Annotated in this window: 40 protein-coding genes (1 of these 40 cut by a window edge); 26 read left to right on the top strand and 14 right to left on the bottom strand. The window is 49.2% G+C overall.

Features of this window, described 5'->3' with window-relative positions; genetic code table 11:
- Positions 1–53: 53 nt before the first annotated feature.
- A complete protein-coding gene (gene mqnC, locus FPG75_RS18740) occupies positions 54–1,178 on the bottom strand; it encodes a cyclic dehypoxanthinyl futalosine synthase (RefSeq protein ID WP_143308782.1) in 1,125 nt (374 codons plus the stop codon).
- Positions 1,179–1,334: 156 nt separating this feature from the next.
- Between mqnC and FPG75_RS18735 the strand changes: the two genes are divergently transcribed.
- From FPG75_RS18735 to FPG75_RS18705, 7 genes are all read left to right on the top strand, one after another.
- Complete coding sequence (locus FPG75_RS18735) at positions 1,335–2,564, top strand: aspartyl protease family protein (protein ID WP_143308780.1); 1,230 nt, start codon at positions 1,335–1,337, stop codon at positions 2,562–2,564.
- 13 nt (positions 2,565–2,577) lie between these two features.
- Positions 2,578–3,501 (top strand): aspartyl protease family protein, encoded by a 924-nt coding sequence (locus FPG75_RS18730; RefSeq protein WP_143308778.1) that lies wholly within the window; start codon positions 2,578–2,580, stop codon positions 3,499–3,501.
- A gap of 119 nt (positions 3,502–3,620) precedes the next feature.
- Positions 3,621–4,859, top strand: a complete 1,239-nt coding sequence (locus FPG75_RS18725; protein WP_143308776.1) for a M16 family metallopeptidase — start codon at positions 3,621–3,623, stop codon at positions 4,857–4,859.
- A gap of 43 nt (positions 4,860–4,902) precedes the next feature.
- A complete protein-coding gene (locus FPG75_RS18720; RefSeq protein ID WP_143308774.1) occupies positions 4,903–6,183 on the top strand; it encodes a M16 family metallopeptidase in 1,281 nt (426 codons plus the stop codon).
- Between the two features lie 94 nt (positions 6,184–6,277).
- Positions 6,278–7,084 (top strand): class I SAM-dependent methyltransferase, encoded by an 807-nt coding sequence (locus FPG75_RS18715; RefSeq protein WP_143308809.1) that lies wholly within the window; start codon positions 6,278–6,280, stop codon positions 7,082–7,084.
- 1 nt (position 7,085) lies between these two features.
- The gene (locus FPG75_RS18710) at positions 7,086–7,481 is read left to right on the top strand and encodes a lysozyme inhibitor LprI family protein (RefSeq protein WP_143308772.1); all 396 of its coding nucleotides are present in this window, start codon (positions 7,086–7,088) and stop codon (positions 7,479–7,481) included.
- 71 nt (positions 7,482–7,552) lie between these two features.
- Positions 7,553–7,969, top strand: a complete 417-nt coding sequence (locus tag FPG75_RS18705; RefSeq protein ID WP_143308770.1) for a lysozyme inhibitor LprI family protein — start codon at positions 7,553–7,555, stop codon at positions 7,967–7,969.
- 53 nt (positions 7,970–8,022) lie between these two features.
- On the opposite strand, the gene FPG75_RS18700 is transcribed toward FPG75_RS18705, so the two are convergent.
- Both FPG75_RS18700 and FPG75_RS18695 read right to left on the bottom strand, forming a co-directional pair.
- Positions 8,023–9,162: a formimidoylglutamase gene (locus FPG75_RS18700; protein ID WP_143308768.1), complete on the bottom strand. Its 1,140-nt coding sequence runs from the start codon at positions 9,160–9,162 to the stop codon at positions 8,023–8,025.
- A 116-nt stretch (positions 9,163–9,278) separates the two neighbouring features.
- Entirely contained in the window at positions 9,279–9,527 is a 249-nt protein-coding gene (locus FPG75_RS18695) for a hypothetical protein (protein ID WP_143308766.1), read from the bottom strand.
- 352 nt (positions 9,528–9,879) lie between these two features.
- Here FPG75_RS18695 and FPG75_RS18690 point away from each other — a divergent pair, with 352 nt between their 5' ends.
- On the top strand, positions 9,880–10,983 hold the full coding sequence (locus FPG75_RS18690; protein ID WP_143308764.1) for a glycosyltransferase: 1,104 nt from the start codon (positions 9,880–9,882) through the stop codon (positions 10,981–10,983).
- Between the two features lie 65 nt (positions 10,984–11,048).
- Here FPG75_RS18690 and FPG75_RS18685 read toward each other — a convergent pair whose 3' ends face one another.
- Positions 11,049–11,378 carry an arsenate reductase family protein gene (locus FPG75_RS18685; protein ID WP_143308762.1) on the bottom strand — a complete coding sequence of 110 codons (330 nt, stop codon included), beginning with the start codon at positions 11,376–11,378 and terminating at the stop codon, positions 11,049–11,051.
- A gap of 92 nt (positions 11,379–11,470) precedes the next feature.
- On the opposite strand from FPG75_RS18685, the gene polA reads away from it, so the two are divergent.
- From polA to FPG75_RS18670, 3 genes are all read left to right on the top strand, one after another.
- Positions 11,471–14,308, top strand: a complete 2,838-nt coding sequence (gene polA / locus FPG75_RS18680) for a DNA polymerase I (RefSeq protein ID WP_143308760.1) — start codon at positions 11,471–11,473, stop codon at positions 14,306–14,308.
- A gap of 129 nt (positions 14,309–14,437) precedes the next feature.
- Positions 14,438–14,962 (top strand): GNAT family N-acetyltransferase, encoded by a 525-nt coding sequence (locus FPG75_RS18675; RefSeq protein WP_143308758.1) that lies wholly within the window; start codon positions 14,438–14,440, stop codon positions 14,960–14,962.
- Between the two features lie 120 nt (positions 14,963–15,082).
- Entirely contained in the window at positions 15,083–16,228 is a 1,146-nt protein-coding gene (locus tag FPG75_RS18670) for a C1 family peptidase (protein ID WP_143308755.1), read from the top strand.
- Positions 16,229–16,634: 406 nt separating this feature from the next.
- On the opposite strand, the gene FPG75_RS18665 is transcribed toward FPG75_RS18670, so the two are convergent.
- Complete coding sequence (locus FPG75_RS18665) at positions 16,635–17,252, bottom strand: L-threonylcarbamoyladenylate synthase (protein ID WP_143308753.1); 618 nt, start codon at positions 17,250–17,252, stop codon at positions 16,635–16,637.
- A gap of 80 nt (positions 17,253–17,332) precedes the next feature.
- On the opposite strand from FPG75_RS18665, the gene mtgA reads away from it, so the two are divergent.
- Positions 17,333–18,049, top strand: coding sequence for a monofunctional biosynthetic peptidoglycan transglycosylase (gene mtgA, locus FPG75_RS18660; RefSeq protein WP_143308751.1), 717 nt, complete (start codon positions 17,333–17,335; stop codon positions 18,047–18,049).
- Here mtgA and FPG75_RS18655 read toward each other — a convergent pair whose 3' ends face one another.
- The 4 genes from FPG75_RS18655 to FPG75_RS18640 all read right to left on the bottom strand — a co-directional run bounded on the left by FPG75_RS18655 (position 18,050) and on the right by FPG75_RS18640 (position 21,633).
- Positions 18,050–18,568, bottom strand: coding sequence for an AAA family ATPase (locus tag FPG75_RS18655; protein ID WP_143308749.1), 519 nt, complete (start codon positions 18,566–18,568; stop codon positions 18,050–18,052).
- Positions 18,565–19,191, bottom strand: coding sequence for a nicotinamide riboside transporter PnuC (gene pnuC / locus FPG75_RS18650; protein ID WP_143308747.1), 627 nt, complete (start codon positions 19,189–19,191; stop codon positions 18,565–18,567). The genes FPG75_RS18655 and pnuC overlap by 4 nt, the downstream gene beginning before the upstream one ends.
- Positions 19,192–19,266: 75 nt before the next feature.
- Positions 19,267–20,955: a PNGase F N-terminal domain-containing protein gene (locus FPG75_RS18645; protein ID WP_143308745.1), complete on the bottom strand. Its 1,689-nt coding sequence runs from the start codon at positions 20,953–20,955 to the stop codon at positions 19,267–19,269.
- 81 nt (positions 20,956–21,036) lie between these two features.
- A complete protein-coding gene (locus FPG75_RS18640) occupies positions 21,037–21,633 on the bottom strand; it encodes a NifU family protein (RefSeq protein WP_143308743.1) in 597 nt (198 codons plus the stop codon).
- A 155-nt stretch (positions 21,634–21,788) separates the two neighbouring features.
- Between FPG75_RS18640 and FPG75_RS18635 the strand changes: the two genes are divergently transcribed.
- From FPG75_RS18635 to FPG75_RS18620, 4 genes are all read left to right on the top strand, one after another.
- Entirely contained in the window at positions 21,789–22,304 is a 516-nt protein-coding gene (locus tag FPG75_RS18635) for a ferritin (RefSeq protein ID WP_143308741.1), read from the top strand.
- A gap of 50 nt (positions 22,305–22,354) precedes the next feature.
- Positions 22,355–22,804 (top strand): methylglyoxal synthase, encoded by a 450-nt coding sequence (locus FPG75_RS18630; protein WP_201747985.1) that lies wholly within the window; start codon positions 22,355–22,357, stop codon positions 22,802–22,804.
- A 57-nt stretch (positions 22,805–22,861) separates the two neighbouring features.
- Entirely contained in the window at positions 22,862–24,703 is a 1,842-nt protein-coding gene (locus FPG75_RS18625; RefSeq protein WP_143308737.1) for a mechanosensitive ion channel family protein, read from the top strand.
- 173 nt (positions 24,704–24,876) lie between these two features.
- Entirely contained in the window at positions 24,877–26,376 is a 1,500-nt protein-coding gene (locus FPG75_RS18620; RefSeq protein WP_236652836.1) for a glycoside hydrolase family 10 protein, read from the top strand.
- A gap of 6 nt (positions 26,377–26,382) precedes the next feature.
- On the opposite strand, the gene FPG75_RS18615 is transcribed toward FPG75_RS18620, so the two are convergent.
- Positions 26,383–27,519: a hypothetical protein gene (locus FPG75_RS18615; protein WP_143308733.1), complete on the bottom strand. Its 1,137-nt coding sequence runs from the start codon at positions 27,517–27,519 to the stop codon at positions 26,383–26,385.
- Positions 27,520–27,827: 308 nt separating this feature from the next.
- Here FPG75_RS18615 and gltB point away from each other — a divergent pair, with 308 nt between their 5' ends.
- From gltB to tamL, 5 genes are all read left to right on the top strand, one after another.
- The gene (gene gltB, locus FPG75_RS18610) at positions 27,828–32,351 is read left to right on the top strand and encodes a glutamate synthase large subunit (RefSeq protein WP_143308731.1); all 4,524 of its coding nucleotides are present in this window, start codon (positions 27,828–27,830) and stop codon (positions 32,349–32,351) included.
- A gap of 86 nt (positions 32,352–32,437) precedes the next feature.
- Positions 32,438–33,913, top strand: a complete 1,476-nt coding sequence (locus FPG75_RS18605; protein ID WP_143308729.1) for a glutamate synthase subunit beta — start codon at positions 32,438–32,440, stop codon at positions 33,911–33,913.
- A 179-nt stretch (positions 33,914–34,092) separates the two neighbouring features.
- Positions 34,093–34,716: a hypothetical protein gene (locus FPG75_RS18600; RefSeq protein ID WP_143308727.1), complete on the top strand. Its 624-nt coding sequence runs from the start codon at positions 34,093–34,095 to the stop codon at positions 34,714–34,716.
- A 161-nt stretch (positions 34,717–34,877) separates the two neighbouring features.
- Positions 34,878–39,926, top strand: coding sequence for a translocation/assembly module TamB domain-containing protein (locus FPG75_RS18595; RefSeq protein WP_143308725.1), 5,049 nt, complete (start codon positions 34,878–34,880; stop codon positions 39,924–39,926).
- A 15-nt stretch (positions 39,927–39,941) separates the two neighbouring features.
- The gene (gene tamL, locus FPG75_RS18590) at positions 39,942–42,398 is read left to right on the top strand and encodes a translocation and assembly module lipoprotein TamL (protein ID WP_143308723.1); all 2,457 of its coding nucleotides are present in this window, start codon (positions 39,942–39,944) and stop codon (positions 42,396–42,398) included.
- Here tamL and FPG75_RS18585 read toward each other — a convergent pair whose 3' ends face one another.
- On the bottom strand, positions 42,399–44,135 hold the full coding sequence (locus FPG75_RS18585; protein ID WP_143308721.1) for a thiamine pyrophosphate-dependent enzyme: 1,737 nt from the start codon (positions 44,133–44,135) through the stop codon (positions 42,399–42,401). It lies immediately after the preceding gene.
- A gap of 97 nt (positions 44,136–44,232) precedes the next feature.
- On the opposite strand from FPG75_RS18585, the gene FPG75_RS18580 reads away from it, so the two are divergent.
- Together FPG75_RS18580 and FPG75_RS18575 are read left to right on the top strand one after the other, a co-directional pair.
- Positions 44,233–44,730, top strand: a complete 498-nt coding sequence (locus FPG75_RS18580; protein ID WP_143308719.1) for a DUF2867 domain-containing protein — start codon at positions 44,233–44,235, stop codon at positions 44,728–44,730.
- Positions 44,731–44,762: 32 nt separating this feature from the next.
- On the top strand, positions 44,763–45,125 hold the full coding sequence (locus FPG75_RS18575) for a septal ring lytic transglycosylase RlpA family protein (RefSeq protein ID WP_143308717.1): 363 nt from the start codon (positions 44,763–44,765) through the stop codon (positions 45,123–45,125).
- Here FPG75_RS18575 and FPG75_RS18570 read toward each other — a convergent pair whose 3' ends face one another.
- Positions 45,126–45,680: a type 1 glutamine amidotransferase domain-containing protein gene (locus FPG75_RS18570; protein ID WP_143308715.1), complete on the bottom strand. Its 555-nt coding sequence runs from the start codon at positions 45,678–45,680 to the stop codon at positions 45,126–45,128. It lies immediately after the preceding gene.
- A gap of 222 nt (positions 45,681–45,902) precedes the next feature.
- Here FPG75_RS18570 and FPG75_RS18565 point away from each other — a divergent pair, with 222 nt between their 5' ends.
- Both FPG75_RS18565 and corA read left to right on the top strand, forming a co-directional pair.
- Positions 45,903–47,162, top strand: a complete 1,260-nt coding sequence (locus FPG75_RS18565) for a DUF3472 domain-containing protein (RefSeq protein WP_143308713.1) — start codon at positions 45,903–45,905, stop codon at positions 47,160–47,162.
- A gap of 369 nt (positions 47,163–47,531) precedes the next feature.
- Positions 47,532–48,638, top strand: coding sequence for a magnesium/cobalt transporter CorA (corA, locus tag FPG75_RS18560; protein WP_143308711.1), 1,107 nt, complete (start codon positions 47,532–47,534; stop codon positions 48,636–48,638).
- On the opposite strand, the gene FPG75_RS18555 is transcribed toward corA, so the two are convergent.
- Together FPG75_RS18555 and FPG75_RS18550 are read right to left on the bottom strand one after the other, a co-directional pair.
- Positions 48,639–49,142, bottom strand: a complete 504-nt coding sequence (locus FPG75_RS18555; RefSeq protein ID WP_143308709.1) for a DUF2480 family protein — start codon at positions 49,140–49,142, stop codon at positions 48,639–48,641. It lies immediately after the preceding gene.
- A 104-nt stretch (positions 49,143–49,246) separates the two neighbouring features.
- Positions 49,247–51,334, bottom strand: a complete 2,088-nt coding sequence (locus FPG75_RS18550; RefSeq protein WP_143308707.1) for a peptidylprolyl isomerase — start codon at positions 51,332–51,334, stop codon at positions 49,247–49,249.
- Positions 51,335–52,099: 765 nt separating this feature from the next.
- Between FPG75_RS18550 and nadA the strand changes: the two genes are divergently transcribed.
- Positions 52,100–52,428: the beginning of a quinolinate synthase NadA gene (gene nadA, locus FPG75_RS18545; protein ID WP_143308705.1), read on the top strand. Its footprint extends 679 nt past the window's final position; the window shows 329 of its 1,008 coding nt (coding positions 1–329); it begins with the start codon at positions 52,100–52,102; the stop codon falls past the right edge of the window.

Below are 52,428 nucleotides of genomic sequence, written 5' to 3'. Positions count from 1 at the left end.
AAGGAGATGGCCGGCCCCGCGAAACGCGGGGCCCTTCTCTTTTATCTTTAATATTAGTAGTTAATCACCTGTTCTTCAATAGCGGCGGGGATTTTCCGGAATTCGTACAGCTGTGTACGTAGTTGCGGTTCAAAGCCGGCCTCGCGGATCGCCTCTTGCATGGAGCGGTAGGTGAAACGGTGCGGTGCGCCTGCGGCGCTTACCACATTCTCTTCGATCATGATGGAGCCAAAATCATTGGCGCCGGCATGGAGGCAGAGCTGTGCTACCTGCTTACCTACAGTGAGCCAGGATGCCTGGATATTTTTGATATTCGGCAGCATGATGCGGCTCATCGCGATCATACGGATATATTCTTCGGCAGATGTCATGTTGTGAACGCCGCGGATGCGCGCCAGCAGCGTGTCTACGTCCTGGAAGGTCCAGGGGATGAAGGCTGTGAAACCGTAGTGTCCTTCCGGTTTTTCACTTTGTACCTGGCGGATTGCCACGAAATGCTCAAAGCGTTCCTGTACTGTTTCTACATGCCCGAACATCATGGTGGCGGAAGAAGCGATATTGAGCTGGTGTGCTGCGCGCATTACATCCAGCCATTCCTGTGCACCGCATTTTCCTTTGGAGATGAGGCGACGTACGCGGTCGTTGAGGATTTCAGCGCCGGCGCCGGGCAGGCTGTCCATACCCGCTTCCTTCAAGGCTTTCAGCACTTCGATATGGGTACTTTTTTCCAGCTTGGTGATATGCGCAACTTCGGGGGGGCCGAGCGTATGCAGGCGCAGTGCAGGATACAGCTGCTTCAGTTGCTTGAAGAGGTCCACATAAAAGCTGAGGCCCAGGTCAGGATGGTGGCCGCCTTGCAGCAGCAGCTGGTCGCCGCCGTACTTCAGCGTTTCCTCTATTTTGCGTTTATATTCATCGATACCCGTGATATAGGCTTCGGGATGGCCAGGGATGCGGTAAAAGTTACAGAATTTGCAATTGGCGATACACACGTTGGTGGTATTCACGTTGCGGTCTATCTGCCAGGTAACCTTGCCGTGAGGCACCTGTTGCTTGCGTAATTCATTGGCAATGTGCATCAGCTCTGCGAGAGGAGCGTGCTGGAATAAATAAACACCTTCTTCTGCTGTCAGAAATTCAAAATGCTGTGCCTTTTTGTATAGATCCTGTAGTTCCATTGTGCTTTCCTTCTTGACGGAACAAAGGTAGTGTAATTGGATATATCTGTTCACCGAATTTCCATAGATAAATTTTACCGTCTGTAATAAAAATATTTTATACGAAACAGTTTAAATGTTAAATTTATACAAATACGATGCACCAGCATCCCCCTTATGTCTAGACCAATTCTGTTACGCTTCCTGCTGCTGTTGCTTGTATTGGGATTTTACCGTCAGGCCAGCGCAGTGGATGCCACGTTTAGAAACGACAGCACAAAGCCATCGGTACTGATCACACGTTTTAAGTTCAAACAGTACTACGGCGGGGTAGTAGTTATTCAGGCCCAGTTGAATGACTACCCGGATACGCTACAGTTCATCCTCGACACCGGCAGCGCCGGCATCTCACTGGACACGGCCACCTGCGTCAGGTTGGGCATCAAACTCACGCCCACCGACCGGATCGTACGCGGCCTTGGCGGTTCCAAAACCGTTTCCTTCGCCATGAACCACCGTCTCCGACTGCCCGGCGGCCTTGTTGTCGACAGCCTCGATTTTCATGTCAACGACTATGAGCTGATCAGCCAGGTGTATGGATTACAGGTAGATGGCATCATCGGCTACAGCCTCCTCAGCAGGTATATCGTTACTGTTGATTACGATACGGAAGAAATTTTCATCTACAGCAAAGGAAAGCATAACTACCCGCGGGGCGGCATGTTGCTCAAACCCTCGCTCACCCTCATTCCGCTCATATCATCTCCCATCAAAAACGGTAGAAGAAATACCAGCAACCGCTTCTATTTTGATACCGGCGCGGGTATGTGCCTGCTGCTGTCCAACGAATTTGTGAAAGACAGCTCTCTCATCGAAGGCAGAAGAAAAAAGAGAAAGATCATCCAAACCGAAGCCCAGGGCCTCGGCGGCAAAATGCAGATGTCGCTCACTACCATACAGGAATTTAAAATAGGCAGCTATGTATTCCGCAATGTGCCTACCTATATGTTCGATGATACCTATGGCATCACCTCGTATCCCTTTCTTGGCGGCATGATCGGCAACGACCTGCTCCGGCGTTTTAATATCACGCTCAACTACGCCAAAAAAGAGATCTACCTGCTGCCCAACACCCATTTCAGAGATGTATTCGACTATTCCTATACCGGCTTGATTATCTATCTCATTAACGGACAGGTGGAAGTAACAGACATCATCAAAGGATCACCGGCAGAAAAAGCAGGCTTTAAAAAAGGAGATATCATTATGGCGGTGAACAATAACCTGGGCTCCAACCTGCAGCTGTTCCGCGAGTTACTGAAAAACGTAGGTACCCGCGCAGTGCTGCTGGTGCGGCGCGACAACGACCTGTTGATCAAAAAGTTGCCAATAAAAAGTATACTTTAACGTTATTTGTGTCATGTGGCGATTTCTATGGTTAGTATGGGTGATCTCCTGTGCAGCCAGTATACCCGTGTTTGCACAACGAAAAAAAGAAGCGGCAGAACCAGACAACAAAAAGCCGGTAGCTGTTATTCCCTTCCGGATTATAGACCGGCATGTAGTAATACCGGCAGTACTGTCGGGCAGTAAGGACACACTTCATTTTATTTTTGATACCGGCGCGGAAGTAACGGTGCTGGATGCACGCGTGGCCACACGGCTGCGGCTCAACGGCAGTAAAGAAGCCTTTATGAGCGGCGTGAACAATGGCATGATCAAAGTACCCGTAACGAGCATTAACGCCATGTATCTCAACGAGATCAGGCTTCCTTACGTGAACGCATATATCGAAAACCTGGAAAATATCAGCCCGGTTACCCCGATGGATGGCGTTATTGGCGTGGCTTTGCTGAAAGCATATATTGTGAAGATAGATTACCGGCAGCAGCAACTGGTATGCTACCACAAAGGCAGGACGCCCATCGGCAATACCGGGCGGCTCGTGCATTTCCAGCTCAATTATACTACTCCCGTTATCGATGCAGTGGTGCAATTGCCCGATGGGCGCACCATTCCGGGGCATTACCACCTGACCTCCGGCGGCGATTACGGCATCCTTTTCAATTGGCCTTTCGTAGACAAGAACAAATTGAATACCTTGTTACCCACCGCCAATACCGACCGGGTGCAGGATATGGCGAAAGTGTTATATTACATTAACAGCAGCATCCCCCAGCTGGAGCTGGCCGGCCACAACATCAAACAAGTGCCCGTTAGCTACAGCAAAGACGTAGACGATGTTGGCGCCTTCACAGAAATTGCCGGCGCCATCGGTTATGAGGTCTGGAAACAGTTTACCCTCACGATCAATTACGACAAAAAAGAGCTGTACATTGAGTGAAATAGTTAATTTGCGACACTAACGACCATTTAGAAATTTGGTTATTTTATTATTTTATTATTTGGTTATTGACTAATCAAATAACCAAATAATAAAATGACCAAATAAAAAAATAATTTATGATCCACTACAATAAATTCACGCTCGCTAACGGATTACGTGTGATCGTCCATGAAGACCATACCACGCCGATGGCTGTATTGAATGTACTCTACGACGTAGGAGCAAGAGACGAAAACCCGGAGCAAACAGGCTTTGCACATCTTTTTGAACACCTGATGTTTGGCGGCTCTGTCAATATCCCGGAATATGATGAGCCACTGCAAATGGCCGGCGGCGAAAACAACGCCTACACCACCAGCGACCTTACCAATTATTATATTACGCTGCCCGCAGAAAATATCGAAACGGCCTTCTGGCTGGAAAGCGACCGAATGCTGTCGCTCGCCTTCAGTGAAAAGAGCCTCGATGTACAACGCAAGGTAGTATCCGAAGAATTTAAGGAACACTACATCAACAAGCCTTATGGCGACGTATGGCATAAAATGCGCGAGCTGGCCTATTCCACGCATCCCTACCGCTGGATGACCATCGGCAAGGAATTATCGCATATAGAAAATGCGAAGCTGGAAGATGTAAAAGCGTTCTTCTTCAAATATTACCGCCCGGTAAATGCCATCCTTTCCGTTGCGGGCAACATCACCACCGAACAGGTGAAAGCCCTTGCAGAGAAATGGTTTGGCGATATTCCTTCCGGCGAAAAATATGTGCGCAACCTGCCCATTGAACCCGAACAGCGGGAAGCACACAAGCTGGAAGTGAAGTCCAGCGTGCCTTTGGACGCCTTGTACAAATGCTATCATATCTATCCAAGACAGGATAAACGCTACTATGCCGCTGACCTGGTTTCCGATATCCTCGGCGGTGGCAGCGCCTCCCGGCTGCACCAGGTGCTCGTAAAAGAAAAGAAACTTTTCAGCAACATCGAATGTTATCATTTCGGTAGCCTCGATGCCGGCCTGCTCACCATCGAAGGCAAACTGGTGAAAGGCGTGAAGATGAAAGATGCAGAAAAGGCTATCCAGATAGAACTGGAAAAACTGCAACAGGAAGTGATCCCGGAACGAGAACTGCAAAAAGTAAAAAACCGCGTGGAAAGCCTGCTGGCATTCGAAGATATGAGCCTGCTCAATCGTGCCAACAACCTGGCGTTCTATGAACTGCTGGGTGATGCTTCCCTCATGAACAGTGAGTTCAGCAACTATGAAGAAGTGACGGCTGCAGATATTCATGCAGAAGCCAACAAGATCTTCAACGAAAAGAACTCCAATACTATTTATTACTACGCCGAGAATTAGACCCGTGGCGGCTTTGCTGCCATACCGGCTTAAACGACATGCAATGAACAGAAGTATTCCTCCTGCTATTAAAGACGCCGTGGAGTTTGACATAACGCTGAAACCCTACGAAAAATTCACATTGGATAATGGCATTCCCGTTTATGTCTTTAAATCAGATGAACAGGATACCTTACAACTGGAGCTCGTGTTCCCCGCTGGCAGCTGGTATGAAAACCAGAGCCTCGTGGCCACCGCTACCAACTTTCTTATGAAAAACGGCACCGGCAAGCGTTCCGCACTGGAGATCAATGAAAGCATCGAATACTATGGCGCATACTTGAACCGTAACGCCTATCATGAAAATGCAACCTACGCCCTGCATTGCCTCACCAAACATACCGCCGAGCTTCTGCCTGTTTTACAGGAAGTGATCCTCGACCCCGCATTTCCGGAAGAAGAGCTGAACATCTACAAACAAAACCAGAAACAAAAACTGGCGGTAAACCTTCAGAAATGCGACTTTGTTGCCAACCGCTACATCGATCAATACCTGTTCGGCGAGTTTCACCCTTATGGCCGCGTAAGCTCCATGATGGCCTACGATGCGCTGCAAACCGAAGTGCTGCAAGGCTTCTATAAAAAACATTACACGTATAATAACTGCCGTATCTTCCTGGCGGGGCATCTGCCGGAAAACATGATCACGCTGCTGAACCAGTATTTTGGCAGTACGCCCTGGAATGGCGAATCACACCTGCTCCGCCCCGAGCTGCCTGTACAGCCGGCCGAAGAAAAGAAATTCCGCATCTTCAATGATGAGAATGGCGTACAGGGCGCCGTGCGCATGGCGCGCCCCTTCCCGAACCGCTACCATCCCGACTTTCCGAAGATGCTGGTGCTAAACACCATCTTCGGCGGTTACTTCGGTTCGCGGCTGATGAGCAATATCCGTGAAGAAAAAGGATATACCTACGGCATCTATTCGCAGCTGTATAACTTCCGCCAGGTGAGCGCGCTCAATATACAAACGGAAGCGGGCCGCGATGTATGCGAAGCCACCATCGCCGAAATACGCAAGGAGCTGGAAAGGCTGCAACAGGAGCTGATCCCGCAGGAAGAACTCGACCTCGTGCGCAACTATATGATAGGCTCCATCCTCGGCGACCTCGATGGCGCCTTCCAGGTAATACAACGCTGGAAAAATCTTATCCTTAACGATCTGGATGAACAATATTTCTACAACAATATTAACATCATCAAAACCGTTACTGCTGAGGAACTACAGCATCTCGCCAAACAATACCTCTCGCCGGCAGATTTCTATGAACTGGTGGTGATATAGAGAGATAAAAAATATCTGTTTGAAAAAGTTTCCGACGCCGGAAACTTTTTTATTTTTATATACTGCGGCTCTTGCCGCGCTAGTACCGGATAGTATGGATCATACACCTGATTATATCGCCACTAACAGGGACATGTGGAATCAACGTACAGCCGTTCACGTTAGTTCCGATTTTTATGACGTGCCTGCATTCCTCAACGGAAAAAATTCACTCAACAGTATCGAACTGGCATTGCTCGGCAATGTACAAAACAAACATCTCCTTCACCTGCAATGTCATTTCGGGCAGGATACGCTATCGCTTGCACGTATGGGCGCAAACGTAACAGGGGTGGACCTTTCCGACACAGCCATTGCACAGGCGGAAGCTTTTGCAAAGCAACTGGACCTGCAAAATAAATCACGCTTCATCTGCTGCGACCTTTACAGTTTGCCACAGCATTTTGATGAACAGGCCGATATCGTATTCACCTCTTACGGTACCATCGGCTGGCTGCCCGACCTCGACCGCTGGGCTGCTGTAGTGAACCGCTTCCTGAAACCCGGCGGATACTTTGTGATGGCGGAATTTCACCAGATGGTGATGATGTTCGATGAACAATTTAAAGAAATCAAATACAGCTATTTCAACAGGGGAGAGATCATTGAAGAGGTGTCCGGCAGTTATACCGATCGCAGCGCGCCGCTGAAAAGCCTGTCCTATTCCTGGGACCATGCACTTAGCGAAACGATAGGAGCTTTGCTGCGACAGGGTTTGCAACTGGAGTTTCTGGAAGAATATGATTATTCTCCCTACAACTGTTTTAATAATACGATAGAGAAAGACGGAAAATTTTACATCAAAGGACTGGAAGGAAAGATACCGATGGTGTATGCATTCAGATTTTTTAAACCAGCTTGAAATGAAGTCATTAATTCTTTGTCTTGCACTGCTTGCCGCCAGCATTGCCGGCTTTGCGCAATCACAGGGCGATATGAGCAAACAGGCCGCCCAGGAATATAAGGAAGCCGACAAAAAACTGAATACGATCTATCAGGCGATCCTGAAAGATTATGCTGCCAACAAAAAGTTCATCACTAACTTAAAAGAGGCGCAGCGCCTGTGGGTGCAGCTGCGCGACGCACAGGTGAAAACAATGTATCCTGAAGCTGCCAGTACTTACGGCAGTGTTTTCCCGATGTGCAAAGCCAATTATCTCACTGAGTTAACGCAACAACGTATCGAGGCTTTGCAGGTATGGCTCAGTGGCCGTAAAGAAGGCGATGCCTGTAATGGCTCTGTAGGAGTCAAACAGTAATGATTTCTTAATAATAAATTATCAAATAATAATATATAAATTGCCATATCTTTATAATTCACACACTGTCCATGAGATATATTTTATTTTTCGTGGCGGTTTTTCTGTGTAATCAAATCAGTGCCCAGCAGCAGTCGCAACAGGCTGCGTTGGATTCGATCGAAAACCGCTACCACCAATGCCTTGCCAACAGCCAACGGATGTACGACTGCGCCGCTGTTTATTATCATGACGTAGATAGCCTGCTGCGCGGCACTTTGCAGCAGTTATATTCCTCGCTCGACCCGGTGCAGCTGAGTAAGTTGCAGCAGGATCAAACAAGTTGGGAAGAAAGAAAAGATGCTTTTTTCAGGAAGATCGACGAACGTGTAGAGAAGATGCATAAACGCACGATGGATGGCCTCGACGATGATATGATTTCCACCGATAACAAAGCTGCCTTTATCAAAGACAGAGTGATTTCATTATTTGGTTATTTGGTTATTTAAGGCTGTGGCGTAGGCCGTAGCCTTAAATAACCAAATAACTAAATAATAAAATATCACAATCTCTCCTGGTGCCTGAGCCATCTTTCCGGCATTTCGTTGTTGCTGGCGAGGAGGTAGTCGTTGTAAGCGCAGGGCACAAACTCGCGATCGGGCAATTGCATCCACCAGCGGCCTGTTTTCTTGCTTTTGAGGAATACGGTCTCTATATCGGAGAAGGCTATATGAAATTCCCAGAAGGCGTCTCTGTCTTCCAGTAAAGCCTCTTTATTTTTTACGGCTCTTCCATCAAGGAAGTACCAGATCATTTGTGAGATCTGGCGTGCGGTAAGATGTTCCTTATCTTTTTCAGACTGGTAACCGTAGATGCCAAAAGAGCTCAGGCGGCTGCTCATGCCGGCATAGCGGGCCAGCGAGCAGGCCTCTTCACCACTGAAACCATTAGGGGAGAGGTGATTGGCCGGAGCATCGGTATGGCGGATGATGTTGATATCCAGGCTGAAGAGATCAGAGTGGCGCAGTACCGGTTCTGCCTCTTCCATGTTCTCGCGGATACGTCCGAGGCGGAAGCAATCGAAACGGAGTTTATCCAGCGTTTCGAGCATGCGCGGATGCACGAAATAACTCTGAAACCCAAGGTGGTTGTAGTGCCTGAGATAATTGGGTTGTTCTGTGAGTATCTCCATCAGAAAACGTTCGCTGCGGATGGAAGACTCTTCGTGGAGGTCTATCAATGCGTCGGCTACGGTGGCTTCGATGATGAGTTGTTGGGAAGCGTATGCTTTGTATTGCGCGTAAGTGAGATCGTGTGAGCCGCCGAGGATGATGACGGTTTTATTGGCTTGTATCAGTTCGCCCACTACGGTTTTCATAGCGGCGTATGCATCGGCGAGGAAAGCGCCGGAGCGCAGGTTGCCAGCATCGGCGAGATGGATATCGCGGTGCCAGTTATAGAGCCGGTACAATTCCCTGCGGACGGCATCCGGGCCATGGGTGCCGGTTCTGCCGGAGTGGCCGCCTCTTTCTTCACCTACGCCAAGCAATACGATATCGGCAGCATCTATATCGGGAATATGATCTTCTTCATATACGTCAATAGTACCGCCCACCTGGAATGCATCGTATTCCTGGTCATCGTTCAGAAAAGCCTTTGAAACAGGTTGTAAAAAATCCTGCAGGTGTGAAAAATCTGCCATCACTTTAATGGGTTTATTTGATGGCAAACGTACGCAAGAATTTAATAAAAAAGCACAGCAAAAACACTAAAGCAGCGGGATAGAGCTACCGGGAATTGTTTACGGGTGTGCAGCTACTAGTTCTTGTGAATAATAAATTCAAAAGGCTTGTGCGCCTTGCGGGCAATGGCTTTTTCCAGCGACGAACGTTTGCTGGTAATCCTGCTTTTGTTGCAATCAGCTACTTCCATAACAGCACAGAGATAATCCATCGTTTCGATCAACGATAACATCTCACTAATCTGCCTTACTGCGGATTGAATTTGCTGCTCAGTGTACCTATCTTCATGTAGCAGGATTAATAAATCTCTATCTACAGGTTTCATGAAAAAAATTTTGACTGTTCCCCGAAAAAAATTGTTAATTGGTAAAGGTGATCACGGGATAATACAAAAAAGATAAGGTTAAAACGTTAATCGTTGCTGCTGTGACAGAATGAGTGTTCCTTAGTGCATTCGCTTTTTGTTCAAGGTGGGGCAACCGCAATCATTTTTCTTGAAAACCTTGCAACCCTCCATTACCAAACATCCGCAGAGAAGAAAGACTACCACCCATTTGATCTTATTCATACAAAGTTTAAATATACTGATCCTTAAATATTTCCTGTCTTAGAGTTTACCGTTTCTTAACAATGCCCATTTGTAAATTAAGCTAAATTCGCAAAAAAATAGAAATTATTTGTCCACAATCCTTTCTCGCAAAAAAATTCTTGTAGTACCGTTGGATTGGGGCCTGGGACATGCCACCAGGGACATTCCGCTGATACATGAAATGCTAAACGCCGGTTGCGAAGTTTTTATTGCTGCCGAAGGCAAACACGCCGCACTTTTGCAGCAGGAATTTCCACAGATCACCATCCTCCCGCTTCCCGGATACCGCATCCAGTACGCTCAAAAGGGTAAATTCTTCGGAATGAAGATCATACAACAAATTCCAAAAATTTACCGGACGGTGAAGTATGAACAGCGATGGCTCCGCAAAACTGTAGATCAGTATAAAATTGATGCGGTGATCTCCGACAACCGTTTCGGACTGTACCACAAGCGCATCCCTACCGTTTTCATCACGCACCAGCTCCTTATCAAAACCCCCTTTGGTGGCTGGATTGAGCGTACCCTGCAAAAGATCAACTACCGTTTCATCCGCCGCTATACCGCCTGCTGGATTCCTGACTACGCAGATAATAACAATTTATCGGGCGAGCTGGCTCATCCGGCAACATTGCCGCCGCATACTACCTACATCGGCTGCCTGAGCCGCTTTGAGCCCAAGGCCGATGTTGCCAAAAAATACGATCTGCTCGTACTCATCTCCGGTCCTGAGCCGCAACGCTCCAACCTCGAGAAAATGGTGCTCGACCAGATCAAGTCCTTGCCGCTTACAGCCTTGATTGTCAGCGGAAAACCCGGCACACCGCTCAACGAGCAGGTGGCGCCCGGCGTAACACAGGTCAACCATCTCAACGCCACCCAGCTCAACGAAGCCATGCTGGCCTCGGATATGGTATTAAGCCGCTCGGGCTATACCACCCTGATGGACCTTGTGAAACTGAATAAAAAAGCCATCCTCATTCCCACTCCCGGACAATCAGAACAGGTGTACCTCGGGGAATACCTGATGGAAAAAGGATATTTCTATTCCCTGTCGCAGGAAGCGTTCAACCTGAAAGCCGCACTGGATGCAGCCGCCAGCTTTCCGTTCCGCTCCTTCCAACACGACCAGGATATGAACCAGTATAAAGAGGTGGTGAGGAAATTTGTGGGAAATTTAGGAATTTCTTGATTTAGGGATTTACGGATTTAAATCAAAAAATTCGTAAATCCGTAAATTCCTAAATCAACAAATCCCTAAATTCCCCTTGTTTCGGCCCCGATAAAGATCTTTCCATCTACAATGGCTACCGGGCGTTTCAGAAAAGTGTATTCCTGTAATATCAGATCGTGATAATCTTTTTCCGTCAGCACTTTTTCATGGAGGCCCATCGGGCGGTATTGCTGCGACCTGCGGCTGAACAACGCTTCGTAGCTGCCTGCCAGCTGTTTCATTTCTTTCAGCTGGGCATCGGTGATCTTGTCTTTCTTGATATCCTGTAATTCAAAACCACGTTGCACCGCCTTCGTTTCTTCCAATATTTTCTTGCAGGTGCTGCACGTGGAGAGATAATAGATCTTTTTCATGTCATTCTTTTTCGGACCCAAATTTACAGCGCGGACGTTTGAATCCTCCATCTTAATTTTGTACATTCAAATTAATTCTCGTAGGTTTAGCGATGCAAAAGAAATTATTTTTATTAGATGCCATGGCACTGATTTACAGAGCATATTATGCCCTGATCAGGAATCCGCGCATCACCAGCACCGGCCGCAATACCAATGCGCAATTCGGGTTCACCACTACATTACTTGATCTCATCAATAAAGAAAAGCCCACTCACCTCGCCGTTGCGTTTGACACGCACGCGCCTACCGAGCGGCATACCACCTTCACCGATTATAAAGCTAACCGCGAAGATGCCCCGGAAGACATCATCGATGCCATCCCGGATATCAAACGCATCATCGAAGGTTTCAATATTCCCGTAGTGGAACTGGACGGCTATGAGGCAGATGATGTGATCGGCACCCTCGCCTGGCAAGCCGCTGATGCGGGTTATACCGTGTACATGGTTACCCCTGATAAAGACTATGGCCAGCTGGTAAGGGATAATGTATTCATCTACAAACCTCCCTATGCCGGCAGCAAAGAAGAGATCATGGGGCCGAAAGAAGTATGCGATAAATGGCAGATCAAAGAGGTGAAACAAGTGATCGATATCCTCGGCCTGATGGGTGACGCCGTAGATAATATCCCCGGTATTGCCGGTATTGGAGAAAAAACCGCCATGAAACTGCTGGCGCAATACGACACCCTGGAAAATGTGCTGGATAATGCCGACGCCATCGGTGGCAAGATGGGAGAGAAGATCAAGGCCGGCCGTGAAAACGCGCTGCTGTCGAAAGAACTGGCCACCATCATCACCAATGTGCCCGTTACTTTCCATGAAGAAGATTTCTGTTTGAAAGAAGGCAATAAAGATGGTCTCGCCGAAGTATTCACGGAACTTGAATTTAAAACGCTCGGCAAAAGAATATTGGGAGAAGGCTTCGGTGGCGCCGCCACCACGGAACCCGCGCCAGCGCCGAAAAGCAAGAAAACCGTACAGCCTGATCTTTTCAGCGCAGCCACAGAAACAGCCGCAGAAGAGCCTTCCGGGGAACCCGCCGCAGAAGAAAGCGCCGCCAATTTCCTGCAACCGGAAAAAAATATACACAATACGCCACACACCTATCATATCGCCGATACGCCGGAGAAAAGGACCGCACTGGTGCAGCAACTGTTGCAACAACCGGAAATTTCTTTCGATACCGAAACTACCGGCAAAGACCCTAACGACGCGGATATCGTAGGCATGAGCTTCGCCTGGAAAGCGGGAGAGGCCTACTATGTGCCCATGCCGGCAGACAGAGATGCCGCCATCGCAGTGCTCAATGAATTTAAACCGGTGTTCGACAAAGAAACTACGCTCTTCATTGGTCAGAATATCAAATACGATATGATCATCCTGAAGTGGTATGGCTTTGAGATCAAAGGCGTCATCTTCGATACCATGCTGGCCCACTACCTCATTGAGCCGGAAGGCAGGCGCAGCATGGATTACCTCAGCGCGCAATTCCTGCAATATGAACCGGTGCACATCGAATCGCTGATCGGCAAGGGCAAGAACCAGCTGAGCATGCGTGATGTAGAAGTGGAAAGAGTGGCCGAATACGCCGCAGAAGATGCAGACGTTACCCTGCAACTGAAAGAGAAATTCCTCCCCTTGCTGCCACAGAAAAAAGTAGAGAAAGTACTTTACGAAATAGAGAACCCGCTCACCAAAGTGCTGACGGACATGGAGTACGAAGGCATTGCGCTGGATATCAAAGCGCTGGCCGACTATTCCCGCGAGCTGGATATCGAGATAAAACGGGCAGAGGAAAGCGTATACGAGCAGGCGGGCGTGAGGTTCAAACTCGCGTCGCCCAAGCAACTCGGCGAAGTGCTGTTCGAAAAACTACAGCTTGATCCAAAGGCCAAAAAAACACGTACCGGCCAGTATGCCACTGGCGAAGATGTGTTGCAGAAGCTCTCCAACAAGCACCAGATCGTGGAGGATATCCTCATCTTCCGCGAGCTGAGCAAACTGAAATCCACCTACGTAGATGCGTTACCGTTAATGATCAACAAGCGCACCAACCGCGTACATACCTCTTATAACCAGGCAGTGGCCGTAACGGGCCGCCTCAGCTCCAATAACCCGAACCTGCAGAATATCCCCATCCGTACCGACAGGGGCCGCGAAGTGCGCAAGGCTTTTGTGCCGCGCAATGAAGAATATGTGCTGCTGTCGGCCGACTACTCCCAGATAGAGCTGCGCATCATCGCCGCCATCAGTGGCGACGAACAGATGATCGCCGCCTTCCGCGACGGAATCGATATCCATGCCGCTACCGCCGCAAAAGTGTACAATGTACCCCTGGATGCCGTTACGTCAGATATGCGCCGTAATGCCAAGAGCGTGAACTTTGGCATCATTTATGGCGTTAGCGCGTTCGGTTTGTCAGAAAACCTGGGAATACCCAGGAGTGAGGCGAAAACGCTGATCGACAATTATTTTGCCCAGTATCCATCTATCAAAAAATATATGGAAGACCAGGTGAAATCTGCGCAGCATAACGGGTACGTACAAACGATGCTGGGCCGCAAACGCTGGCTGAAGGATATCAATTCCTCCAACGCTGTGGTGCGCGGCTTTGCCGAACGAAATGCGATCAATATGCCGATCCAGGGCACCGCCGCAGACATGATCAAACTGGCCATGATTGCGATACACAAGGAGTTCAAGGCAAGAAACCTCCGCTCCAGAATGTTACTGCAGGTGCATGATGAATTGGTGTTTGATGCCCATCGCTCAGAACTTGAACTGATAAAACCCCTGATATTGGATTGCATGCGGAATGCATTACCGCTCGCCGTTCCCGTTGAAGCTGAGATGGGAACCGGCAATAACTGGCTAGAAGCACATTAAATGATTTACGGATTTGAGGATTTATTGATTTATTGATTTAAGGAACATCAAATCCTCAAATCAATAAATCCTCAAATCCGTAATCCGTAAATTCATAAATCTGTAAATCCCATTTACTAGTTTCAAAACATGATCCAGACTCCTCGCCTGCAATTGTTACCTTGCTCGCTACAGTATTTTGAATCACTATTACAGGGCAATGATGTATTGGCAGATCTGCTGGGCATCAGCGTTCCCGATGGCTGGACAGAATACCCCGAAATGGTGCTTGTGGCGTACGACAAACTAAGGAATGACCCATCTTTACTGGGATGGTTCTTTTACCTGGTGATACACCGGGACGACAAGCAGCTGATCGGCGCCGGTGGCTTCAAAGGCCGCCCCGATGCACATGGCCTCGTGGAGATGGGCTATGAGATCAGCCCCGATTACCGCGAAAAAGGCCTCGGCTCCGAAATGGCGCGCGCCCTCATCCGCTTCGCCTTCGGCCATTCCTACGTAAATCGCGTCATCGCCCATACAGAAGAAGAATACAACGCCTCCGTTAAAGTACTGCAAAAAGCAGGGATGCACTTTGTTGGCCCGGTAAAGAACATTGAAAATGAGGAACTCTGGGAGTGGGAGATCACCCGCGACCAGTATAATGGTGAATAATCGAAATATATCCTGGAACCCACGGCTGTAGCAAGCTTCCGTTCATACAACTTTTCGAGCGCATAATACCCGCTTTCCCTTATTTTTGGTGCTTGTTTTAAAATCTTATAGTTATACACCATGAAGAAATGGATATTGTGCGCAGCAACGCTGTACAGTGCCGCTGCATTCGCTCAAAGCAACACCAACGTGGAAGGTAGCCACTACCAGTTCACCACCATTAAGAACCTGGACGCCGGCGATGTGCAGAACCAAGGCCGCACCGGCACCTGCTGGTCTTTCTCTGGCCTCTCCTTCTTTGAGTCTGAACTGCTGCGTAACGGAAAAGGCCAGGGCCTTAACCTCAGCGAAATGTTTGTGGTACGTAAGATGTATCCGCTGAAAGCTGCCAACTACGTACGTATGCATGGCAAAGCCAATTTCGGCGAAGGCGGCGGCTTCCCCGACGACCTGCTCTGCCTGCGCGAATATGGCCTCGTTCCGCAAAGCGTTTACGATGGCAACCGCGTAAAAACCTACAACCATGCTGAAATGGAAAGCGTGCTCGAAGGCATGACCAAAACCATCGCCGAGGCGCAAGGCACGATCAACCCCGACTGGAAAAAGGCCGTGGATGGCGTTCTCAATGCCTATATGGGCGATGCGCCGGAGAAATTCCAGTATAACGGTAAGTCATACACGCCGCAATCTTTCGCCAAAGAACTGGGCCTCAATGCCGACGATTACGTACTGCTCTCTTCTTTCACCCACCATCCTTACTACCAGCCATTTGTGCTGGAAGTGCCGGACAACTGGAACTGGGAAAGGGTTTATAACGTGCCCTTGAACGATTTCACCAACATCGCTGAAAATGCGATCCTAAACGGCTACACCATCGCATGGGCCGCCGACGTGAGCGAAAAAACCTTCAACTTCAAAGAAGGCCTCGCCATCGTTCCGGAAAAAGACTGGGCCGATATGTCTGCCGAAGAAAAGAAAAACCTCTTCCTCGAGCCAGGTAAAGAAAAAACCATCACCCCCGAAATGCGCCAGCTCGCCTTCGATAATTTCGAAACACAGGATGATCATGGTATGCACATCGTAGGACTGGCGAAAGACCAGAACGGTAACAAGTACTTCCGGGTGAAAAACTCATGGGGTACCGATAACTTCGACAAAGGCTACTTCTATGCCTCTGTTCCTTACTTCGCTTACAAAACCACCTGCATCATGGTGAACAAAAAAGCAATCCCCGCTGATATTGCGAAGAAACTGGGTATTAAATAAAGATTTCCTGAATACAAAAAGGCTCCTCCCGCGACGCGGAGAGGAGCCTTTATATTTTGTTGCCGTCGTCAAATAAATAAATTTGACTTCGTCAGATATTTTTATGAAAAAGGGCCACCATCAATGCTTTCCTTCAAGTTGTTGGGTATATGAGTAATTCCCAAGGCGGACCTTAACGGGTACGCCTGTACGTTTTTGCCAGCTCCATTCCTTTTTGCAAAAGAAACCGAAATATTGATGGTAGTAAAAGTCAGGGGCAAGCGCCGGGACAGGCGGCGGTGTTGCCATTACCGCTTTGTTCACAGGCAACAGGTGCACCGGTTTCAAATGGAAGCTCTGCGCCCGGATAATTCCGGGGATCAAACAACAACCGATCATCCACCAGCATTTCATCATTATAAATATATCAGGTGATCGCTTCATAACTACCGATGCCTTCACGCACCAGCTCGGGCGCATCGCCGGTACAGTCCACCACCGTGGAAAAGCCCGTTCCGCCTGGTCCTCCGTCAATTACAATATCTACCAGTTTACCGAACTTCTCATAAATCATCTCGGGATCGGTATATTCTTCTACGTAATGGTCGGTAGGCAATGTAGTACTGATGAGCGGGTTGCCGAGTTCCTTTACAATGGTGCGGCAGATATTATTATCCGGCACCCTGATACCCACCGTATCCCGCTTGGTTTTGAGCAGCTTGGGCACCTGGCGGCTGGCCGGCAGAATAAACGTATATGGCCCCGGTAATGCTTTTTTCAACATGCGGAATACAGGCGTATCCACGCTCTTCGCATAATCCGACAGATGGCTGAGGTCATAGCAGATAAAAGAAAAGTGTGATTTCTTCAGGTCCACCTGCTTGATCCGCGCTATTTTTTCAATGGCTTTGTGCTGCGTAATATCGCAGCCCAAGCCGTACACGGTGTCTGTTGGATAAATGATCAGGCCTCCATCTCTCAGGCAGTCTACGATCGTCTTCAGGTGTCTTGGATTCGGGTTATCCGGATGTACTTGCAGCAACATAAGCCTGGATTTTAGAATTCCGAATTACAAATTACGAATATCTTCCTACCTTTCCGCCCGATTTTTCTAAACCTACGCGGATGAAATTAAAAGGCATTGTTCCCAGAACGTGGAGGAGATTGAGGAGGGTACTACTGGTTCTATTTGTCGCACAATTTATTTACATCATCATATTAAGATGGGTGAATCCGCCCATCACACTCACCGAAATCGGCAGCTGGTTCAGCCTTTGGGGCACCGACAAAAAACTGCAAAAGGCCTGGGCGAACTACGACGAGATTTCACAACACGCTAAACTGGCTGTAATTGCCAGTGAAGACCAACTGTTCACCGATCACGACGGATTTGATTTCAAGTCGATAGAAAAAGCGATGAAACACAACCAGCAGAGCAAGAAGATCCGCGGGGCCAGCACCATCAGTCAACAGGTAGCTAAAAACGTATTTCTCTGGCAGGGCAGAAGCTGGGTCCGTAAAGGGCTGGAAGTGTATTTTACTTTTATGATCGAGAAGATCTGGGGGAAACAACGCATACTGGAAGTATACCTCAATGTAGCGCAAACGGGCGATGGCATCTTCGGCTTCGAGTCCGCTGCGCAGGCCTATTACAACAAGAGCGCCGCCAGCCTTAACCGCGAAGAAGCAGCGATGATAACGGCCTGTCTGCCCAATCCTGTGAAATATACGGTGAATCCGCCGGCGCGCATCACCAGTTATCGCCAGCGTCATATCCTGGTACAGATGCGCAACATTGCGCCTGATCCGGATATTGCCGATCTTGTCACCGGTCGTAAATAATTATGCTAACAACTGCTGTACAGCGGCCACGGCAAGGGCTTCCCGCCGGACATAGTCTCCGCGTATCTCCACAAAAGGCGCCCCGGATTGCGTCACAATATCTTTGTAGATATTGTAAAAATATTGCCGCATCTCAGGATCGGGGTATTCGCGCTGTGGGTCTTCTTCCCAGGGTAAGTCAATATAGGTAAGAAGGTAAAGGTCGCATTGCTGCCGCGCGATCTGGTCGAGTATCTGTGCATCGCAATCGCCATATTTATGTTCGCTCCATACTTTGATCACATATAGATCCGTATCGCAGATGAGCAGGTCTTTCGCTTTCTTTTTTTGTTCCTCTTCCAGCAAAAGCTGTCCTGTGGCTATTTTCAGGAGGTCGTGCTGTTCGTAGGGCCTTTGCAGCTGATCGATATATTCGCGCGCAAACTCAGGGGTCCACACGGTATGGAAGTGTGTGGCCAGTCTTTCACTGAGTGTACTTTTGCCTGTAGATTCAGGCCCGATAACTACTACTTTTTTCATGGATGCGCTATTTCTCTTGCAGCCGCTTCTTTTCTCCAGCTGATAAATCCGTATATCGCAATGATAAACAAAAAGATGGTAAGCAAGGCGGTAAGATAAAGTTGTTTATAGAATAACAACGGAATAGCCACGAGGTTGGAGATGTTGAGCAATATCCAGTTTTCCACTTTTCGTTTAGCCAGCAGCCACATGCCCGCGCAGGCGGTGGCAGATACGAAGGCATCCATCACCGGCACATTGGAATCTGAAAAATAATGCAACAGTACGTAGAAGATGCCCCAGCCTGCCAGCGCGATGAATACCGCTGTCAGCAACTCTTTCCGGCTGCTGTGAGATACCACTACATCCTCCTGGTGGTTCCTGTCTTTATGCAGCCAGTGGATCCAGCCATACACGCTCATCACCAGGTAATAGGCATTGAGAGTGGCGTCTGCATATAGTTTGAAGTGTTCACGCGACAACAGGTAAGTGTAAATGCCGGTGCTGATGATCCCCGTGGGATATACGAGGATATTATTTTGTTTCTGGAAGATGACAGACAATACTGCAAACAGTACTGCAACGGCTTCCAGCCAGGTCATTGTGTGTAATCCATTCAGGATGCCCTGGTAGATATCGTTCATAGCGATCAGAAATGTTAGGCGAAAGTAAATCATTACAAATTATGCCACATGTGTGGGCATAATTTGTAATGAATATTATTCTCCGATGAGCGTTCCGGAAACGTTCCAGAAGCTCTGGCTGCTGCCTTCCGGTTTCCCTTGCGGGATGGCCACTTTGAAGGTATGCAGGCCCGGCGTAATATCAGGCAGCGAGATGTATACCGGCCCGGTGAGGGTGCCGGGGCACCAGTTGGAACGGCTCAGATCTGAAGAGGAGAGGCCGTTGCCAAAATTGCCGGAAGCCGGGTTAGACAAGCGGTACGTGGCACAATCCGTACGCCATGGAATGAAATGATACACCCGCTTTCCATCAACAAAGATCTCGTTCTGTTTCGGGTTGAACTCATCGCCGCCGCCCCAGCCGCCATGGCCGGTGGTGATGTAACGCAGCTGTACATGTTTCAGGCCAGCCGGGATGTTCACCGTAACGGTAAGCGAGTCGTTATCGAACAGGGTCGCATATTCCTGGCCGGCCATTTCCATCACATTGGTCGTATTGAAAATAGGCTGCACCCAGGTAGGAGTCGGACGGTCTTCGTCATCTTTATCACCGGGATAATATTTGAAGTCGAGGCTTACTTTATGGCCGCCTTTGTCGTAGTTGCCGATATACACGCCGATCCATACTTCGCCCTGGAGGCGGCTTTGCAGCTCGGAGACATCCTGTTTATACACAACGGAGTCTGCCCAGTGGTAGCCTTTGATCTTTACCTGGTTATTGAACTGGCGCACACCGAAGGGCGTGAAGAAGCGCATGATTTCCAGTGTAGGCAGATAATTATCGGTAGCTGCCATGCCCTGGTATTTTTTCCCGTTGGCGGCGGTGAATAACGGTAACGCCCCTACGCCGTTTTGCAGGCCATGGAGGAAAGATAGGGGCTTGTCTGTTGGTATCATGAATACGGAGCCGGTGCGGTCATACGCATCGCCATTGGAATATTGTACCAGCTCGGCGAAGAGGGTACGGCCTTTTTCCGGTGCGGGCAGTTTTACTTTTTTCAGTATCACGGTACCGCCGGCATAGCGGTAGGTAATGTTGGGCTGGTCTGCAGCGGGGTTAGGCGTTTTATTATCCCAGCTGATCTGTTCCTCGCGGAAGATGGGCAGCGTGGTATAGCGGCTGTCGATCACTGCGCGGAGGTAGGCCGCATCATCCACCTGCTGGCCGGTATTGGCGGGCCATGCCAGCTCCCTGGGCTGGATAGCGCGGTAGGTGATCTTTTGTGCGATGGTTTCGCTATTGCCGTTACGGACGGTTTTTAATACCAGTCCGAGGCCGGGTGCGATGTTAATGTTAGGAGTGCCTCTCAATGCGGTGGCGGTGGTGTACCACACTTCGATGGTGTTGGAGCGGATAAACAGTTTTGCTTTTTTGCAGGGGAAGCCGAGGATGGTGGCGGTATCCGGCAGTAATTCCGCAGTGGCATATTCCGCGAAGGGCTTACGGAGCGTATATACGTCACCGTTAGGGAGAGCGAGCACTTGCAGGCTCACTTTTTCATCCAGTTGAAGGTATTGCTGTTCTTTCTGTGCGGGGCCGCCGGGAGCGAGATGTGCCCTGCCGTGGTCTATCAGCAACTGAAGGCTGTTGCCGGGAATATCTTTTCCATTGCTGCGGAAGCCGTAGGTGATCACGGCGGAAGCGCTGTCTGTGCGCTGCTGCTGCGCCAGCACCGGCTGTGTGGCGATGGCCAGGCCGGTGATCCAAACTAAAAATCCTTTCATGTTCTTTTATTTATCCACAATAAAAAAGCACAGCCAAAAGACTGTGCTTTCATTTAACACTATCATTCACTCAACTATGGCTTATTCTGCTTCTGCCACTACTTCTTTCACTTCGGGGATCATGCGCTTCATCATGCCTTCGATGCCAGCTTTCAGCGTGATCATAGAAGAGGGGCAGCCTGAGCAGGAACCCTGTAACATCAGTTTCACCGTACCATCGTGGTAGTCCTTGAACTGAATGGCGCCGCCATCCATTTCTACGGCCGGTTTCACATAGTTTTCCAGTAGTTCCTTGATACGTTTCACCACGTCGCTGTCGTCTGCGCTAACTTCGTTGCTGGCAGTGGATTTGGTAACCACTACTTCGTCTTCGTTGATAACAGGGCGGTTATCTTCCAGGTATTCCTTCAGGAAGGCTTTTACCGTGGGGATGATATCATTCCAGTCGGTTTCGCTGGTTTTGGTGAGCGTAATAAAGTTCGCCATGATGAAAACGCCCCTGATGAACGGGAAGCTGAAAAGCTCCATCGCCAAAGGAGAAGGTTTTGCACTGGCTTCATCCGGGAAATCGATGCTTTTGCCAGGATAGAGGAGCTTGTTGGCCACAAACTTCATCGTTTCCGGGTTCGGCGTCATTTCCGTATATATGCTGATGATTGGATTTCCTGTTTTAATCATTTTATCCTAATTTACCGCACAAAGGTAACGCTTTCCGGGCAGATTTTAGTAATGCCCACCTTTGATTTCCCATCGAATTTTACAATAATCTTATAGGTAGAAACGATACTCCCGCTCTCTGCCTTGTTATCTCCACCACATTAAAATCTATCGTCATGTTATTGAAAGAACTCTCGCCCAAAATTGAAAAGGCACTGAACCAGCAAGTGGAAATGGAAGCGTCTTCTTCCCAATATTATCTCGCGATGGCCTCCTGGTCGGAAGTACAGGGCTATAACGGCATAGCGCAGTTCCTGTACCGCCATTCCGATGAAGAGCGCATTCACATGCTCAAGCTCATCAAATTCATCAACGAACGTGGCGGCCATGGCCTGGTTCCAGCCCTCAAAGAGCCTGCTGTCAAGTTCAAGAACATCAACGCCATCTTTGAGCAGGTGTTTGAACATGAACTGGCCGTATCCAGGGAGATCAATAACCTCGTAGATATGGCGCTGCACGAAAAAGATTATGCCACGCACAATTTCCTGCAATGGTATGTGACCGAGCAGATCGAGGAAGAAAGAATGGCCCGGCATATCCTCGACAAACTGAAACTGATCGGGGAAGATAAAGGCGGGCTCTATATCTTCGACCGCGACCTGTCCACACTCGACACCGCCGATAAACATTAAAATAAATCAGCATTCAATTATTTCGATCAGCGTGTTACTTTTGTATCTGTATGACAGTAAAAATCCTGAAAGCACGCAAGCGTATCGCGCTGATCGCACACGACCACAAAAAGGCCGAACTGATCGAATGGGCCATCTACAACAAAACGGTGCTGGCCCGTCATGAGCTATACGCCACCGGCACCACCGGCAAGCTGATCGAAGAAGCGCTCGATGTTTCTGTACGCAAACTGCTGAGTGGCCCGCTGGGCGGCGATCAGCAGATAGGCGCGCTCGTTGCAGAAGGCGCCCTCGACGTGATCATCTTCTTCTGGGACCCCATGGAAGCATTGCCCCACGATCCTGATATCAAAGCATTGCTGCGACTCGGCGTAGTATGGAACATCCCGGTGGCCTGCAACCGCGCCTCCGCAGATTTCCTGCTCACCTCACCACTGATGCACCAGGACTATGAGGTGATCCTGCCAGACTATTCCCAATATCTCGGCAGAAAGGTATAACCCTGCTCCCGATTGAACTTTGCGGCTTTTTACGTACTTTAAACGAAAGCTACGTGAATGAGAATTGCTATTTTCCTGTTTACCTTCCTTGCTGGCTTTGCCGCTACCAGCATGGCCCAGACCGACACCAGTAAAGCCGCGCGCAATGCAGCCGATACGCAACTGGTGATCACCACCCGCTACCTCCGCGAAAATGATTCCCTGCTCAAAGCCTCCGAAGCAGAAAAACAAGCGCTGTTGCAACAGATATCCTCACTGAAAAGCAACAACGATCAGAAAAAGCAGGAACTGATAGATAAATTGGTTAACGTAGAAAAAACCGACTCTGTCAAAAAAGCACAGCAACTGCAACGCATCAAGGACCTGAAAGCCACGCACAGCGGCATTCCTGTGGCGCCCTTCGGCGATACCCTCTTCTTCGTATACAACAAGATCGGCCCCATGCTGCCCAGCGAAAGAGCACGTAACATCGAGAAAAAACTCTCGCAGCTGGAAAACGATCCCTTCTTCTCCGCAGATTCCATCTCTATCTCTCCCAATGAAGATAATCTTGATGTTACCTATGGCGATCTTATCCTCTTCACCATCACCGATGACGACGCGCTGTGGCTCAACCTCGATAAAAAGCAGGTGGCGGAAAATTATACCGCCATCGTGAAAAAGGCCATCCTGCAAGCGAAAGAAGAGAACAGCCTGCAACATATACTGGTGCGCGTGGGCCTGCTGCTATTGATCGTGCTGGTTTTCGGCGTGATCGTATGGCTGATCAACCGGCTTTTTAAACGCTTGATCAATAAGATCGTGAAGCGAAAAGATCATTATTTCAAAGGCGTGAAAGTGAAGGAATACGCCTTGCTGAACCAGCAAAAGCAGATCAGTATTGCCTTCAGCGTGCTGAGGGTATTGCGCATCGTGCTGATATTGTTCGTCTTCTATATCACATTGCCGCTGGTATTCAGCATCTTCCCCTGGACCAAAGGCATTGCCGACCGCCTCATCGCCTGGACACTGGCGCCCGTGAAAGCCTTGCTGGCAGGGCTTTTACATTATCTCCCAAAATTACTCACCATCATCGTAGTATACCTGATCACCCGTTACCTGGTCAAGTTTGTGAACTATCTCGCAGGGGAGATCTCTTCCGGCAATCTCACCGTAAAAGGCTTCTATGCAGACTGGGCGCAGCCTACAGCCAGCGGTATCAAATTTCTGCTGTATGCCTTTATGTTCGTGGTGATCTTTCCTTATCTGCCAGGCTCTGATTCAAAAATATTCCAGGGCGTATCGGTATTCCTCGGCATTCTCTTTTCGCTCGGCTCATCTTCCGCCATATCCAATGTGGTAGCGGGTTTCGTGATCACTTACATGCGGCCCTTCAAGATCGGGGACCGTATTAAAATTGGAGAAATTACAGGAGACGTAATTGAAAAAACGCTGCTGGTAACGCGTATCCGCACCACGAAAAACGAAGAGATCACGGTGCCCAATGCCAGTGTGCTCAACGGCCATACGATCAATTTCACCTCATCAAGCCAGGAGCTGGGGCTGATCCTGCATACCACCGTCACGATCGGCTATGATGTGCCCTGGAAGCAGGTACACGAACTGCTGATCAATGCCGCACTGGCTACAGACGGGATTTTGAAAGATAAAGCGCCGTTCGTACTGCAAACCAGCCTGAATGATTTCAGCGTGGCCTACGAGATCAATGCCTATACTGATCAGCCAGGGCGCATGTCTGGTATTTACTCGCTACTGCATCAAAGCATTCAGGATCATTTTAATGAGGCTGGCGTAGAGATCATGTCGCCGCATTACAATGCCATGCGCGACGGAAATGCATCTACTATTCCTGCGCAATACCGCAAGCCTGGCGGGTTTCAGACAAACAAGGAAGGGTAGGCCATTCTGGAAACAATTAACACACTTTTTCCTTGATAAAGTACTCCATCTTTATCACAATCAAATATTTGTGCTTTCATCAGCGCCGGTTTTTGCTATTTTCGCATTTTACGGTTTAATTCAGGTAGATGTTGAAGCAAATATTAGCAGGTGCGATTTTTTTGTCAGGCTTAATGCAACAGGCATGGGCGCAATTACCGCCCAAACGTGAACTACGGGCGGTTTGGGTAGCCACCGTGGAAAATATCGACTGGCCATCCAGGCGCGGGCTCAGTACCGAACAGCAGCAACAGGAGTTCATCGCATTGCTGAACGAGCAACAACGCAATGGCATGAATGCAGTGATCGTGCAGGTACGCCCTGCCACCGATGCTTTCTATGCTTCGCCTTATGAACCATGGTCAGAATACCTTACCGGCGTACAAGGGCAGGCGCCCTACCCATATTATGACCCGCTGCAATTTATGGTAGAGGAAACCCACAAGCGTGGCATGGAGTTTCATGCCTGGTTCAATCCTTACCGTGCCGTATTCAACACCAGCCGCAGCAGCATCGCACCCAATCATATCACCCGCCTGAAACCGCAGTGGTTCCTCACTTACGACGGTAAGAAATATTTTGATCCCGGCGTGCCCGAAGTGCGCGAATATGTGACCTCCGTTATCCGCGACGTGGTAAAACGATATGATATCGACGCCGTTCATTTCGATGACTACTTCTATCCGTATCCTGTGCCAGGAAAGGATTTCCCTGATAATACTTCCTACCGTCTCTATGGCGGCAACAGGATGAAAGATGATTGGCGCCGCAGCAATGTGGATGCTATCATCAAAATGCTCAGCGCCGCCATCAAGGCGGAAAAGCCCTGGGTGAAGTTTGGTGTAAGTCCTTTTGGCGTTTGGCGCAACCGCGATAAAGATCCTGATGGTTCGTATACCCGTGGCAGTTTGGCCAACTACGACGACCTCTATGCAGATATCTTAAAATGGCTGAAGAATGGCTGGATAGACTATGTAGCGCCGCAGCTGTATTGGGAACGCGGCCACCGCCTCGCCGATTTTGAAGTGTTGTTGAACTGGTGGAGCCAGCATGGATATGGCCGCCAGGTGTATATCGGGCATGGCGTTTATCGCATCGGCAGCAATGCAGCCTGGAAAAATCCGATGGAGCTGCCCCGCCAGATCGAAGAAGTACGCACCCTCAATACCTTACAGGGTAGTATCTTTTACAGTGCGGCTTCTTTCAGGAGCAACCCGCTGGGTATTGAAGATACGCTGCGTCGGCATCTTTATAAATATCCAGCCCTGCGCCCTGTAATGCCCTGGCTGCCTAATACAGCGCCCGAGGCGCCTTATTTTGTGGATGCCTTCGAACGCCCCGGCGGATTGGAAATACATTGGGCCGATGATGATACCAGCGGACATACTAAACAGTATGTGCTCTATCGTTTCGAGCAAAATGAAGTCATCAACCTCACCGATCCTACCAAGATCATTGCCATATTGCAGCAGTCGCCCGACCCTGAATACAAAGATGCTGCTTATATCAAAGGCCGCAACTACACGTATGTAGTAACGGCGCTGGATCGTTTGCAGAATGAAAGTCTGGCCGGAGAGCCGCTGCGGACGAGGATCAAAGGTAACAAGACAACATTTATTTTCGAGCCGGAGTGATGCTGTTTAAAATATCAGTTCACCGGTTTCGATATCGATGGCAGTAGCTTCCGGGCGTTGGTCCAGTTGCGGAAAGGCGTCTGTATAATAGATCTTTACGGTGCTGTTGCCACGTGGTCCGCTGCTGGTGGCAGTACCAGCCATAGCGCCAGCTATCGCACCGCCAATGGCGCCACCAGCTACGCCGGCAAGCAACATCTGGTTATTCCGCTGTTTGCTGGCTTCGATATAATTGGAAATGACGAAACCATTGGCTGTTCTCTCCAGCGGGATGAAGTTACCCGCTACATGCGCATATATCTCTCCATCTTTCACTACGCCCCAAAAAGCTTCTTTCTCTGTGAGCAGGCCATCGGCGCCGTTTACAGACACGCTGAAATTGCGTTTCCCTTTTTTCAGTTCAAATAAGCGGTAAGATGGTTTATTGTCCAGAAACTCTTTGAAGGTGAGGTACACGCCATTGTTGAGCGTAGTGTCTTTTAGTGCCGGCGCCTGATAACGTTGCTGATGTTTAGCAATGATAGCATCATACGAGAGCGTTGAACCGCTTGACTGTGGCGCTTTTGCAAGCGTAGTGTCAAACAGGTGCTGGAAAGCGTTAGCGATATTGGTTTTGTGTTTGTGGGTAACATCCAGGCCGCCTACCATGCGCACATCGTCGAAACTGGTTACCTGCCTGTATGCTGTGCCATCGGTGGAAGCGTAAGCTGTTGCTTTCAGGCGGATGAAGGCTTTCTCGCTCATGCCGCCGGTTCGCTCCCCGATGCGCAGGTCCTCTACAATCCATAGCAGGCGGGCGCCTTCAGGCGTATAGAGATTACCGTAGGCTTTATTCACAAAATCCTGCAGCCAGGTCGCAGCCGCTCCGTCGGGCACGGCGGCCGCTTTGCGGTTACCCATGCCTACCTGTAAATAGCCCAGATGAGCCGTATCCCAGGCGAGGTTCACCACTTCAATAGCGGCGATCTTGAAGGCGGGCTTGTTGTCCGAAAACCCAGGATTGTCGCTCAGTTTGATCTTTTTACTTTTCACAGCGGCTTTCTCCGGCGCTTTTTCGTCGGTCGGGTATTGAGCAAGTACAGTGTCTGTATATAATAATACAGACAGCAGGAAGATCATGCGGGTAAGATATTTTACAGGCATAGCAGATTGAATATAGGCGTTGGCGTTAGTATGCAAAGCAAGCACATTCCCTGGAAATCACAAAATACGAGGGGATACTGGTATTATTTTATCCCCAATTTGCCCTGTGGCGGGTCCGTTCTTCTATAAAATCTAACAAAACAACACTCTTTTTTCAATTTTTCTAAATTTTATGCATATAACAATAGTTTGTATAAAAAATACCGCATTCCTTTAGTATCTTTAAACCGTTCCCGAATTATATCGTACACCATCACCAACGGCGCAAGTCATTGGGGGAAGTGTGCCAAGAAAAAAATCTAAACCAAATGGATGAAGTGAAGCAAACGCAAGGTTTATACCGTCCTGAGTTCGAGCATGATGCCTGCGGAACAGGATTTACCGCTCATATCAAGGGGCGTAAATCCCACCATATTATTCGCGATGCGCTGACCATGTTGGAAAACATGGAACACCGTGGCGCCTGTGGCTGCGAACAGAACACAGGAGATGGTGCTGGTATCCTGTTTCAGACACCTCATGAATTTTTATACGACGAATGCCTGAAGGTCGGCATTCGCCTGCCCGAGTTTGGAAAATACGGTGTGGGAATGGTGTTCTTTCCTAAAGAGCCCCGCTGGCGCGAAGAGTGCCGCGAAATATTCCAGCGCAGCGCAGAAAAGCTGGGCCTGGAGATCCTGGGTTACCGCAAAGTGCCGGTACGCCCCGATGGCATTGGTGAAAGCGCCCTTTCAGTAGAACCCGAGATTGAACAGGTATTCATCGCCTGTCCTTATTCTATCAGCGATCCTGAGCTCTTTGAGCGCAAGCTGTTCGTACTGCGTAACTATGTTTCCAAAACAGTACGCAATACAGTACCTAAAGAAAAGTCGCTGTTCTATATCGCCTCTCTTTCTTATAAAACAATTGTATATAAAGGTCAGCTGACCACTTACCAGGTCCGTCATTATTATCCGGACCTCAGTGATGAGAAAATGGTTTCCGCCTTTGCCCTCATTCACTCCCGTTTTGCAACCAACACATTCCCAAGCTGGCGCCTGGCGCACCCTTACAGGTACATCGCGCATAATGGTGAAATTAACACGCTCAAGGGTAACCTCAACTGGCTGCGTGCCGGGGAGCGCGACTTTATGTCTAAATATTTCACGCCGGAAGAAATGGACATGCTGCTGCCTATTGTAGAAGAAGGTCAGTCCGATTCCGCCAGCCTGGACAATGTTATCGAACTGCTCACCATGACCGGCCGTTCGCTGCCGCATGTGATGATGATGCTCATCCCTGAAGCCTGGGATGGCAATGAAGATATGGACCCGGTGAAGAAAGCATTTTACGAATATCATGCTTCCCTGATGGAGCCATGGGACGGCCCCGCATCCATCTCCTTCACCGATGGTAAAATCATCGGCGCCACCCTGGACCGTAACGGGTTACGCCCCAGCCGCTTCGTGGTAACAAAAGACGATCGTGTGATCATGGCCTCTGAAGCCGGCGTATTACCGATCGATCCTAAAAATGTAAAAGAAAAAGGACGCCTGCAGCCGGGTAAAATGTTCATCGTGGATATGGAACAGGGACGCATCGTAGGCGATGAAGAACTGAAACAACAGATCTGCTCCCAGCAACCTTACGGCGAATGGCTGAATAAATACAAGATACGACTGGAAGAACTGCCTGAACCAAGAGTCACTTTCACTCACCTGGAACATGATCAGATCTTCAAATACCAGCGCGCTTTCGGCTACAGCACTGAAGACCTGGATACTATCATCGCGCCAATGGCCATTGACGGCAAAGAGCCGGTGGGCTCCATGGGCACCGATGCTCCGCTGGCCGTGCTGAGCAATCAGCCGCAGCATCTCAGCAGCTATTTCAAACAGCTGTTTGCACAGGTAACCAATCCGCCTATCGATCCTATCAGGGAAAGACTGGTGATGTCGCTGGCAACATTCGTGGGTAACAATGGTAACCTGCTCGACGAAGATCCGCTGCACTGCCATGGTCTGGCGCTTCGTCACCCGATCCTCAACAACTACGAACTGGAAAAAATACGCAGTATCGATACCGGTATCTTCCAGGCCAAAACATTGCAGACCTATTTCAAAGCTGACGGCAAACCCGGCTCTATTGAAAAAGGCCTTGCCCGCCTGTGCCGCTATGCGGTAGATGCGGTAGAAGATGGTTTTGAAGTGATCATCCTTTCCGACCGTGCCATCGATTCTGAACATGCTGCTATTCCCTCTATCCTCGCGGCTTCCGCCGTACATCACCACCTGATCCGCAAAGGATACCGCGGCCAGGTAGGCCTGATCGTGGAAGCAGGAGATGTGTGGGAAGTGCATCACTTTGCCTGTCTGCTCGGATTTGGCGCTACCGCCATCAATCCATACCTCGCGCTCAGCACCATCCGCGATATGAAGCTGGGTGGCAAACTGGATACCGACCAGGATGTGGACAAGTTGAAGAAAAATTATGTGAAAGCCGTATGCGACGGCCTGTTGAAGGTATTTTCAAAAATGGGTATCTCCACCCTGCAATCTTACCAGGGAGCGCAGATTTTTGAAATACTGGGTATCAACCAACAGGTGGTGGATAAATATTTCACCGGCGCCGTGTCCCGTATCCAGGGCCTTTCGCTGGATGATATCGCCCGCGAAACACTCGCCAAGCACTGGATGGGCTATGGCCGCAAAGAAACGCCGGTACAGCGTCTTACAGAAGGCGGCGTATACCAGTGGAAACGCAAAGGCGAATTTCACCTGTTCAATCCAACTACGATCCATCTGTTGCAATACGCCACCCGCATGGGCGATTACAGCGTATTCAAAAAATATTCTAAAGCGGTGAACGAGCAGGCCGAAAAAGCCTGCACACTGCGGAGCCTCTTTTCGTTTAAGCGTAACCGTGCTTCCATCTCTATCGACGAAGTTGAATCGGCTGCCAGCATTCTGAAACGCTTTGCTACCGGCGCGATGAGCTTTGGCTCTATCTCACACGAGGCGCACTCCACCCTGGCAATCGCTATGAACCGCATCGGCGCGAAAAGCAATACCGGTGAAGGGGGAGAAGATGAACTGCGCTATGAGCAGCTGCCCAACGGCGACTCGATGCGTTCTGCCATCAAGCAGGTGGCCAGCGCACGTTTCGGCGTAACAAGCTACTACCTCACCAACGCAGACGAATTACAGATCAAAATGGCGCAGGGCGCCAAGCCCGGAGAGGGCGGACAGCTGCCCGGCCACAAAGTGGACGACTGGATCGCGAAAGTAAGACACTCCACTCCCGGAGTGGGCCTGATCTCTCCGCCGCCGCACCACGATATCTATTCTATCGAAGACCTTGCACAGCTGATCTTCGATCTGAAAAATGCCAACCGTGCCGCACGTATCAGCGTAAAACTGGTATCTAAAGCGGGCGTAGGCACTATCGCTGCCGGCGTGGCCAAAGCGCATGCAGACGTAGTGCTGGTATCCGGCTTCGATGGCGGTACCGGCGCATCTCCCATCAGCTCTATCAAACACGCAGGGCTGCCCTGGGAACTCGGTCTTGCCGAAACACACCAGACGCTGGTACGCAATAAACTCCGTAGCAGGGTAGTGCTGCAAACTGATGGCCAGCTGAAAACAGGCCGCGACATTGCCATCGCCACACTGCTCGGTGCAGAAGAATGGGGCGTAGCCACCGCCGCACTGGTAACAGAAGGTTGTATCATGATGCGCAAATGCCATGTGAACACCTGCCCCGTAGGCGTGGCCACACAAGATCCTGAACTGCGCAAACGCTTCACCGGCGATGCACAGCACGTAGTGAACCTCTTCCACTACCTCGTGGAAGAACTCCGCGAGATCATGGCCGACCTGGGCTTCCGCACCGTCAACGAAATGGTTGGACAAGTAGATTGCCTGCAAGTACGCGATGGCATCACCAACTGGAAAGCGCAGAAGCTCGACCTCTCTCCGATATTATTCCAGGACCCTGCTGGCGCTGAAACAGGCCAGTACAAACTGGAAGAACAGGATCATGGCCTGGCAGAAGTGCTCGACTGGCAGCTGCTGAAAGCTGCGCAACCCGCGCTGGAAAAGAAAACGCGCGTGTTCCAGCAGTTCCCGGTTAAAAATACAGACCGCACTATCGGTACTATTCTTTCTAACGAAATATCGAAGAAATACCAGAGCGCCGGATTACCGGAAGATACCCTTCATTTCAAGTTTGTAGGTTCTGCCGGACAGAGCTTCGGCGCCTTCGCCACCAAAGGGCTTACACTGGAGCTGGAAGGAGAGGCCAACGACTACTTCGGTAAGGGCTTGTCTGGCGCCAAACTGATCCTCTATCCGCCAGGCGAGGCCGGTTTCAAGGCAGAAGAAAATATCATCGCGGGCAACGTTTGTTTTTATGGCGCTACCTCCGGCGAGGCTTACATCCGTGGGAAAGCGGGCGAGCGCTTCTGTGTGCGCAACTCCGGCGCCACCATCGTTGCGGAAGGCGTGGGCGACCACGGCTGTGAATACATGACCGGCGGCCGTGCGGTGATCCTCGGCGAAACAGGCCGCAACTTCGGCGCGGGCATGAGCGGCGGCATCGCCTATGTGTACGACGTAAAAGGCACTTTCGTGAATCATGCCAACCGCGATATGATCGACCTCGATCCATTGGATCAGGAAGATGTAAGCACGTTGCAGGACCTGATCACTAAACATCACGCCTATACGAATAGTACCGTAGCCAAGTTTATCCTGAAAGACTGGGAAAACCAGCTGCGACACTTTGTGAAAGTATTCCCGAAAGAATACAAGGCCGTGTTGAAGTCTGGCAAAGTGCAGAAAATAAATTTATGATTGATGAATTTTTGAATGGCTTGATTTGAAGATCATCTCCTCAAATCCAAAAATTCGAAAATCCAAAAATTCGAAAATAATCAGATATGGGTAAACCTACAGGATTCCTGGAATTTACACGCGAGCAGCCCGGGAAAGCGGATCCACGGGAGAGGGTAAAGCATTATAATGAATTTGTGGAGCGCTTCCCCGAGAAGAAGCTCAACCAGCAGGCCGCCCGCTGCATGAACTGCGGCGTGCCCTTCTGCCACAGCGGATGCCCGCTCGGCAACGTGATACCTGAATTTAATGATGCAGTATACCGCCAGGACTGGCAGGAAGCATACGATATCCTTACTTCCACCAATAACTTTCCTGAATTTACCGGACGTATCTGTCCGGCTCCATGCGAAAGCGCCTGTGTGCTGGGCATCAACCAGCCGCCGGTAGCGATCGAGGAAATTGAAAGGCACATTATAGAAATCGCTTTTGATAAAGGCCTGGTACAAGCAAAAGTGCCACGCGTGCGCACCGGCAAAAAGATAGCCGTTGTAGGCTCCGGCCCCGCGGGACTCGCAGCCGCCGCGCAGCTCAACTATGCCGGCCACCAGGTAACGGTATTCGAGCGCGACGACAAACCAGGAGGCCTGCTCCGTTATGGTATCCCGGATTTCAAACTGGAAAAATGGGTAGTAGAGCGCCGTATCAAAATAATGGAAGAAGAAGGAATCACCTTCCAGTGCAATGCCAACGTAGGCGTTGACGTTAGTACCAACGATCTCCTGAGAGAATACAATGCTATAGTGCTGGCCGGCGGCGCTACGATCCCCCGTGATCTGAATATCCCCGGTCGTGAACTGAAAGGCGTTCACTACGCCATGGATTTCCTGAAACAACAGAACAAACGCGTATCAGCGCTGCCCGTGTCTGGCAGCGATATCATGGCCACCGGCAAAAATGTGATCGTGATAGGCGGCGGCGATACCGGCTCCGACTGCGTAGGTACCAGCAACCGCCATGGTGCAGCCAGTGTTACACAATTGGAACTGTTGCCCAAACCGCCGTCAGAACGTACCGAATTCATGCCCTGGCCCTCTTACCCGATGATCCTCAAAACATCTTCTTCGCATGAAGAAGGCGCTGATCGTCAGTGGGCTATCGCAACAAAAGCATTTATTGGCGACGACAACGGAAACCTAAAAGCGCTCCGTCTCGTAAATCTTGAATGGACACTGGGCAATGATGGCCGGCCGGCCAGGTTTATCGAAGTGCCGGGATCAGAAAGAGATGTGCCTTGCGAACTGGCACTGCTGGCAATGGGTTTCCTACATCCGCAACACACAGGCATGCTCGAGCAGCTGGAAGTAGAACTCGACGAACGTGGCAATGTAAAAGCAACTGAAAAGAATTACCAGACCTCCATACCCAAAGTATTCGCAGCCGGCGATATGCGCCGCGGGCAATCGCTTGTGGTATGGGCCATCAGCGAAGGCCGCGAATGCGCCAGGAAAGTGGACGAATTCCTGATGGGCAGCTCACAACTGGAAAGTAAAGACCATTCGCTGCAAGCTATGGCCTTATAAAATATACTAATCAAAACTTTTCTCATAAGCAGGTTTAGATTTTGTTGTAACCTTCAGTCGGGCCGGGTTTTTACCCGGCCTTTTCTTTTAAAGACAGAAACCCCCGATCAGCAGAAACAATGCGACCATTCAGCTATTTGTACTGCTTTCAGCAGCGAAAGCGGATACTTTTGTTAGCTATGAAACAGCTGTTGTGCATCTGGGGATGGATATGGATGGCCCTGTCGCTGCAAGCACAGGAGCAAACCAGCGCCCCGCAGGATCTCGTCATTCATGCTAAAACGCTCAAAAAAGGCCTCTATAAAACATTCCGGGAATTTCAGACCAATAGCCCGTCTGAAGAAGGCGACCTCGTGATCAAAGAACGCAGCGCCGCCGCACAGATATATCTCCTCGCCAACCGCAACGAACTTGTTATCCGCGATGCATCCGGACAGGAACATAAAGTGAAAAATTACTGGGGCTTCTGCGATGGTAAGAATGTTTACATCAAAGACAATGGCCTGAACCGTATCACCGAAATGGGCTACTACTGCATCTATCAGCTCAAAGGCATTCAACCCTCCCGCGGATATTACAACTCCGCAGATATGACCGTCAACAATATCAACACACCGTATACACTAACGAAAGTGATCAATATCGTTACCGGTGATATCTACGAATTATCTGCCTATAATCTCAAAAAATATATTCTCCCGCAAGACAATACACTGTTGGAAGAATTTAGATCAGACCGGGAGAAAAAAGACGATCTGGAATATTATATCTTCCGTTTTAACGAACGAAACAAGCCACGGTAAAGCATCTTATCATCTGTCATCCTATATGCTCTCTCTTCTTCACACAGAAAAAAGTGTGTCCGTTACCGTATTTAATGTATCCTTGCAAATAATTGATACCCTAAACCTTAAGCGCGCTTTTGCGTTTTAATTCAGTAAATTACCAGTAGGAAAAAAACATAGTGACAGAACCAGCAGAAACCGGAAAAAAACACGGCCGCCCCTGGTGGAGATGGCTTTTATGGATATTAGTTGCGGTGCTCCTTTTGCCCGTAATGTTATTGCTATTGCTACAATTGAACGGTGTACAGAATTATCTCCGCCAACAAGGCGAATCCTATCTTCAGAAAAAATTAAATACACGCGTACAGATCGGATACCTCCGCGCAAGAGGATGGCAATACCTCGAACTGCGAAATGTTTTTGTAGCCGATACCACCAACCACGCCCTGTTTTATACCGGCTCTCTCAAAGTACATTATAACCTGTTCTCCCTTCTGGGTAATGAACTGAAGATCGATAAACTGGAATGGGATACCGCCCTGATAAACGTATACCGGCTTAACGACAGCACCTTCAACTATCAGTTCGCCGTTGATGCCTTCGTAACGCCCAAAGCCGCTCCGGACACGTTTCCCAAAGCCACCGGCACCACCTTGCAGTTTATCCTGAAAGATATTTCGCTGAAAAAATTCAGCGTCCGCTATGAGGATCTTCCCGGCGGAATGAATGCGGTGCTTACCTGGAATGAACTGCACCTCGATCCCGACGATCTGCTCGTGAACGATGGCGTGTATTCCTTCCGTGGCATCCGCCTCGATGGCCTCAAAGGTTTCTTCCGGCAAAATTATATTCCCAAGTCCACCAACGCAGCGCCACCGCCGCCCCCAGCAGATACCAACAGTGCAGCACTGCACCTGCTGCTGAAGAAACTCAGCATCACCAACAGCACCTTTCTCTATTCCGGCGATGGCATCGGCATCACCACCGCCTGGAAGATCGGCGAGCTGAAAGTGCTCAACAGCAGCCTCGATCAGGACTCTACCCGCATCCAGATCGGCGACCTCGCCATCAACAATACCGCCGGCATCGTAGCCATGCTACCCGGAAAAGATACCACGCCCGCCACACCGGATACTACGCCCAACACCTGGCAACTGTTTGCCACCCGCGTAGACCTGAACAAGCTGGCCCTTAGCTACGACAATGGCGGACCCGCGCCCAAAGCCGCCGGACCCGATCCAGATTATAAGCACCTGCTGCTTACCAACCTTAACTCGCATGTGGCCAATATCAGGTACCTGCCAGACAGCATCAGCGCCAGCATGAAAACATTTACCATGCGCGACTGGTCCGGCTTCACCATCCGCAAAGCCAATATGGACCTGGTGTTCACGCCGAAAAGCCTGTTGCTCAAAAACTTGCTGGTACAAACCAATAAAAGCATCCTCCGGAAAAATATAGCCGTTACCGTGCCCTCCTGGTCCGCCATCTCCAAAAACCTCGACCAGATGAACCTCGAAGGCAATCTCGACTCTATCCACGTGGCATTGGGCGAGTGGCTGGGCTTTGTGCCGGATGCAAGGAAAAATAAATATCTCGCGCCGCTGTGGGACAAACAACTAACGGCAACGGCTATATTCAAAGGCAGCCTCGCGCAACTTGGCATCAAAGAGCTGTATATCAACGACCAGCAAGGGAATGTGATCAAGGCAGATAACTCCGTGATCTCGCACGCCGCCGATCCCGGGAAATTCAATGCCGATATTCCTAATCTCTTCATACAATCAGGCAACAAAGCCCTGCGTGCCTGGCTGCCTCCAGGCGCCATGCCCGATACGCCCCGCCTGCCGGAAAACATGCTGATCACCGGCTCCTTCAATGGCGGCATGAAAAATATAACCACACAGCTGCAGCTGAAAAGCGACTATGCATCTGCCAACATAAATGCGAAACTCGTCAATATCACCGACAGCATTCATAGCAGCTATGACATCAGTATACCCTATTTCCGGGCGAATCCGGGTGTGCTGATGTATGATACCACCCTCGGCTGGGTTAGCGGCAGCCTGAAGGCTAACGGCCAGGGCTATACGATGAAAGGCATGGCCGCACAGGCCGCCGTGCAACTCTCCGAAGCTACCTATAACGGCTATACGTACAACGGCGTGAATGTGGACGCCAACATCAATAAAGGCGCATTTCGGGCAGCAGGCCAAAGTAGCGACAGCAGCCTCCATACCATATTCGATATCAGCGGAACGCTGGGCGATACTTCCCTCGAATCGTTGAAAGCCAATATAGATATTACCAAAGCAGACCTTTACGCTACCCATTGGTATACCGAGCCGCTCAGCGTGAGCGGCCTGCTCAATGCGGATTTCAGCAGTCTTGAACCACAGCGGATCGAAGGTTCCGCCTTGCTCACCAACTGGCAGATCGCCACCAAAGGGCATGTGGCGCCGCTGGATACCGTTTCACTGCTCGCTACCTACACCTATCAACAAATGTTGGAGCTGAAAAGCCCGCTCGGCCCTATCAACGCCTATGGCCATCTCGACTATACGAAAATAGGGGCCGCCCTCTCGCAGATCATCTCAAAACCGCTGCTGCCAAGAGATTCTGGTCGTATCATCGAACCGCCGCATGGCCAGCTGCTTACCTGGGACGCCTCTCTCATCTGGCCCCGCAGCCTGCAGCCACTGTTTCCGGCGCTCCGCGTAGATAAGCCACTGGTCATCACCGGAAGGCTTAATAGCGATAGCAGCCTGTTCGTCATGCAGGCATTTGCGCCGAAGCTGGCATACGATTCCCTGAAGATCGACAGCCTCGGCCTCTCTGCCCACATCCTCGACACCTCTCTGCAAGCGAACGTAGCGCTCGCCCATATGGCGCATCCTACTTTCCCGCTGCACCATACACAGGTATCTTCCCACGCCAACGCCGGCGTGGTCAACTTCGACCTGCTGCTGGATGATGCCAGCTACCGCGCCAAATATAAGCTGGGCGGTATGCTTACTTTCCTGCCCGCCAATGTAATGGAGCTTTCCCTCAAACCTGGGCTGCTGCTCAATAAACAGGAATGGGTAGTGGATCGTAACAATTTATTGCGAATGAAAAATGGTCTGCCCGATACCGCCAATATCCGGTTATCGCAAGGCAGCCAATCGCTGCAACTGGCCACCAAACCGGATTCCAGCACTACGCCCGCATTGCAGCTGAATGTGGCTAACTTTAAATTGTCCACCATCACCGGCCTGCTGGCTACAGACACACTGCTGGCCAACGGTAACCTCAATGCTGAAGCCACCGTCCGCAACTGGGATAAATCACCGCTGATCAATGCCACCCTGAAACTGGACAGTCTAACGGTGAAGAATACACTCATGGGCACGGTGGATGCCTCCGTGGAGAACACGCAGCCCAACCAGTATAGTCTCCAGGCCAGCCTTAGCGGCAATGAAAATGATCTGAAGATCAACGGTACTTATGATAGTACGATCAATGCCACCGTCAACATCAACCACCTGAACATGTCAGCCCTGGAACCCTTTACCATGGGCAACCTTACGCGGATGTACGGCAGCACAGACGGCAAGTTCACCATCAACGGCGATACCAAGACGCTGGAAATATTGGGTAACCTGCATTTCAACAATGCGGGCGGCACCATCAGCATGATAGGCGCAAATCTTCATCTCCCCGATGAAAATATTCTCATCGACGAAAAAGGCATCGCGATGAATAATGTGGTGATAGCTGATAGTCTGGGTAATGAGATGGTCGTGAATGGCCGTATCAACACGCCTGATTTCACTAAATATAATTTCAACCTGGATGTTAATGCCGACAATTTCATGGTGCTGGGCGCTCAACAGAATGAGGATCAGTGGATCTATGGACCTGCGTTCATCGATAGCAAGGTAAAGATCCGCGGCTCTATGGATATGCCAAGAATAGATGCCACCGTGAAGCTGCGTGATAAATCCAAAGTAACGCTAACCATCCCGCAAGAAGCGCCAGGACTGGCCGACAGGGAAGGAGTAGTGGAATTTGTAGATAAATCCCGTCCGGTAGATTCCGCACTCATTGCAAAAATGGACAGCCTGAAATATCAGAATCCAAAACTCAAAGGCATCAACTTCTCCGGCAACATGGAGATCACACCTGAGTCTTTGATTAAAATAATTATTGATAAACAGAATGGAGATTATGTAGAAGCAAAGGGTACGGCCAATATCAACGCCACCCTTGATGCCAGTAGCAAGATGAGCCTCACCGGCCGCTATGAGATCAACGAAGGAAAATACGAAATGTCGCTGAATCAGTTGATCAAAAGATCTTTTGATATCCAGAAAGGCAGTTACATTTCTTTCAATGGAGATGCCATGAATGCCGATCTGGACATCACCGCCAAATATACCGTGTACGCGCCCGCCATCGACCTTGTAAGCGATGGGCTGGCCGACGTCAACGACGCCAGTGTGCGCAACACTTACAAACAGCGTTTGCCTTTTGAAGTATACCTCATGATCAAAGGGAATATGATGAAACCGGATATCAGCTTCAGTCTTGACATGCCTGAAAAAGAACGCAATGTGCTGAAAGGCGCGCCATACAACAAGCTGAAACAACTGAACCAGGTCCCTTCTGAAGTAAACAAACAGGTAATGGGCTTATTGGTACTGGGCACATTCATCCCCGACGACCCTACCAGCACATTGGATAACAGTGCCGCTGGTGGCGTAGCCCAGGCCGCGCGTAACAGCGTGAGTAAAATCCTGTCGCAACAGCTGAACAATCTCGCTGGTAACCTCATCAAAGGTGTAGACCTCAACTTCGACCTGCAAAGCCAGCAGGATTATTCTACCGGCAGCGCACAGGAACAAACCAAGTTGAACATCGGCGCATCTAAAACATTGTTCAATGATCGTTTAACCGTTTCCGTTGGTTCCAACATCATGCTGGCCGGTAGCCAGCAGGCACAGAATGCCAGCTCGATCGTCGGTGATGTATCTATCGACTACAAACTCACGCGCGACGGGCGTTACAAGGTGCGCGTATACAGGAATAATAATCAATCAGTGATTGAAGGACAGATCGTAGAAAGCGGCGTAGCATTTATGTTGGTAATGGACTATGATGAGTTCAGAGAGATATTACAGCGGGCCAAACGCAGTACCAGCGCCACAAAATTGCGTGAATCAGATAAGAAAAAAAATAAAAAATAAACAGTTTCCGAACGGATGCAGCACAAAAACAGTCATATCATCGCTTCTTTCATCTGCCTGTTATACCTGGCGGTCAGCTCCTGCAGTACTACGCGTACCGTGCCGGAGAACGATCGCCTATATACAGGGAGCAGCATCAAGTGGAACGAAAAAAAGAAACCCAGAGATTATTCCTCGCTCACAGAAGGAATGGAAAAACGTATTCGACCCATGCCTAATAAAAAGTTTCTCGGCATGCCTATCAAATTGTGGTTATACAATATGGGCAAGGAACCTAGAGGCAAAGGATTGAATTATTTGCTCAGAAAAAAATGGGGTGAAGCGCCTGTGCTCATGAGCCAGGCCAAACCTGACTATACCGCCAATGTACTGAAAGAATACCTGTCGGATCATGGCTACTTCCAGTCAGATGTAGGCGCCAGCGTCAAATATTCCGGCAAGAAAAAAGCATCTATCCAATACACCGCTACGCCCAGTCTTCGCTATACCATCAGAAGTGTAACGTATGAAACAGACAGCAGTGCTATTGGCAAAACGATACTGCCCATGAAAGAAGAAAGCTCGCTGGAAGTAGGGGAGCCTTATTCTCTCGATTCTATCAAAGCCGAACGGGAACGTATACACGCTAATCTCAAAGAAATGGGTTACTATTACTTTACGCCGGATTATCTCATCGTGCAGGCCGACAGTAACCACAACGGCACCGTAGCTATGTATGTGAAGATCAAGGACAATACGCCAATAGCGGCACTGCGGCCCTACCGGATGCATGATATCACCCTGTTCCCGGATTATTCACTGGAAAACGATTCCGCTTCCGTACTGGGAACACCGGAACGCTACAAGAATGTATATATCGTAGATTCATCGAAGCGTTTCAAGCCGATCGTTTTTGAAAGATCGGTGTTCCTTCGTCCTGATAGCCTGTACCGTCAAAGCTCGCATAACATTACTTTACAAAGGCTGATCAACCTGGGCACATTCAAATTTGTGAAAGGACAGTTCAGGCCTGTAAGAGATACCGCTATACACAATATTGTGGGCGTTGGCTTGAACCAGGCGCCGGTATCGCTTACAAGGGACTCCGCATCACGCGCCCGCCGCGACAGCGCCGCGCGTTACGGCAACTACCGCAATATGGTCAACAACAGTTTGCGGTTAGATAGCGGCTGGCTCGATGCCAAATTTTATCTCACCCCTTATCCGCGCCGTTCGCTGCAAGCCGAGCTGAGAGGCACTTCCAAGTCGAATGGATTTGTGGGTTCGCAGGTAAAGATCACCGCCAAGAATCGCAACTGGCTGCATTCCGCCAACCTGTTGGAGATATCGCTCACGGGCGGTCTGGAATGGCAAACAGGCGCTAAAAGCAGCGGTGGGTCTAATTCCTATGTGCTGGGAGGCGAGGTGGCGGTTACCATCCCGCGCTTCTTTACGCCCATCAAAGGTATCAATATCAGAACGCCCTATGTGCCGCGTACGCGCATCAGCGTGGGATATGATCTCTACAGCCGCGCAGGGTTGTATAACCTCAACGCCTATACGGTGCAGTTGCAATACTTGTGGCAACATAACCAGTACCTGAGCCATATCCTTTCACCGATAGCCGTTTCTTATGTGCTGCCCACAAAGACTACCGCGGCATACGACAGCATTCTGAAACACGACCCCGGCCAGCGCGCCGCAATCTCTAAACAATTTATTTTAGGTGGTAACTATACGATCACCTACAATAACCAGGCGCCTAACCGCGTGCATTCTTTCTATCTCAGCGGCAACCTCGATGTATCCGGTAATCTCGCCGGTCTGATCATCCCCAAGCAGGGAGACAGCACACGCAATATTCTTAAAAATCCTTTTGCGCAATATGAGCGTCTTTCTCTCGAAGGCCGCCACTACTGGGCGATTGGCAAGGGCAAACAATGGATCAACCGCCTGTTTGTTGGCTATGGTCTTCCTTATGGTAATAGTACGTATGGCGCATCGCGGTCATTGCCTTTCGTGAAGCAGTTCTTTACCGGCGGTAGCAGCAGTATCCGCGCATTCCGGGCGCGTACGCTGGGGCCGGGCACCTACCACAACCCCGCGCTGGATACATCTTCCAGGCTGCTGGCCAACGAAGCCGGCGATATCAAACTGGAATTTAACTCCGAGCTGCGCGTGCATGTAGCCAGCGTTTTCAATGTGGCCGCATTTGTGGATGCCGGCAATATCTGGCTGCAAAAGTCTGATACCAGCCAGCCCGGCGGGCAATTCAAATTCGGCTCTTTCTATAAAGAGATCGCAGTAGGCGCTGGCCTGGGCTTACGTATAGATGCCTCTATCGTAGTGGTACGACTGGATCTCGCGTTCCCGCTGCGCATTCCCTATCTGCCCGAAAAGGAGCGATGGGTAATTGATAAGATCGCCTTCGGCGATCCTGAATGGAGAAAGAAAAACCTGATACTGAATATCGCGATCGGATATCCGTTCTAGTTATAGTACATCTTTCAGATGTTTGTAGTTAGATTTCACAGCATCAAATACTTCATCATAACGGCCACTGAGGATCAATTTACTCATCCAGAGGGCATATCCTTTCATTTGCGAAAATTCTATTTTCGGTGGCATCGCAAGAGAATCAGGATTGGTGAAAACGCTTACCAGCACTGGCCCGGCGGTCTTTGCAGCATTTGATAGCACTGTTTCTACCTCTTCCGGATTTTTCACGGTAAAGGCGGTGAAGCCCATCGCCTGCGCCACGGCGGCAAAGTCGGGGTTCACCATATCTGTTTGCCAGTCGGGGATGCCGGCTACTTCCATTTCCAGCTTCACCATGCCCAATGCGCGATTGTTGAAAACGATCACTTTTACGGGAAGTTTATATTGCTGTATGGTCATAAGATCTCCGAGTGTCATCGTCAAACCGCCATCACCGCAGAGGGCAAACACTTCCCGGCCGGGTTGCGCCAAAGCCGCGCCGATGGCCTGCGGCAGGGCATTGGCCATAGAGCCATGATTGAAAGAACCCAACAAAGTGCGCTTACCGGTACTCTCCAGGTAGCGGGCGGTCCATACGTTGGTCATGCCTGTATCTACCGTAAAAATGGCGTCGGTGGCGGCCAAACGGCTGATCGTTGTCGCCACAAATTCCGGGCTCACGGCGGCTTCTTTACCTTTGTCTTCTACATAGGTCTGTAATTTCTTTCGTATCTCTCGGTAAAATTCGAGCATGGAATCAAGAAAATCGCGGTCTGTTTTTTCTTTCAGCAAAGGCAGCAGGGCTTTTAGCGTGTCCTGGATGTCGCCACAGAGGCCCATTTCAAGGTTCGCACGGCGACCTAGTCGTTCAGGTTGCAAGTCTATCTGTATAATGCGGGAGTGCTCCGGGATAAACGGCGTGTACGGAAAATCTGTTCCTAACAATAACAACACATCTGCTTCATGCATGCTTTTATAGGCAGATGCCAGGCCCAGTAAGCCGGTCATGCCCACTTCATTAGGATTATGATGCTGGATGCCCATTTTCGCGCGGAAAGAATAGGAGACAGGGGCCTTCAGGAGAGAAGATAACGCGACCACTTCATCATGTGCGGCAGCAGCGCCAAGGCCGCAATAGATGGCTACTCTGCCCGGCGCTTGTAATATTGCAGCAAGCTGCTGCAACTCTTCGTCAGACGGTCGTATCACGGGATTAGGCCGGTACACCCGCATAGCGGTAGGTATCTCCACGGCAGTGGCGGCGGCTACATCGCCCGGCAATCCGATCACAGCTACGCCACGTTTGTGTACCGCATGCTGCAACGCAGCCTGCATCATACGCGGCGCCTGTTCCGGCGTAGCGGCCAACTGGTTATAATGGCTGCAATCATCAAACAGTTTGATGATATTCGTTTCCTGGAAGTAACCACTGCCAAATTCATTGGTGGCACAAGTGGATGCAATGGCCAGCACCGGCGCGCCGGAACGATGCGCATCGTAAAGACCATTCACCAGGTGCACATGCCCCGGGCCACTGCTGCCAGCACAACAGCCAATGCCCAACAGCTGGGCATCTGCGCCGGCGGCATAAGCGCCGGCCTCTTCATGTCGTACATGTATCCACTGTATACGCCCGTCGCGGCGCACAGCATCGTTAACATGATTTAAACTATCTCCCGTAACGGCGTAGATACGTTTCACGCCTGCATCTGCAAGCATCGATACAAGCTGGTCAGCAACTGATTTCCCCATAAAATATCTTTTTTGAAAATTGTAGGTATGATCAATAAAACCATTTTTTCTTATACATTGTTCACCTACCTTTGCGCTGCGGCCAGCTACATTTTTTATGAAGATCATGAAAACCTCTTTGCCAGCAGATTCACTGCTGTGGCAACAATTGCCGGCTATCCATTACAAAGACGCCTATACCGGGCCGCTGCCGCATCCCACCAATCTCCTCGCTATCACGCAGGCCTTTGTTTTTTCTGCTCCTCGTTGGGTGGAACATCTCTTACATTTCCGTGATGCCATTGTAAAATGGTTTGGATTGAAAACAGACAAACAAGGAACCGCACGGTTAACACTCACGCCAGGCGAACAGGCCGGTATCTTTACCGTTATCACTAAAAATGATCACGAGCTGATCATGGGCACGGACGATAAGCACCTGGATTTCAGGGTATCGCTTTATCTCCGGCAGCACGCGCTGGTCTGTTCCACCATTGTATATTTCAATAATCGCTGGGGCAGATTTTACTTTTTCTTTGTAAAGCCGTTCCATCGACTGATAGTACCCGTGATGGTGAAAAGTGCGCTCATGCACCTGAAAGCCTCGGAAAATTAGTTTATTTTTATGCTACACCTAAACCGCACCGCATGAGGAATCTGCTGACCCCTTCTCTGGCCTTGCTATTGCTTTGCAGCGCCTGTAGCAAAAAGATCACGCAAACGGGAAAGGCTTCTTTCTATGGCGATTCCTTCGACGGAAAGAAAACCGCCAGCGGTGAAATTTTCCACCAGAATAGTATGACTGCTGCCCACCCCAGCCTGCCTTTCGGCACAAAAATACGGGTCACCAACATCGCCAACGGACGTAGCGTAAAGTTGAAAGTCAATGACCGCGGCCCCTTCACCAAAGGACGCATCATCGACGTTTCCCGCAAAGCCGCCGGCAAGCTGGGTATGATCAGCACAGGTACGGCCACTGTGGAAGTGACCTACAAGAAGAGAAAACATTGATCAGAGTGCATGTGCGCCCTCGGCGATCTCTTCCACCATCTTCTTACAGAAAGCCGGCAGGTCTTTTGGTGTTCTGCTGGTAACAAGTCCGTTATCAGTTACCACTTCCTCATCCAGCCACATCGCACCGGCATTTTCGAGATCTGTTTTCAGCGAGGGATAAGAGGTGACCCTGCGTCCATCCAGTTCACCGGTTTCAATCATCGTCCACGGGCCATGACAAATAGCGGCAATCGGCTTGCTGTCGTCGAAGAAGCCGGTTACAAAGTTTACCGCATCCTGATTGATGCGCAACTGATCGGGGTTCAACACGCCGCCCGGCAATACCAGTGCATCATAATCCTGTGCCTTTACCTCGCTCAATTGCTTGTTTACCGGGTATTCCTTGCCCCATTCTTTTTCTGCCCAGGCGCGTACGACTTCTTTTTCCGGAGATACAATATCCACCTCTGCTCCGGCATTTTTCAGCGCTTCCAGTGGCTGCGTAAGTTCTACTTCTTCGAAGCCATTTGCCACCAGTATAGCGACTTTCTTGTTATCAAGTTGATTTGCCATAATTAATTTATTTTTTTTGATGAGTAAATAAAAAGGCCGGATCAAAAACGGTTCCCATAAGCAAATATGCCATGGCAGAGCGTTTCAGACAGTCTTCATAAGGCTGTGCTGTATATATTTTTGCCCATTTCGTGCCATTTCTCACGCGTGTGTCAATTTTGATGAATAAAATTGCTTTTAGAAAACGTTCCTGCTTTATTTGTTGGCAATCAAAACAGGACAATGAAAAATATCCCGCTCATTACGGCTCTGCTGGCGTTTAGCCTTGCAGCACATCACGCCACGGCTCAGGCGCCTGCCGCCGAGCTTCCCGGCTTCACCGCCTATGCGGACCCCAGGGAAGAAAAAGTAGATATCGACTACCAACAAGGTGTCATTCACTGGACAGATAACGCCAATACAATAAACTTTTATTTTCATGCCGCCAGCACCGGACCGCTGAAAGTAGCACTGATAGCCAAATCAGATGCAGGCAGCAAAGTAGATGTGAGTATAAACGGAACAGACAAAACAGTTATCATTCCTAACAATCAGGACTATACGAAAATTCCGGTATTGCAAACCAATATCAAAAAGCCAGGCTTTTATTGCATTACATTGAAAGGAGTGGAGAAGCAGGGAGAAATATATGCAGATGTAAAAGCGGTAACGCTCGAAGGCGCCGCAGTGAAAGATATCCAGTTCAACCCGAAACCCTGGCGCCGCGCGGCTTCTGTGCACCTCAACTATCCGGTGCCGGAAGGCAAAAATGTAGAGTGGTTCTATGGCGAAATAAAAGTGCCGGAAGGAGAAGACAAGATCGGTACTTACTTCATGTCTTGCGGCTTCCACCGCGGATACTTTGGTATGCAGGTTAATTCTCCTACTGAAAGAAGGGTGATCTTTTCTGTATGGGATGCCGGTGGCGAACCACAGGAGCGCAGCAAGGTGAAATATGAAGACCAGGTAGTCATGCTCGCCAAAGGCGATAGCGTTTATGCCAGTGGGTTTGGTGGCGAAGGCACCGGCGGGCATAGCCACTGGATCTACAACTGGAAAGCCGGCGAAACCTATCGCTTCCTGATGCACAGCGTTCCGCAAGGCGCCACTACCACTTACACCGCTTATTTCTACGTGCCGGAGCACCATGAGTGGAAGCTCATCGCCAGCTTCCGCGCGCCGAAAGACGGAAAATATATGGGGCATCTCTACTCATTCCTCGAAAACTTTTCCTTTGAAAATGGCCACCTGGGCCGCAAGGGCTATTATGGCAACCACTGGATCAAAACCAATACCGGCGAATGGATAGAGCTCACTAAAGCCAGGTTCACCAACGACGCCACCGCCAAAGCCAAGGATCGTATCGACTATGGCGGCGGCTATGAAAACGGCTGGTTCTATCTCTGGAACAGCGGCTTCAAACCCGCCAATGCACAATACGGCGATATCTTTGAACGCCCCGCCAAGGGCCAACACCCGGAAATTGATCTTCCGAAATTCTGATAAACTAAGCCCTCTCATTGAATGAGAGGGCTTTTATTTAATTTATATCTTCACTTAGTCTATAGGATTGATATGACGAATTTACATTTTAAGAGCTCGCCTCTTTCTTGAAAAAAACCGGGCATTTTTCGCCCGGTTCACATAGTCCAATAGAATCAGGGAGAACAGCTAACGTTAACGGCTATATGAATGCTTCAGGAGCAGCCTCCTGCGGGGGTGGGGGTTTGCAAACAATCAAAATACATTCTACAGCATAGGTTAAAGGTCAATGTAAAATTACCCGGCGGGGATTAAGTAATAGTTAAGCGAAATTTATTTTAATTTAAATTCGGGACAGATTTAAGGACAGCTAGCAAAACCCAAACGGTCATGTCTCCGAAGAAAATATTGCCCATCCCGGGAGTACTGGAAGCGCTCAACCCTTTCAAGGTAAAGAAGCAGCGCATCATGAATTTCAATCCGGCCATCAGTGTCACTACCCGCAAAACTGCGGCAGTAGCGAAAATCAACGTATTCGATTATGATGCGAACGAATGCACAGAGAGCATGCTTTCCAGCGCGGAAGAAACATTTCCCTATGCAGAATCACCCCGCATCAGCTGGATCAATATCGACGGGCTGAATAAAGATGAGGTCCATAAGATTTGTGAACGGTTCAATATCCACCCACTACTGGAAGAAGATATCCTCAGCATCGGCCAGCGCGCCAAAATGGACGAAATCGGCGAATGTCTCTTTTGCCTGCTGCCCATGATGTACTTCAATTGCGAAACTTCAACAGTAGAGCAGGAGCAGGTCAGCATCGTGCTCGGAAAGAATTTTGTGATCTCCTTCCAAGAAGATCCAAGCCGTGATGTGTTTGATCCAATCCGCGACAAACTCCGGATCAATACTTCCCGCATTCGCTCTGGCGGCGCCGATTATCTCTGCTACTCCCTGCTGGATATCATTGTAGATAATTATTTCGTGGTGTTGGATAAACTGGGAGAAAGAATTGAATTGATGGAAGATATGGTGCAGCATCAGCCCAACACCCGCACTCTCGCGAGGATCAATTTCCTCCGCCGCGAAGTGCTGCTCTTCAAACGCGCCATAGCACCCGTGCGCGAGCTCCTCAACGGTATCCTCAAAAGTGAAAGCGATCTGCTGGAAGACAGGGTTACCAAGTATTTCAAGGATGTGCATGATCACATCATCCAGTGCAACGATCTCGCCGATAACTATCGCGATATGGTGCTCAACTTGCAGGAAATGTATCACACCCAGCTCAATCTCAAACTAAACGAGATCATGAAAGTGCTGGCCGTGGTAACTACGCTCATGGCCCCGCTCACGCTCATCGCCGGCATCTATGGTATGAATTTCAAGAACATGCCTGAGCTGGAAGTGCCCAACGGATATTTTATTACCCTCGGCTCAATGGCCGTTATCCTGATTATTATGATCTGGGTATTCCGGAAACGCGGCTGGTTCTGATTATTTTTTCTTGTAGATAGGAACAGTTGAACAAGGTTCGCCGTACATAATACTTTTCGCTACAGGACGCAAAAGCCGGGTCACCTCAGCATAGGCCACTTCTCCCACACGTTTGTCGCCACAGCCTTTTATCACGATCCTTTTGTCCGCAAAGGCCGCTACATCCAGTTTGGCGAGGTTACGCAGATAAAGGGTTTTATACATAAATTCTGCATCGCCAAAAGCGGCATAAGCCGCCACAGGCTCCAGGTAGGTCATTACCAGCATATATGCCCATAAAGGAATAACAGTATCCACACTACAGATCAGGCCCACATTCTTGCCGCGGTATTGCTCCCAGTCTACCAACTGCAAAGCACTGCGGAAATCTTTCTCCTTGAGGATCATTTGCATAAAGAGATAATCCTTCAGGTCAAAGATCACGATCTCTCCTTCCGGGTAAAACTGCTCCAGGTCTATTGTTTCCAGGCCGCTCTGTGCCACTTTATTGATGATCTCTTCCATATTATCCACATTTAGACATACAAATTTACGCCCTTATCTACAATAAAAAAGGGACCGCCTGTTGGCAGCCCCTTTGATCCTTATGTCAGTAAAAATGTATTTGTTTAGAAGAACTTACCGCGATTATCTTTGATATCGCTTTTCTTCTTCAGCACTTCAAACAGTTGGTTATCAAGCATTGCTTTGATGCTCTGTTCGTAGGCAGCCTGCACTGTTGCAGGGTCTTGAGCAGGTTGCGCTGCAGCCTGATAGCTGTCTACTTTAATCACATACACACCTGCATTACCTTCGATAGGGGCTGATACTTTAGCAGTACCCCAATCCTTGTTGAAAGATGCACCGGTTACACGAGGCTCAAAGCCCAGTGAAGCGATGAACGGACTGGCAAAAGAAACACCTTCTGCTTTCAGCACCGGCTGTGTAGTGGATTTGGAAGCAGCGTCGAGAGAAGCAACAGCACCGATCTTGGCAATGATCTGTTCTGCTTTCTTATGTTTTCTTACTTCTGCTTCTACCTGAGGTCTAACGTCATCCAGCGGAGCAGTACCTTCTTTACGGATGCTGGTCAGCAGGGCCACCACATATTTATCATCCAGAGAAAATACATTGCTCACATCGCCTTTCTTGGCATCATACGCCCAGCGAACCAGATCGCGCGACTGACCAATACCGGGAATTACGAAATCCATCGGACGAACATTGTCTGCTACTTTTGGCGCCAGTTTACCTTCCTGTACCGCTTTTTCAAATGCGGCAGGAGTGTGGTTCTTGTTGGCAAATTCGCTTGCAGCGCTGTATGCCGCGTTATTAGTTTCCTTGCTGGCATCAACAGCTTTACCGAGGTAAGCCACTTTGATAGCAGGACCAATATTTGTTTGATCCATGATCTGTATTACGTGATAACCAAATTGTGTTTTTACCACTTTGGTTTCACCTTTAGTACCATAGAGTGCAAAATCTTTGAATTCAGGAACGAACTGGGAAGATGGAGTCAAAGTATATTCACCGCCAGTTTCTTTACTACCCGGATCATCGGAAAGTTGTGTAACGAGCGCTTTGAAATCGGCGCCGCCTTTCACAGCAACAAGGATGCTATCTGCGCGTTTCTTCGCAACAGAATCAGGAAGGCCGCCCTGCGGACCGGATGCAACAAGGATATGACGCACTTTCACACTGTCCGGCATATTTTTACGATCTACCATTTTCGCATAAACGATCAGGTTATTATCGTAGTAAGGGCCGAAAGTGCTGCCCACAGGCAGATTCACGATAGAATCTTTCTGTGGAACTTTTGCTTCGTTCTTGGCAACATAGCCATCATAATATTTAATGTCTGAATTGCGGTTGATGAAACCGGCAATATCTTTCACGGTATCCATTTCAGCTTTCAGCGTCAGCAGTTGTTTGATAGCGGCTGCAGAGTCAATAGCAGTAGGGATCGCATCGAATACCAGGTATTCGATTTTGCGGGATTCTTCTACTTTGAAAAGCTGTTTGTGATCCTGGATAAAACGCTCCAGTTCACTGTCTGTGACTTTTACAGTAGAATCCGCGATGCTGGCGTAAGGAACATTAACATAAGAAACTGTAGCAGTTTTGCTGTTATCTTCCATTTGTTGTTTCGCCAGCCATTTAGGATAATATACGCTTGCTTTTACCAGTGACAGATATTTGCGCTGTTCCTGGGTTTTAGCGATATAGTTCTGGAGATTGTGCAGTTGCTCACGGATCTGCGGGTTGCTGCTTGCCTGCTGTACTACCTGTACCAGCTGCTGGCGATCGAACTGTCCGTTATGCGTAAATTGTTGCACTACAATCGGGCTCGGGTTTTTACCAGTGATCTGATCTACCACTTCCGCTTCCGTAACAACAATGCCCAGTTTTTTATACTGGTCCTGCATGATCTGTTCATTCAGAAACTGGTTCCACACCTGCTCACGGATATATTGACGGGTTTGTTCGTCAAGATTCGGCATTTGCTGACGGGCAGCAGATTCTTCATCCTGGATACGACGCTGGTATTCTGAAAGATCCAGCTCTTGTCCATTTACTTTACCCACAGCGGTGGAACGTCGGGCAAGGGAACTTTTGCCAAAGAAGGCATCCTGCAACAGGAAACTAACAATCGCCAGGCAGATCACTACTACGATCACCACCGCGTATTTGTCCCTGATTTTCTGAATTACTGACATATATTATATAGTCTACATTTTTAAGGAAAGCAAAAATAGAATAAAATAACTGTAACTGCAAAAGAGTATTTTTTGGTTTCAAACGCAGTACAGCAAAGGGTTTGAAGCATTTATAACACTTTCAGGGGCTATCGGCCATCCACAGGTTTTCCACACGAAGCCCTGATTTTCAACCGCTTTCTCGCACGGATTTTATCGCCCGCAAATGCCCGTTTTATCTGGTATCTTCGCAAATGCAATCCTTTCCGTCAGCAAAAACATTATTCACAATTGTGAAAAAGTCATTTCGGGCTATTCACAGGGAAATGTGAATAAAACAACGCAAAACCGAAACATACACTTGTTTGGAGGTTTTTCATTCCCGCGACGTTTTTTTCCACAATTGATGTGTAAAAACCCCTGTAAAACGTAAAATAAGTTGGGAAAAGGTGCCTTTATACACAGGTAAAACTAATTTTGTTTTTGTACTGAAAGTTTCTCTAGAAATTTTGAGCCTGCTTTTGTGGATAGTAAATGCCATCTTTTAACATTTTCCTAATACAGTGAACAACGAAAAGATTTTCACGCACAACGATATCCACGTATGTGGATGAATATATCAAAATCCAGTATTGGCGCGGAAAGAGCCTGTTAATTTAATGTGGATAGCTATGGAAAAAAGAATAACAACTACATTTGTATCAAGGCTGAAAAATTAATTTCCACATATTCACAGCCCTAATAGTAGTGGGCTTTTCTTTTAAAAAAATAAATAAGTATATAATTATGATTACGGAAATCGCCACCGCGAAAAAAAATTTGCAACACAACGGATTTTTGGATATACCGGTGGATCCCGCTTTGGATTTGTTCGCAGCGATCGAGGATCTGAAAAAAAGGAAAAACGCAATAGTGCTCGCGCACTATTACCAGGAACCGGATATTCAGGATATCGCTGATTACATCGGCGATAGTCTGGGCCTCAGTCAGCAAGCCGCAAAAACGGATGCAGATATAATCGTTTTTGCCGGCGTGCACTTTATGGCCGAAACCGCGAAGATTCTGAGTCCGCAAAAAAAAGTACTGCTCCCCGACCTGAAAGCAGGTTGCTCATT

It is taken from the genome of Chitinophaga vietnamensis (genome assembly GCF_902167635.1).
Taxonomy (GTDB): Bacteria; Bacteroidota; Bacteroidia; order Chitinophagales; family Chitinophagaceae; genus Chitinophaga; species Chitinophaga vietnamensis.
This window is presented reverse-complemented; position numbering and strand designations above follow the sequence as displayed.

Bases quoted from the DNA above. Each gene is read 5' to 3' on its own strand.
- polA (WP_143308760.1), top strand. From the start codon at position 11,471: ATGCAAAAGAAATTATTTTTATTAGATGCCATGGCACTGATTTACAGA.
- FPG75_RS18635 (WP_143308741.1), top strand. From the start codon at position 21,789: ATGTTATTGAAAGAACTCTCGCCCAAAATTGAAAAGGCACTGAACCAG.
- FPG75_RS18555 (WP_143308709.1), bottom strand. From the start codon at position 49,142: ATGGAAGAGATCATCAATAAAGTGGCACAGAGCGGCCTGGAAACAATA.
- FPG75_RS18655 (WP_143308749.1), bottom strand. From the start codon at position 18,568: ATGAAAAAAGTAGTAGTTATCGGGCCTGAATCTACAGGCAAAAGTACA.
- tamL (WP_143308723.1), top strand. From the start codon at position 39,942: ATGCAGCACAAAAACAGTCATATCATCGCTTCTTTCATCTGCCTGTTA.
- FPG75_RS18620 (WP_236652836.1), top strand. From the start codon at position 24,877: ATGCAACAGGCATGGGCGCAATTACCGCCCAAACGTGAACTACGGGCG.
- FPG75_RS18695 (WP_143308766.1), bottom strand. From the start codon at position 9,527: ATGAAACCTGTAGATAGAGATTTATTAATCCTGCTACATGAAGATAGG.
- corA (WP_143308711.1), top strand. From the start codon at position 47,532: ATGTCTCCGAAGAAAATATTGCCCATCCCGGGAGTACTGGAAGCGCTC.
- FPG75_RS18625 (WP_143308737.1), top strand. From the start codon at position 22,862: ATGAGAATTGCTATTTTCCTGTTTACCTTCCTTGCTGGCTTTGCCGCT.
- FPG75_RS18550 (WP_143308707.1), bottom strand. From the start codon at position 51,334: ATGTCAGTAATTCAGAAAATCAGGGACAAATACGCGGTGGTGATCGTA.
- FPG75_RS18710 (WP_143308772.1), top strand. From the start codon at position 7,086: ATGAAGTCATTAATTCTTTGTCTTGCACTGCTTGCCGCCAGCATTGCC.
- gltB (WP_143308731.1), top strand. From the start codon at position 27,828: ATGGATGAAGTGAAGCAAACGCAAGGTTTATACCGTCCTGAGTTCGAG.
- FPG75_RS18585 (WP_143308721.1), bottom strand. From the start codon at position 44,135: ATGGGGAAATCAGTTGCTGACCAGCTTGTATCGATGCTTGCAGATGCA.
- FPG75_RS18570 (WP_143308715.1), bottom strand. From the start codon at position 45,680: ATGGCAAATCAACTTGATAACAAGAAAGTCGCTATACTGGTGGCAAAT.
- FPG75_RS18615 (WP_143308733.1), bottom strand. From the start codon at position 27,519: ATGCCTGTAAAATATCTTACCCGCATGATCTTCCTGCTGTCTGTATTA.
- FPG75_RS18630 (WP_201747985.1), top strand. From the start codon at position 22,355: ATGACAGTAAAAATCCTGAAAGCACGCAAGCGTATCGCGCTGATCGCA.
- FPG75_RS18675 (WP_143308758.1), top strand. From the start codon at position 14,438: ATGATCCAGACTCCTCGCCTGCAATTGTTACCTTGCTCGCTACAGTAT.
- pnuC (WP_143308747.1), bottom strand. From the start codon at position 19,191: ATGAACGATATCTACCAGGGCATCCTGAATGGATTACACACAATGACC.
- FPG75_RS18730 (WP_143308778.1), top strand. From the start codon at position 2,578: ATGTGGCGATTTCTATGGTTAGTATGGGTGATCTCCTGTGCAGCCAGT.
- FPG75_RS18580 (WP_143308719.1), top strand. From the start codon at position 44,233: ATGAAGATCATGAAAACCTCTTTGCCAGCAGATTCACTGCTGTGGCAA.
- FPG75_RS18605 (WP_143308729.1), top strand. From the start codon at position 32,438: ATGGGTAAACCTACAGGATTCCTGGAATTTACACGCGAGCAGCCCGGG.
- mqnC (WP_143308782.1), bottom strand. From the start codon at position 1,178: ATGGAACTACAGGATCTATACAAAAAGGCACAGCATTTTGAATTTCTG.
- FPG75_RS18735 (WP_143308780.1), top strand. From the start codon at position 1,335: ATGTCTAGACCAATTCTGTTACGCTTCCTGCTGCTGTTGCTTGTATTG.
- FPG75_RS18640 (WP_143308743.1), bottom strand. From the start codon at position 21,633: ATGATTAAAACAGGAAATCCAATCATCAGCATATATACGGAAATGACG.
- FPG75_RS18670 (WP_143308755.1), top strand. From the start codon at position 15,083: ATGAAGAAATGGATATTGTGCGCAGCAACGCTGTACAGTGCCGCTGCA.
- FPG75_RS18575 (WP_143308717.1), top strand. From the start codon at position 44,763: ATGAGGAATCTGCTGACCCCTTCTCTGGCCTTGCTATTGCTTTGCAGC.
- mtgA (WP_143308751.1), top strand. From the start codon at position 17,333: ATGAAATTAAAAGGCATTGTTCCCAGAACGTGGAGGAGATTGAGGAGG.
- FPG75_RS18565 (WP_143308713.1), top strand. From the start codon at position 45,903: ATGAAAAATATCCCGCTCATTACGGCTCTGCTGGCGTTTAGCCTTGCA.
- FPG75_RS18725 (WP_143308776.1), top strand. From the start codon at position 3,621: ATGATCCACTACAATAAATTCACGCTCGCTAACGGATTACGTGTGATC.
- FPG75_RS18600 (WP_143308727.1), top strand. From the start codon at position 34,093: ATGAAACAGCTGTTGTGCATCTGGGGATGGATATGGATGGCCCTGTCG.
- FPG75_RS18645 (WP_143308745.1), bottom strand. From the start codon at position 20,955: ATGAAAGGATTTTTAGTTTGGATCACCGGCCTGGCCATCGCCACACAG.
- FPG75_RS18685 (WP_143308762.1), bottom strand. From the start codon at position 11,378: ATGAAAAAGATCTATTATCTCTCCACGTGCAGCACCTGCAAGAAAATA.
- FPG75_RS18720 (WP_143308774.1), top strand. From the start codon at position 4,903: ATGAACAGAAGTATTCCTCCTGCTATTAAAGACGCCGTGGAGTTTGAC.
- FPG75_RS18715 (WP_143308809.1), top strand. From the start codon at position 6,278: ATGGATCATACACCTGATTATATCGCCACTAACAGGGACATGTGGAAT.
- FPG75_RS18700 (WP_143308768.1), bottom strand. From the start codon at position 9,162: ATGGCAGATTTTTCACACCTGCAGGATTTTTTACAACCTGTTTCAAAG.
- FPG75_RS18705 (WP_143308770.1), top strand. From the start codon at position 7,553: ATGAGATATATTTTATTTTTCGTGGCGGTTTTTCTGTGTAATCAAATC.
- FPG75_RS18665 (WP_143308753.1), bottom strand. From the start codon at position 17,252: ATGTTGCTGCAAGTACATCCGGATAACCCGAATCCAAGACACCTGAAG.